The following is a 56,555-nucleotide window of genomic DNA, read 5'->3' as shown; positions in this document are numbered from 1 at the left end:
GGGCAAAATACGCTAGTGATAGATTCAAGTACGATTGACTCCGCAACCTCTATTTTGGTTGCCAAAGCGCTGGCTGAAAAGGGGATCGCGTTTGTTGATGCGCCTGTGTCCGGCGGAACAGCAGGCGCCGCGGCAGGGACCTTGACCTTTATTGTGGGCGGCGAAGCGCCAGCTTATCAAAAGGCCTTACCTGTGCTCAGTGCTATGGGCAAAAACATTTTTCATGCTGGGCAAAACGGCGCAGGGCAAATTGCTAAAATCTGCAATAACATGTTGTTGTCGGTATTGATGGTTGGGACGTCAGAAGCATTACAGATGGCCATAGATAACGGGCTCGACCCAAAAGTCATGTCCGATATTATGTTGCAAAGTTCAGGACGTAACTGGACGCTAGAGCTATATAACCCGTGCCCAGATGTGATGCCCAACGTGCCGTCATCAAATGATTATAAAGGTGGCTTTATGGTGGATTTGATGCGTAAAGATTTAGGCCTAGCGTTAGACACCGCCCTTAAAAGTCATTCCAGCACGCCCATGGGCGCGATGGCGCAAAACTTATACAACATGCACAGCATGCAGGGCAGCGGTCAACGTGATTTCTCAAGTATATTTGAGTTATTTTCAGCGCAAAGTAATCACAAGCAGTAACGCTGCTTTTAGTGTGCTAGCAAGCACGTTTCAACAATATTAGGACATTAGATCATGCAATTAGAAGGTTCAGTTATTGCCATTACTGGCGCAGCTCAAGGTTTAGGTCGTGCTATGGCACAAGAAGTCGCACAGCAAGGGGCTAGTGTCGCGCTAATTGATATGCAAGAAGGCCCATTAGAGCAAGCGGCTAAAGAGTTGCGCGGCCTGGGCGTTAAAGCAGAATATTACGTGGTTAACGTTACTAACGAAGCCGAAGTAGAGGTCGCGTTTGCTGAAATAGGCATGGACTTCGGGCAACTCAATGGTTTGATCAATAGTGCCGGTATCATGCGGGACGGCATGCTGCTGAAAGTGAAAGAGGGCAAGGTTGTCAGCAAAATGTCGAAAGAACAGTTTCAATCAGTGCTGGATGTTAACGTAACAGGTACCTTCTTGTGCGGCCGTGAAGCGGCAAAGCAAATGATTGAAAGCAAAAGCGATGGGGTGATTATTAACATTTCATCGGTGTCTCGCGCTGGCAACATGGGGCAAACCAACTATTCGGCGTCAAAAGCAGCGGTGGCGACGATGACCGTATCTTGGGCGAAAGAGCTGGCGCGCTTTGGCATTCGTACGGGTTGCATCGCCCCCGGCCTAGTCGAGACTGCCATGGCCGCGCAGATGCGCCCCGAGATGCGCGAAGCATTTTTAAATACCGTCCCTATGCGACGCTTAGCTGAAGTAGAAGAACTCGCACATACCGCGAAGTACATTTTCGAAAACGATTATTTCACTGGGCGCACGATTGAGCTAGATGGCGGTACGCGGGTTTAACTACGGATTATTCTATCTGCAAAAAACACGTATCAAGGTATATTAGATACGTGTTTTTAGGATTTTTTATTGATTTATATGTGTTTGATGATTATTTTAAGTTTAATCCTCTGTTAATCTACTTTTCACTCCCTATCATTATGATTTATTTGAATAAATCAACTTTCTTTATTTTAAACTTGTAATGTGTCAGCTTTCTTTACTACTTATCTGTAGGTAAAATTTATTTCCTTTTTTATTGTTATAAATCAATGGGTTATTTTTTTGATCTTTGGTTCAATTCTTGCTGAGTCGAGATCCCAGTAAATATTACTTTTTAAAGTTAATACGAAATTTATAGGAAATAAGAAATGTTCGTAAGTAAGAAGTTATCGCTATCATTCTGCGCGGTGTCACTTGCACTTAGCTCGTCAGTTGTTCAAGGTATCGAAATCACGTCCACGGACGATGCCTCTGTTCTCTCAGATACATTGATCATTCCCAATAGCGGAGTCACTGTTACTAGTGCGGTATTAAGTGGCGGCATGAACGATGTTGGTCTCAGTGCCCAAGCGGGAACATACACTAATCACTCTGGCACTTATGGGCTGCCGAGTGCAGGCGGTGTGGTGTTTAGTACCGGTGACGTTAATAACTATGAAGATGGGCCAAATAATAGTCCAGGCGATGGCGACGGTGAAAGCGCTGGAAATGGTTCAGATAACGGCAATGAACTAGAATGTCCAAGCTGTTTTGAACCGCAAGGCGGCCAACAAGTACTTGTTAACTCAGGTACAAATACGTCTGTCCCAACAAATACCCTAGATAATGATGGAGCTTTTGGAAATAATCCTGCCACCGATGAGCAAAATGCCCTTTTGACTCAGATTACTGGGCAAGAGGAACATTTCGATCCCATCGAGCTTAGCATTACCTTTGATGTAGACGACAGTGTTTCGGTCATCTCATTTGTCGGCGCCTTTGGCTCTGAAGAGTTTCCTGACTGGGTTAATACTGAATTTGTGGATGGGTTTGGTATGTTCCTTAATGGCGTGAATTTAGCTCGCGCTGAGGTCTCCGATGGCTCAACTGACGGCGCACCTGCACTGATTAACATTAATCACCCTGATTTTGCCCCAGTCGAAGGAACAGAGTTAAACGGTATGTTAGCGCCAAATGGTATTCCTATTTTGCAGTTTGATATTCCCGTTGAACCAGGAAGTACTGGCAACACCTTTACCCTTTTACTAGCGGATGCATCGGACTCAGTCCTTGATACCACCATCTTTTTAAGCAGCTTTGGTAACTTTGATGCCGAGGGTGGGGAATCTGAATTCACGCCAATTATGCCTGATGATACTACCGACAATGGTGACTTTGTGTTTACCTTGCCAGAGGTGGATGCTGGCGAAACAATCTGGTTTGACCCTGATGTTGCCACTGGTTACACCTATACAGCAACAGACGGTGGTTTGTTTGCTAGCGTAACGGCCCCGACCTTACTCAGCGTGAATGACAGCGATGGGTATTTACTGAGTTATTTAGTTAACGGCGTTGAGCAAGTGGTGGCGCTGACCAGCGGGCAAACCTTTGACTTTGATGTACCTGTGCCTGAATTTACTATTTCAAGCATTAACGTTGAGTTAGCTTTGGACCCAACGGATCCGTTAGCATTCGTGACAGGTGTGGCGTTTAGCGAAAATGGTCAGTTTGGCGTGGTTCAATCACCTATCACCGAATTTGTAGATGATAGTGTGGCGGTTTCTGCCCCTGGAACCCTGGCGATATTTGCCCTATCACTTGTTGGCTTATGTGGTTTGCGTCGAAAAAAGTTTTAATCACTTTTGAATAGATTAAAGTAACCCAGTTCGATTTATCGAGCTGGGTTTTCCGTTTTTAGGGTAGTAGTAAAGCATGAAGAGATTTAAAGCGATTGCACTGGCGGTGCTATTAAGTGCGCACGCAGGCCTTGCTAGCGCGGCTGATGAGGATGGTAAGTTTGCCGTTAAGGGGGCGGGAAAACGTCTGTGTAGTAATTTTTTACTGACTGCAGAGCAAAAGAGTACTGATTATTATCTTTATGGAGGCTGGCTTGAAGGTTACATCAGCGCATATAACCGATTTCAGCCTGAAAACTATGACGTCACACCATGGCAAACAACAGAATTGTTGTTAGCGCTACTGCAGCAAGATTGTGAGAACAACAAAGAAAGGCATTTTCTAACCGTTACCAATAGCTTACTCAAAGCATTGTTTCCTATCCGTCTGCCTGCTGAGTCTGCACTAGTAGCAATTGATGTAAATAACGCGAAAAGCTATTTTTACGTGGAAATACTCAAGCGCGCCAAACAAAGATTAATCAAAATGGGATACTTGCAGGATTTAGGAAGTAACGATTTTGATCAAGCGACATTAGATGCCTTTAAGCATTTTCAAAGTGATCGTGGTTTGGCACAAACAGGCGTACCAGATCAAAATACGCTGATGAACTTATTTTTGAAAAAATCGGCTTAATCAGACGAGTTTTACTGGGTTGAGCAAGCGCACTTTTATGTTGTCTTGCTCAATCATAGTAAACACTTTCGGGCGAACGTGATCTTTCCACCATTGATTATAAGTTTTTTCATATAAGGCCTGGCGAGTTTGTTCGTCGTCAAATTCCCTTAACCAAACAAACCAATCATTGCCGTTTTCATCTGCGTAGACATACGTCTGTAAGATACGCATTCCCTGAGAAACTTGGTACGGCAACAATTCTGCTTTTAGCCACTTAAGCCAAGCATGTTTCATATTGGGTTTTATTTTATATTCACGAAGCTCGACGATTGCCATTTCACTTCAACGCTTTTTTAATGGGCTCACCAAAGCGAAAAATCTGACCTTCGCCAGGCTGCATTTTATGCCAGTCTTCGTTTGCTGTGAGCGGTTCGGTGGCAATAACCGTGACGATATCATTTGGTGTGGTCTCTTTAGCGAAGTCTATATCCACATCAATATCTGATAAGTGTGCTTTACCAAAGGGCGCGCGGCGGGTGATCCACTGTAACTTAGTTGAACAAAATGCCAGCAAATACTCACCGTCAGTGATAAGCATATTAAACACCCCGAGCTTGTTCAGTTTTTTGGCTTCGCGCTGCAAAAAATTAAATGCCGAGATGCGTTTACTTGGGCGATTAGGAAAACGGTTGTCTAGCGCACTCATTAAATAGCAAAAAGCTCGTTCGCTGTCCGTAGTACCAACGGGGGTAAATCTATCTATGGGTAAATCAGCATAGCCACTCAATTGACCGTTATGAGCATACGTCCAATTTCTGCCCCAAAGTTCGCGGCTAAAAGGGTGGGTGTTTTCCATGCCGATACGTCCGCGATTGGCCTGGCGCACATGGGCAATCACCGCTGTGCTCTTGATGGGGTAATCAGACACGAGGCGCGCTATTTCAGATTCGTAACTAGGCAGGCGATCCTTAAAAATACACACGCCTTTTTGTTCGTAGAACGCCACGCCCCAACCGTCTCGGTGCGGGCCGACGCGGCCGCCTCTTTCCCGAAGACCTTTGAAACTAAAGCAAATATCAGTGGGTACATTCGCTGACATGCCTAATAATTCACACATAAATTTTGCCTGTATACATATAATGAAAGAATTATAACCTCAAACTAACAGGCTTTATCTATTTGAAATAAGAATGTGTTACCGAAGACGAAAAAAATCCGCTCAAGGCGGATTTTTTATTTGGCTTTTAGGGGATTGTCGCTCGGTCTCCCATCGACCAAACGATCAGTGTGCTTTTACACTGGCGATGACATTTCGCTCTTCACTGTACTTGCCGTTGGTTAGAAAATTATTCATTTTTTCTACTTTCTCACCGTACTGTTCTACAAATGCCACCATGTCTTGACCATTACAGGTCATTTTGTCAGTTACATAACGCTTTGTGACCTTACTTGATTTCATGGCCTTGTTCATTTTGATAACGCTACCTGTTGTAGCTGCAATACATAACTTAGTGCCAGCTTCGTTGTCAGTAGGGACCAATTCTGGGCTTGCATGTGTAGCACCTAAAACAGCAAAAGAAAGTAAAGAAGCGGCAATAGTTTTAGTTAATGTTTTCATGGTGTATTTCCTTTAATTAATCAGTGTTATAAAAAATGTTTGCAATGTGTCGTTTTGTTAATTTAGTGATTGCAACCTGAGTGCCAATTTTAAAATTCAGTAAAAACAGTAAGTTAAATGATTGGTGGTTTTTAAGGTTGTGAAATACAGACGTGTATTTTGTTAAATGACTAAAAAGTGGTTTTTTTGACCAGTGCAAATACCAAATGTCAAGAGACCTTTGGGTTAAGGGTGAAAAAGGTTGATTTGGGTCAGTAAAAACATTGCCAAAGTGCGCTTACACTTTAAATCTTGATGTGGTTTTGCTATATTTCCGGCGCTTTTTTAAGCATCCCATTAACTGCTCTGGATTTACGATCCAAATCGCAAGGAACTACAATGCAAAATCAAACATCTGCACCTTTTGTTGTGTGTGCTTTATACAAATTCGTGACCCTAGAAAACTTTGAAGAAATGCGTCAGCCGCTGTTAACTTTTATGCAAGGTAATGGCATTAAAGGGACCTTGTTGTTAGCTCATGAGGGCATCAATGGCACAGTTTCTGGTTCTCGTGAGGGCATCAATGCGTTATTGAATTACCTAAATGAAGACCCGCGCATCGCGCCTATTTCTCATAAAGAATCGTTGGACGAAACCCAACCTTTCCACCGCACTAAAGTAAAACTAAAGAAAGAGATCGTTACCATGGGCGTGGAAGGCATCGATCCTCTACGTACTGTGGGCACCTATGTAAAGCCAAAAGATTGGAACGCGTTAATATCCGACCCCGATGTCACCGTAATCGACACCCGCAATGATTATGAAATCGAAATTGGTACATTCAAAAATGCCATTAATCCTAATACCGAGTCTTTTCGAGAGTTTCCGCAATACGTCAAAGACAATCTTGAGCCGACCAAAAACAAGAAAGTCGCTATGTTTTGTACTGGTGGCATTCGTTGTGAAAAATCAACTGCGTACTTAAAAGAGCAAGGTTTTGACGAGGTATATCACTTAGAAGGCGGCATTCTTAAGTACTTGGAAGAAGTCCCGAGAGAAGAAACCTTATGGGAAGGGGATTGTTTTGTCTTTGATAATCGAGTTGCGGTCAATCATGACTTACAAAAAAGTGAATACGACCAGTGTTATGCCTGTCGTTTGCCTATTACCGAAGAAGATAAAGCAAGCCCACTCTTCGAAGCGGGAGCCAGCTGCCCTAAATGCCATGGTACGCACAGCGAAGAGCAACTTAAACGCTTTCGTGAGCGTGAGAAACAAGTAAACCTCGCGCGGGAACGTAACGAAGCCCATGTCGGCGAAGACGCCACTAAGGCCATAAAATTACGCCGCCAACAAAAAGCAGCACAAAGGCGAGCACAGCGTACCGCTGCTGGAAAAAGCAACGGTTAGGCGCCTTGCGTCATGCGCTTTTACTTGTCGGCGTAGACATTTGGTTATATGAAAGGGTACACTCACCTTAACTTAATTAATGTGGTTTAAACATGGCAGATCAAGAGACATTAGCGCCAGAAAAGGTCGCTGAAATTCGCAAAGAATTTGATTATTTTGATACAGATAAAAATGGCGAAATAGGCCTAACGGAATTCATTGAATTGTTAACTATCATATCGCCAAAAACCAAGGCTAGTCATGTTGAAGAAGGTTTTGGTTTGATTGATAAGAACAACGATGGCTCAATCGACTTCGAAGAATTTTTGGAGTGGTGGCAGCAATCTTGGTGGGAATACTAAACCACTTTTTTCGTTATGTTAACGAACAATTCAATTACCAAAAAGCCCGAGCATTGCTTGGGCTTTTGATTTTCTAACTGTCGATTTTTACAGTTGCTTAAACGTTAGGCCTGCATTATTTACTAAACGCGTAATGAGCTTGTCACCCATAGCAGATGCTGGTGTTAAAATACCCCCTGGAGTATCGCTGGCATCTTTAATAAGACAAAGCGCCGCTTCGGTTATCATGCGTGACGTAGAGCCATAACCAGGGTCAAGGGTTGCTCCGACACTGACCGTTAGGTTTTGACCCTCTTGATCATTGCCCACAAATAAGACTTCGTAAAAGCCATTTTCGCGCTCTTCTTTGCTTGGGCCTTCGCCGGGTTTAGGGCCACCGTCTTTCATCATGCCTTTGTCGCTAGCAACTGCTTTAGCAATGCTTTCGCCTTTCTCGCCTGGGCCTGTCATCAACATTTCGTCATAAACAAAATCGCTGCCGTATTGGTGGCTAAGTAACATGTTGCTGCGATGCACGTTACGGGTGTTGATTGCGGCCATGATAAAAGGAGTGACCCAAGTATTGAGTGACTCTTCAAAATAAGGTTTATCACCTGCTGGTTGTTCGGTACCTGCAAACCCTGGGGTCAAAGAGAACGGATTTAGCAGTAGTTGGAATTGTTTAGGATCTTGCTTAGCCGCGGCCAATGTTGCTTTCAAACTTGCCGCTGTGCCGCCAGAGAAAGTGCCTTGCATTTTCTTAACGCGACCTTTAACTCGATTAAAGGTATGGCCAAACTTTTCTTTGGCCAATTGCTGCAAGTGGTATACGCCAAGATCAAATGGAATGGAATCGAAGCCACATGAGAAGACGATGCGTGCACCGCTTTCTTTGGCTGCTGCTTCGTTCGCATCAATCATGTGGCGCATCCATACTGGTTCACCGCACAAATCAACGTAATCAACACCCGATTGAGCACACATTGCGACAAGTTCAGAGCCGTACAACTGATAAGGACCAACGGTGGTCAATATTAAGCGCGTGTTATCCAGCATCGCTTGCATGGAGCCTGCATCTTCGGCGTCAGCCACAACCAGAGGGATATCTTTTGGCGCGCCTATTTCATCTCGTACTTGAGCTAGCTTATCAGCGCTACGACCAGCCATGGCCCATGTAAAGCTCTTGTCATCTTTATATTGCTTAGCCAGGTATTCCGCTACAAGTCGGCCTGTGAAGCCTGAAGCGCCATAAACGACGATATCGAATTCTTTATTTGTGCTCATTTTATTATTCTCTTGTCAGTGTAGATGAGCTAATAGTAAAACCAGATGCTGGTGGCTTCACTTTATTTGATTGATGCCTAACTATAGCGAAAACGAATTGTCCCTCAACTTAGGATAATGGTCAGGTATGCGTTTGAAGAGGAGGGGGTTATAAGAGTACTAAAGGACTTTGATAAGAACTCGCTATCAACAAACACGCTGATAGCGAGTGAATACTCCAGTTAAATTAGAACTTATAAGTTGCTTGTACGTACATGAAGCGACCTTGTGAGTTATGGGTGCCCACTACATGCCCCATGTAATCGTGATAGCTAAAGGGCGGCTCTTCATTGAACAGGTTAGTTGCCCCAAGGGTTAATATTGTATTCTCTATACCGCTGAAATTAACGGTGGTGTCCACTGTGATCATAGAATCAATATCAGGCAATATTGTGCCGTCGGATTGCACCCGAACTGAGGCATCTTGTTCAAATTCACCAATATAGTTAACCGCGACATTTGCACTCCAATCGTCTTTCACCCAAGACGCGGCTGTCGTCCAGCGCACTTCGGGTTGTTCAAACTGACCTTCTTGGGTATCAATACGGCCCCCGGTGCGAATATCTTCGTAGTTCAATACATAATTTAATATGTAGTTGATTTTGAAGTCACCTAATGAGGTTTCGGTTTTATAGCCTAAATCAAGATCAAGACCTGAGGTTTTGATATTACCTAAATTTTCGAACTGGTCGAAGATACGCACTACTTCCCCTGGATCGCCTACAATGTTAGACGGCAAACGTTCCACCACATCTGGGTTATTCCCTTGTGTAGTGAACTTAAATTGAGTGTCTTTATTGATCACATTCTCAATGTCATAGTTGTAGTAATCTAAAGAGAAATCAATGTTTTGGGTAATTTCATAAATAACACCAAAGTTATAGCTTTCTGACTCTTCGGGGCCAAGGTCCGGGTTGCCTGTTAACACTGCTGTGTATTCTTGTGGCTCACAGGCCTTGTTGACATTGCCCACTGCGTCACAACGAACATTATCGACTAAGTTAGGTGACTCATCCGTGCTGCCCAGCCCAATTTGATGTAACGAAGGGGCGCGGAATGCGGTGCCATAAGAGCCTCGAATAGACAGCTCATCCATGGGCGTCCAGATAAAAGCAACTTTGGGATCAGTCGTTGTGCCAAAATCACTATAATCTTCGTGGCGCACGGCTAACTGAATATTGAAGGTTTCTGTAACGGGAATGGCAAGTTCAGCGAATACAGCTGTGTTGTCGCGCTCGCCGTTGGCCTGTGTTGCTTCAGTGCCAAACACTTCGCCTCTTAGAAATTGATCATCTGGGTTATCACTGATCTCTTGCTCGCGATATTCGGCGCCAACCGCCAACATCAATTCGCCGGCTGACATACTCATGAGCGGACCCGACACCTGAGCATCAAACGATTTACTGGTGGACTTACCATAGCGGGTCGTTTGGGTTTCAATGAAATCAAGTGCTTCTTGGGAATTGCTTGAAGGCTCAAACGGGTTCCATAAACCACTGTCTATGGCTTCTTGGGTACGTCGCGAATTAGGAAAGCCATTGACACCCCTTTCAATTGAATCGCTTTTAATGTAGCTGTAGGCGACTTCCCAATCCCAGTCATCGAACCCACCTTCAAGACCCATTACCGCGCGATAATAATCAGAATCAACACGTTTTTCTCGGTTACCTATTTCGACTGTTCGACGGCGCATGGTTAAATCTTGTTGATAAAACGGATGAGTAGGGTCGTCAGCAAAAGGATGATTGATATTATCCCCTGACATAAACAACTCGTTGAAACTTGGGCTGCCGGCGCCACGGATTGTGCTTTTTGAGTTTTGCCCGTTTAAGTCGATAAATGCGCGAACATCGTCATTGATCTCAAACTTACCCATGTACATAAAGCTAACACGCTCTGATGCCGGTATAGACGAACTAAAAGGGGCGTAATCATAACGACATAAATCCCCTACTATTTGGTCAGCTGGGCAAACATCATTGCCAAACGTGTCAGGTAGACGAACTGTGGAGTCTGAGGCAAGGGCGATGGTCCCTGGGTAGCCAGCTGAGCTTCTAAAATCCGTAGCGTAGGGATCATTTGGTCTAAGGGCTGTCTGATTAGACGAGCTTGCGTAATCACGGTCCGCATAAAGTATTTCTTCACGATCAAAATAATCTAACACAAAGGTGTGGCTAGACTTTTCAGAGCTGGTGCCAAACAGTAAACTTGCGTTTGATTCCGCTCCACCTCCATCGGCGGTATCACCGTATTTTCCAGACAACTCTAATCCGTCGAAATCGTCTTTCATGATGATGTTGATAACCCCAGCAATAGCGTCAGAGCCATAGGTTGCTGAGGCTCCGTCTTTTAAAATATCTACCCGCTTAATGGCTGACAAGGGTATGTTATTGATATCTACAAAGGCGGTATCGATCGAGTTGGCAAACGGCGATACTGAGACGCGTCGACCGTTAACCAGAATCAGGGTTGAATCTGCGCCTAAGCCGCGCAGCGAAACACTAGAGCCGCCATTGCCTGTGCCGTCACTACTGTTTCCTTGGGTTGAAAATGTGCCTTGGCCAGCAATGGGTAACTTAGTAAACAACCCAATTAAATCAGTGACGCCTGTTTTAGATATGTCCTCAGCGGACAAGGACGTGACAGGAGAAGGGCCTTCTAAGTCGCCGCGGCGAATATGCGAGCCTGTTACTTCTACTCTTTCAATGCTTTGGTCGGGCTTGCTTTGAGCATGAATCTGCAAACTGGATGCGACAGCAACAGCTACCACAGTGAGTTTTAAGTGATTAAATTTCATGTATGTTCCTGGATTAATTATATTTTTTAGTGTTTTAAATAAGAAGTAAGAACACTTCATTCTTGGCGGGTATGTGGCATTAATTACCCTAGTGACAATTTCTATCCTAAGCGACACCATATTGATTTTGCAATAATTTAAGGCAAAAAAAATACTCTTGATATAAGGTGGGTGTTATTAATCATGAGCGGCCTTCGTGTTAATCAACTTGCTAAGGGGATTGTGAAATGTTGCAGTTGTAGAAGGCGTTTTTAAGCGTTAGCCTATCAATATATTAATTGATTCAAGGGGGGAGTATGGAAGAGGGATCAACACTTGCAGATAAATCGTTTTGTAGACAATGTGTTGATGCAGGGGACTTAGGGTTTGATTTCACCATGGCTTTTCAGCCCATCGTTAATCTTAAGTTACGCGAGGTATTTGGATATGAAGCCCTAGTGCGTGGCCTTAACAATGAATCTGCTTTTTCTGTAATAAGCCAAGTCAATCAGGACAATCTCTATTTGTTCGATCAACAATGCCGCGTTAAGGCCATCGCCTTAGCAGCGAAACTTGGTATAACGTCAATTCTTAGTATCAACTTTTTGCCTAATGCCGTTTATAAGCCACAACGTTGTATCCGTACCACTTTGGATGCAGCAACGCGTTATGGTTTTCCCACCAATAAAATTATGTTTGAGTTTACTGAAGGTGAAAAAATAAGTGACACCCAGCATGTTAAAGGTATTGTCGAATATTATCGTGAGCAAGGATTTATCACGGCTATTGACGATTTTGGAGAGGGGTATTCAGGTTTAGGTTTGTTGGCAAATTTTCAGACCAACATAGTCAAACTGGACATGGGCTTAATTCGCGGTATTGACAGCGATACTGTTCGCCAATCTATTGTTCGGCACAGTGTGAATATGTTTCGAGATTTGAATATAGAGCCTCTCGCGGAAGGTATTGAAACGGTCAGTGAATCAAATTGGTTACTCGAGGCAGGCATAGATTTACAGCAAGGCTATTTATTTGCCAAGCCTGGTTTTGAATGCTTGCCGCAGGTCGACTTCATGTTTAGCTAAATAAAAAGACATAAAAAAGCCGGAACAAAGAGTATTCGTTCCGGCTTTAAATTCGAATTGCAGCTAGGGCTGTTAGAGCTGCTTAGCTAACCGCAACGATCTTACACGCATTAGTGCCGCCTACGGTTTCCATGGTATCACCGTAAGTCATGATGAAAAGATCGCCGGTCTCCAGCATGCCTTTTTCTTTCATTATAGCAACCACGTCTTTGGTTAACTCGCCCGGGCTGCTGCCACGAGAGTCGAAGAATACCGGCTTCACACCGCGGTAGAGCGCCATGATATTTAACGTTGACTCATGACGTGACAAAGCATAAATCGGCAATGAAGTCGTGATGCGAGACATCAAACGCGGTGTGCTACCACTTTCTGTTAAGGCAACAATGGCTTTCACCGTGCTTAAATGGTTTGCGGCGTATACAGCACTCAATGCTAATGTTTCGCTCACAGAGACAAAGCTTTCGTCCATGCGGTGCTTAGAAATCTTAACGCTTGGGTGGGTTTCTGCACCTACACAAACACGTGCCATCGCTGCCACAGTCTCTACTGGAAAATCACCGGCAGCGGTTTCAGCCGATAGCATTACAGCATCTGTACCATCTAAAACCGCGTTAGCCACATCCATGACTTCAGCACGAGTAGGCATAGGGCTGGTGATCATTGACTCCATCATTTGGGTCGCGGTGATAACCACTTTGTTTAGCTGACGTGAACGGGCAATCAATTTCTTCTGTACACCAACTAGCTCAGCATCTCCAATCTCTACACCTAGGTCACCACGAGCAACCATGACCGCGTCTGACGCTTCAATGATGTCGTCAATGGCTTCGTCAGTCGCAACGGCTTCAGCGCGTTCCACTTTGGCGCAAATCATTGCGTGACAACCTGCTTTTTCAGCTAGCTGGCGTGCATAACGTAAATCATCGCCTGAACGGGGAAAAGATACGGCTAAGTAATCAACGCCGATAATTGCGGCTGTCTTGATGTCTTCTTTGTCTTTCTCAGTTAATGCTTCCGCTGAAAGGCCACCACCTAAACGGTTAATCCCTTTGTTGTTCGATAATTTACCTGCAACAGTGACTTCTGTATGAACTTTATTACCTTGTACTTCCATTACTTTAAGCTGAATGCGGCCGTCATCTAGTAATAGAATGTCGCCCGTGTTCACGTCTTTAGGCAGTGCCTTGTAATCGATACCTACAGCTTTTTGGTCGCCTTCATCACGACCCATGTCGGCATCAAGAACAAACTTGTCACCTAAGGCAAGAATGATTGAACCATCTTTAAATTTAGCTACGCGGATTTTAGGGCCTTGCAAGTCACCCAAGATAGCGATGTATTTGCCAAGTTTTTTTGCTACCTGACGCACTTTATCCGCACGGTCAATGTGGTCCTGTGCCGTGCCGTGAGAGAAGTTCATGCGAACAACGTTCACTCCGGCTTGAACTATGCCCTCAATTTGTTCAACTGTGTCTGTTGCTGGGCCCAATGTAGCTAAAATTTTGGTTCGTCTTAACATAGGTAATTTGCTCTGGTTGTGGCGCATACTGTTTCAGGAATGCAGGTAATAAATATTGCGTACGGGTATAACAATTTTGTGTCAGCAGATTAACGATAGACCAGATAACACACTCAGTCGCGAATCATCAAATTTGGCATTAATCTTATGGCTATCAGCGTGTGATTATAGCAAGTGAATCTGACAGATTAATTACTGTTTCGTAATTTAATTACGAAAATATTAGATTAATAAGTCATTATTGTGAAATTTTTTAACAAAAAAAGCTATTAAAGCGCGCCAAATGGGCTGAGGTCAGACCAATCAGCGTTATTTAAGCGCCTTTTTTGTAAAATTTACCTACTGCTCGTTGCGTTTATCGTAGCGAGAGCCTCGCAAGGTATCTTTAACTCGCTTCAGGTTCTCGCGGAATTTAGTGCCTCGTCGTAGAGTAAAGCCCGTCGCTAATATATCAATCAAGGTTAGCTGGGCAATACGTGATGCCATAGGCATATACATGTCTGTATCTTCAGGCACTTCTAATGACAAAACTAAATTACACTCTTTCGCCAGCGGACTATTTTGCGAGGTAATACCTACTACTGTCGCGTCGTTACTGCGGGCGATTTGCGCCACTTCCACCAAGCTTTTTGTGCGACCAGTGTGAGAGATAAGCACAACTACGTCGTCTTCAGATGAGTTCATGCAACTCATACGTTGCATCAAAATATCTTCGAAATAGACAACGGGTACATTGAAACGAAAGAACTTGTTAAGGGCATCATGAGCGACCGACGCTGAGGCGCCTAGGCCAAAGAAGGAAATTTTTTGCGCCTGAGTCAACAAATCTACCACTCTGTTAATGGTATTGATATCAACCGATTGGCGGGCAACCTCGAGTGAGGCCATAGTCGATTCGAAAATCTTTTTGGTGTATTCCTCAGGGCCGTCATCTTCTTCCACATGGCGATTAACGTAGGGTGTGCCATTCGCGAGGCTTTGGGCTAGGTGTAATTTAAAATCAGGATACCCTTTGGTATCTAAGCGTCTGCAAAAACGGTTAACAGTGGGCTCGCTGACATCAGACATCTTAGCCAAGGTGGCGATGCTGCTATGGATAGCGACTTGAGGGTTGGCCAAAATGACTTCGGCGACCTTACGTTCTGACTTACTGAACGCTAATTTATGTTGAGTTATTTTTTCAAGAATATTCATATGCCCACAGAATTTTTAACTAAAATCATGAAGTAGGCACAAGAATAGCATTGTCGACAGCAAACTTGGTAACCTTCTTGTAACTTTTTAACAAAAATCAGCTAAATACTCGGTTTTTACGGCAGGGAAGGCGCAGAAAGCGTCGCCTTTTCTTAACAAACGTTGTAAAATTACAACATTTGTTGTTAACTGTGGGCAAAGATAAGTCATGATTGAAGTGTTATTATTAGCCCAATTCCAATCACGCAGTTTTATTAATTAGCAGGTTAAACACAATGACGTTAGATAATTCATCCGCCCCGTGCGACTTTGTTCTATTTGGTACTAAAGGTGACTTAGCTCGCCGCAAATTACTTCCGTCGCTTTACCAGTTAGAGAAAGCAGAACTCATGCACGCTGAAACATCGATCTTAGGGGTAGCCCGAGACGACATCAGCTTGCAAGACTACGTCGCACTTGTAAAAGAAAATATTGAACAATTCAGCGGCGAGACCCTTTGTGAAGAAACATGGCAGCGTTTCTCCGCTAAGTTAGACTATGTGTGCGTCGATATGAAGAACGCAGAAAGTTACAGCGTATTCAGTGAGCATGTTGATGCCTCGCGCACTATGGTCTGCTACTTCGCTACGCCTCCTTCAATCTTCGGTGATATTTGCCGTGGGCTCAAAGCAGCAAATGTTATTGACAAAAGCATGCGCGTCGTTCTCGAAAAGCCGATTGGCCATGACTTAGCATCGTCTAAGGTAATTAACGATCAGGTTGCTGAGTTTTTCGATGAATCACAAATTTATCGTATCGATCACTATTTAGGTAAAGAAACAGTTTTAAACCTGATTGCGCTACGTTTTGCGAACTCTATTTTCGCTACCAATTGGGATCACAACAGTATCGATCATGTACAGATCAGTGTGGCTGAATCTGTGGGGATTGAAGGTCGTTGGGGATATTTCGATACCGCAGGTCAAATGCGCGACATGGTGCAAAACCACTTGTTGCAAATTTTGACATTAATTGCCATGGAGCCCCCAACAACCTTGGATGCTGACAGTATTCGTGGCGAAAAATTAAAAGTATTAAAAGCGTTACGCCCCATCAACTCAACCAACATTAACCAGAAAAGTGTTCGCGGCCAGTACATTGGTGGTTTTGTGAAGGGTAAAGAAGTACCTGGTTACTTAGATGAGCCAGATGCAAATCCACGTAGTGAAACTGAAACCTTTGTGGCCCTTAATGTGGATATTGATAACTGGCGTTGGGCCGGTGTACCGTTCTATTTACGTACGGGTAAACGTTTGCCAAACAAAACCAGTGAAGTGGTTATTTATTTTAAACGCCAGCCTCACAACTTATTTGAAGACAGCTTCGCACAGTTGCCACCGAACAAGCTCACAATTCGCTTGCAGCCGGATGAAGGCGTCGAAGTGACAGTAATGAATAAAGTACCTGGTTTAACAGGGACTAGCGGCATGGATTTGCAAAAATCACGCTTGAACTTGAGCTTCTCTGAAGCGTTCCAAGATGATCGTATTGCTGATGCCTACGAAAAGTTACTACTTGAAGTGATGTTGGGTAATCAAGCCTTGTTTGTTAGCCGTGATGAAGTCGAATTTGCTTGGAAGTGGGTTGACGGCATTATCGATGCTTGGAAACACACCAATGAGCCGCCCGAGCCTTATCAAGCCGGTACTTGGGGGCCCGTGGCGTCAATTGCTCTACTGGCTCGCGAAAACCGAGCATGGTACGAGAGCAGAATAGGAAAGAAATGATATGTCATTAACTGAAAATAATTTTCAATCAACTGATGAACTCAATTTTACATTCGCACAGCGTATAGTCGATATTTTGAAAGATGGCATCAGTGAGAATGGCCGAGCGAGCTTGGTTGTTTCTGGTGGGCGAACGCCTAAAGCGTTGTTCAACTCATTATCAAAAGTTGAGCTCGACTGGAGCAAGGTGGACATCAGCCTAGCCGATGAGCGCTGGGTAGAGACAGACGATGACGCAAGCAACGAAAAAATGCTGCGTCGTGAGTTGCTGCAAAATAATGCAGCAGCCGCCAATTTCGTTGGTCTTAAAACCGAGCACGAAGATGCTAAAGATGCAGTTGAAACCTGCACTGCGAATCTTGCCAAATTACATACTCCTTTTGATGTGTTGATCCTAGGTATGGGTGAAGACGGTCACACCGCTTCGCTGTTCCCTTGTTCGGAGCAAATTCATCAAGGTTTAGACCAAGGCGCGCGTCGTACGTACATCGCTGTACAACCCACGACCGCTCCAAACCAACGCATGTCGTTGACCTTACCCGCACTGTTGAACAGTAAGAATATATTTTTGCATTTAACAGGGGACAGTAAAAAACAGGTACTGGACAAAGCGATAAAAGGTGGCGACGAGCACGAAATGCCCATTCGCGCGGTGATCAACAACGCCGACGTTGAATTAATGTGGGCTCCCTAGGAGAAAGATATGAATTCCATCATTCAAGAAGTCACCCAACGTATCATTGAGCGCAGCCAAGGCTCGCGCAAAGCGTATTTAGACAAAATTGAAAAAGCACGTTTACAGGGCCCACATCGTGGCACATTGTCGTGCGGTAACTTAGCGCACGGTTTTGCAGCATGCGGCGCTGAAGACAAGGCAGACTTGCGCAGCATGACAAAGTCGAACATTGCGATTATTTCATCGTACAACGACATGTTATCTGCACATCAGCCTTATCACGATTACCCAGAAATTCTTAAGAAGGCTATTCAGCAAGTAGGCAGCGTGGCACAGTTTGCCGGTGGCGTACCTGCAATGTGTGATGGCGTTACCCAAGGTAACGCTGGCATGGATTTAAGCCTAATGAGCCGAGACGTGATTGCCATGTCAACCGCGGTGGCATTGTCGCATAACATGTTTGACGGCACCTTGATGCTAGGTATATGTGACAAAATCGTACCTGGATTATTGATCGGTGGATTAAGCTTCGGTCATTTACCGACCATTTTTGTCCCCGCTGGTCCTATGCCATCAGGTATTCCAAATAAAGAAAAAGCTCGAGTGCGTCAAATGTACGCCGAGGGTAAAGTGGGCCGCGAAGAATTGCTTGAGGCTGAGTCTCAATCTTATCACTCTGCGGGCACTTGTACTTTTTACGGTACGGCCAACAGTAACCAATTGGTCGTTGAGACTATGGGCTTGCATTTACCCGGCTCATCGTTCGTTAACCCAGGCACACCACTGCGTGAAGCCTTAACCGATGCAGCTGCACGTCAAGTGACACGTATCACTGACTTAGGTGAAGATTACCGCCCAATCGGTCACATTGTTGATGCGAAAGCTATCGTCAATGGTTTAGTTGCGTTACTGGCTACCGGTGGCTCAACTAATCACACTATGCACTTGGTTGCCGTCGCAAAAGCGGCCGGTTATACCATTAACTGGGATGACTTCTCCGATATTTCAGATGCTGTTCCTTTGCTCACCCGCATTTATCCCAATGGCTCTGCTGATATTAACCACTTCACCGCAGCTGGTGGTATGGCGTTGTTGTTCAGAGAATTATTAAATGCAGGCTTGTTACACAACGATGTGAAAACTATCTGTGGCGATGGCCTTGAGCGTTACACCCAAGAGCCAATGCTTGAAAATGGTGAACTGGTTTGGCGCGATGGCCCTACTGAGTCATTCGATAAAGAAGTGGTCGCCAGTGTTGAAAAGCCATTTAAGCCAGATGGCGGTTTATCGGTATTAACCGGTAACCTAGGTCGTGCGGTAATGAAAACCTCAGCCCTGCGTGAACCTCATTGCAAAATCAAAGCCCCTGCAGTTGTGTTTGAAGATCAATTCGAACTCGCGGCGGCGTTCAAAGCCGGTGATTTAAACAAAGATTGCATCGTTGTTGTGCGCTTCCAAGGGCCTTCAGCCATTGGTATGCCAGAGCTTCACAGTCTTACGCCTCCTCTTGGTGTACTGCAAGACAAAGGTTATAAAGTTGCTCTAGTGACTGACGGTCGAATGTCAGGTGCTTCAGGCAAAGTGCCAGCCGCAATTCACTTAACACCTGAAGCGGTAAAAGGTGGCTTAATCGCTAAGGTAAACAGCGGCGATATAATCGAACTGGATACAGAAACTGGCCATATGACATTGCACGTAGACGAGGCTGAATTGTCTGCTCGTGAAGCAAGAGTGACCGACGTTGCCTCTCACCAGGTGGGTATGGGCCGCGAAATGTTTGCCGGTATGCGCTCAACGTTAACTGGCGCCGAGCAAGGTGCTTGTTCTCTTTTTGTCGGACAGGATGATTGATCGTGACAACTAATTTTGTTGCGGATATTGGTGGCACTAATATTCGTTTGGCGCAGGTAGTTAACGGAAAAATCGCTGACATTCGCAAATACTTGTGTGCTGATTTTGCCACTTTAAATGACGCAATAAAGCAGTATTTTTCAGAGTTTCCGGCAACTCAGTTTGCTGCTGGTTGTTTGGCCATTGCCTGTCCTGTTGAAGGTGACCACGTCAAAATGACTAATCACTATTGGGCTTTTTCTATTAAAGAAGTGCAGGCTGATTTGGGTCTGAGTTGGTTGGGCGTGATCAATGACTTCACCTCAGTGGCCCATTCTCTGCCTTTGTTAGGCGAGGACCAAAAAGTGCAAATTGGACAAGGCGCAGCAATGCCTTGTGCCAATATAGCGGTGTTTGGGCCCGGTACTGGCTTAGGTGTGGAACACCTAACGTGTACCGATGGCAAATGGAAAGCACTTGATGGGGAAGGTGGACACGTTGATTTTTCAGCTGTCGACGAAAATGACATCGCGATTCTGCGCTTTTTGACCAAAAAGCTAGGTCATGCCTCAGCAGAAGAAGTGATGTCAGGACGAGGGATTGTTCATATTTACGAGGGGTTGGCTGCGGCCAAAAATGTGCCGTCAGAGTATAGCGACGCAGCGGATATAACCTCTAGAGCAATTGATAATAGTTGTTCACTGTGCCGTGAAACACTAGAACAGTTCTGTCGCATTATGGGAAGTTTCGCTGGCAACTTAGCCCTTAACTTATGTACGCGCGGCGGTGTTTATATCGGTGGCGGGATCGCCTCTCGATTTGTTGAGTTTATCCAACAAAGTGAATTTCGCGCACGCTTTGAAGCAAAAGGCCGGTTTCGTCATTACGTAGCTGGCATACCTACATACATTATTACCGAGCCCGATCACGGTTTGATTGGTGCGATGGCATACCTACAACAGCATTATAAAGGTTAACTACAATGACAAAAAATTGGAAAGTTTCGTCTCAAGATGTATTCAGTCAAGGACCAGTGGTTCCGGTATTGGTGATCAAAGATGTAAAGCATGCGGTCCCTCTTGCTAAAGCATTAATTGCTGGCGGTATTCGTGTACTAGAAGTGACTTTACGCACAGAAGCGGCACTAGACGTAATCAAAGCTATCGCTACTGAAGTGCCAGACGCCATCATAGGTGCAGGTACTGTGACTAATGCTAAGCAATTAGCCGAAGTGGAAGCGGCGGGTGCTATGTTCGCTATTAGCCCAGGCATGACATCTGACCTATTGGATGCAGGTAATAAGGGCGGCATCGCACTAATTCCTGGCATCTCTTCTATTTCTGAATTAATGCGCGGAATTGATTTTGGTTATACCCACTTTAAATTCTTCCCAGCTGAAGCCTCAGGTGGCGTTAAAGCGATTAAAGCAATCGGTGGACCATTCCCTGACATCGCATTTTGCCCAACAGGTGGCATAAGCCCAACTAACTACCTTGAGTATTTATCCTTGCCTAACGTGCGTTGTGCAGGCGGCTCTTGGTTAGCACCTGACGATGCTGTTGAAGCGGGTGATTGGGATCGTATTACTGAGCTGGCTAAACAAGCCGTTGCTGGTGCAGCCGGTATCTAATTTCATCGTTTAGATGATTAAAAAGGCCACTAAAGTGGCCTTTTTTGTGTCTGGCGGTCGGCCCTAATAGTTATTTATCAAATGCTGGGCGGCTGTCTTTCATCAATATATCGAGCTCTCTCTGGGCCTTTACAGGATCATCTAAGTCGTTCTCTTCCAGCATTTCACATTCGTCGTTGATCATTTGCTTTACGGTGACCGGGTAATACCGACAATCATCAGGACGATCGAAATAGATATCACAAGTGTATATATCTTTGCTGTTCGCAACAGTTTTGTCTGCAGGCACGACGCGTAAGAAGGGGCAATGGTTCAGCAACTTGCCCGTGTCTGGGCTAGCCCAAATCAAGCCTTTTTTAACGTACTGAGCGATATCGGGTCGAAACAGCTCCCACATATCGATTTCGCTGTCGGTCACTGACAAGCCGCCGTCGCCGTATTGGGTGCAACACTTTCCGCACTGGGTACACTCTTTCATGTTTTTTCAACAATCATGTCGTCGTGCGCTAAGTGTAACAAGTTCAGCGATACTTATGCTTTTAATGGAGCCAGCGCAGCGGACTCGAATTTAATTCCCCGCCAACCTGTATTCATAAAATTTCTTATATTACCGTGATCATTGGCCTTAGGGTGCTGCAATACATCTTTACGGTAGAAGGTACCAAATAAATGCAATGTTTCAGACTCCGTTAATTGATTGAGTTGAGCAAAGTAAAAAATCTTGCATGAACCTTCATTGCTGCCTTTTTCATTTACCACGTCACCATTTGTGAAAGCGGTTGCTGTGTATTGGTAATGTTGTTGTATCGCATTAATCACTTGGCTGAATTCAACACTTTGTGGTTGGGAGCGTACTTGGGTGATCAGATCTTGAATTGTCATATTAGTCCTAAATAAAGCGAGAAATAGCAAAACAGCTTCGAAGGAAGCTGTTTATGTGGATACATTTTTAGCGTGGATTACAGCGTTAACACAAAGACTTTTGAGTTACGCTGAAAATTGTATAGTTGTTTCTTTTTGGCTGGTAAATCATCTAGTGTGGCTCGCACGAAGCCTTGTTCCTGAAACCAGTGAGAGGTCACTGTGGTTAAGCAAAATATTGAGGTTAACCCCTGTAACTTTGCTTGCTCACAAATAGCGCTTAAAAGGCGCTCACCACGATTCCCGCCACGGTAGTCAGTATGCGTTGCTACGCACGCTAGCTCGCCGCATTGCTCCTCTAAATAAGGGTACAGTGCCGCACAGGCGATGGTCATGCCGTCACGTTCAATGATGGTAAATTGTTCGATTTCACGCTCTAGTATTTCACGGGAGCGCTTCACCAAGATCCCTTTTTCTTCTAGCGGATTGATGAGGTTTAGAATACCTCCCACATCTTCGATGGTTGCCGTACGTATTTGCTCATAATAGCTTTGAGAGATAAGTGAGCCGGCACCGTCTCGAGTGAAAAGCTCTTGCAATAGCGCGCCGTCTTGACCGTAACTCACACAATGGCAACGGCTGACACCTGCCTCAAGACTGTCGATAATCGTTTGAATGCTGTGCTTTTCTTGCTGTAAATGTGCTTGCTCAAGCATAGGGTACAAAGAGTTGAGTTGAATATTACGCAGCAAACGCCCTGTTTCATCCACCAGACCATCATTTTCCGTAAAGATAATCAGCTTATCAGCTTTCAAAGCTTTAACTGCGTTAGTTGCTACATCTTCGTGGCTTAAGTTAAATACTTCACCCGTGGGGGAATAGCCCATAGGCGGCAGTAGTACAATTGAGCCATCGTCGAGGTGATCGTTTATGCCTGTTACATCCACCCGACGTACTAAACCCGTATGCTCAAAGTCCACGCCGTTGCGCACGCCAATAGGCATGGCCACCACTAAGTTGCCAGAGCACACACGAATTTGCGCACCATGCATAGGCGAGTTCGCCAAGCCCATAGTGAGCAAGGCTTCAATTTGTGATCGCACAGAGCCCGCAGCATCTTTCACGCATTCAAGGGTTTGCTTATCTGTGATCCGCACGTCTTCTGAAAAACGCGGTTCGACTTTACGCCAAATGGCGCGTTGATCAATCTGCGGACGCGCGCCATGTACCAAAATTAAGCGCACACCTAAGCTGTTGAGCAGGGCGATATCTTGAATAATGTTGGCAAAGTTTGCATCTTCAACTGCCTCACCGCCGAACATCAATACAAAGGTTTTACCCCTGTGAGCATTGATGTAAGGCGCCGAGTTGCGAAATAGCTTTACGCTGTCGTTGTGTGAAAGTACCACGTGTTTTCCTTACGCTTACACCGCTATTTTATGAAAGACGCTTTGGCATTTTCAAGCGCAGCCAACACAGGCTTTATGCCCGTTCCACCTAATATGTCACGCTTGTTGACCAAGTATTCAAGTTGTAGAACAGGATATACATCCTCTTCTATCACGTCTGAGTAAACTTTAAGTTCAGTGATGGTGAGCTCTTCGATAGCTTTTTTCTTTTCGAGGGCATCCAACACGACCCGGCCAGAAATATCGTGGGCGGTTCTAAACGGAATACCTTTATCGACGAGGTAATCAGCAAGCTCAGTCGCATTGGCATAACCCTCACGGGCGGCTTTCGCGCAGCGCTCGCTATCAAGCTTGATACTGTCAACCACTTCACAGGCTATGCGCAAACAGATGTGCCACTGATTCGTCGCATCGAATAAGCCTTCTTTGTCTTCTTGCATGTCTTTGTTATAGGCAAGGGGCAGGCCTTTCATAGTCACAAGCAAGGCTTGTAAGCTACCAAATACGCGACCGCATTTACCGCGCATAAGCTCTAATGCGTCAGGGTTCTTCTTCTGAGGCATCAATGATGAGCCAGAAGTAACGGCATCGCCTAATTGAATGAAACCGGCTTCGCCTGAGTTATAGAAAATTAAATCCTCAGCCATACGCGACAAATGCATCATGCTGGTACTGGCGACAAAAAGAAGCTCTAGTACGTAATCACGATCGGATACCGCGTCCAGACTATTGATGCACGGGCTGTCAAAACCAAGCTCTTCGGCAATCGCTTGACGGTCGATAGGGTAGGTTGTGCCAGCGAGCGCACCGCTGCCCAGAGGGCATTGGTTCAAACGTGCTTTTAAGTCATGTAGACGACTCAAGTCGCGTTTTAGCATTTCAACATAGGCCAAGCACCAGTGCGGGTAACGTACTGGTTGAGCACGCTGCAAATGGGTGTAGCCAGGTAAAATAACATCTTGATTGACGTCAGCGTTACCCACTAATGAAGCAATGACAGCTTCAACATCTTCCACTAATAGCTCAACGTGTTCACGGGTCCATAAACGAAAATCTGTGGCAACTTGGTCGTTACGGCTGCGGCCTGTGTGTAGCTTGCGCGCTACATCACCAAGTTGCTCGATTAAGGTTGCTTCCACAAAGCTGTGAATGTCTTCTTCACTGCTGGCGTCAAAATCTAACTCACCGGCATCCGCTTTTACCAACAAGGCTTTAAGGGCTTCTTCAAGCTGCTGGTGCTCGTCTTGGCTCAGTACCCCTGCTTTTGCAATGGCGCGTGCCCATGCAATTGAGCCGCGAATATCTTGGCTTGCTAAGACTCTGTCGAATGGCAGAGAGTCGTTAACAGTGCGAAACATCGCACTGCTGCCGTCTTGAAAACGTCCGCCCCACAAGCTCATTATTCAATACCTGTGTTTTTGAATGGAATGCCTTTTTTGTTAAGCGCGCTGATACGGCTAGACAAACTGTAAAGGCGAATAAAGCCTTCAGCATGGCTTTGGTCGTAAACATCATCAGCACCAAAGGTAGCGAAATCTTCAGAGTACAAGCTGTTTGGTGAACGGCGCTGGGTTACCGTTGCTTGGCCTTTGTAAAGTTTAACGACTATGTCACCTGTTACTTGGTCTGCAAAGCTTGCTGCACCAGCAAGCAGCGCATCATTTAGCGGGGTGAACCATCGCCCGTCATACATGACATGTGAGAACTCTAAACCGATTTGCTCACGGTACTTAAGCGCAGCTTTGTCTAACACTAGGCTTTCAAGGGCTTTATATGCCGCAAGCATGACTGTTCCGCCTGGGGTTTCATAACAGCCTCGTGACTTCATGCCCACTAAACGGTTCTCGACGATGTCGATACGGCCTACGCCGTGCGCACCGGCAAGCTCGTTCAATTTAACTAAGCACTGGTAAGGGCTAAGGGCCTCACCATTTACTTTTACCATGCGACCATGTTCGAAGCTCACTTCAACACGCTCAGGTGTATTCGGCGCATCTTCAGGAGAGACGGTCATGGTCCATACTTCTTTGCTTGGCTCACACCAAGGATCTTCTAGCTCGCCGCCTTCGTGTGAAATGTGCCATGCGTTTGCATCACGGCTGTAGATTTTGGTGGCTGACGCCGTGGTTTTGATGTCACGCTCGGCCAAATAAGCCAATAAATCTTCACGTGATACCATGTCCCACTCACGCCAAGGAGCAATAACGGTTAGCTCAGGTGCTAGTGCAGCAAAGGTGCCTTCGAAACGCACTTGGTCATTACCTTTACCAGTGCAACCATGGCACAGTGCATCTGCGCCTACTTTGCGCGCGATTTCAACTTGTGCTTTGGCGATAATAGGGCGTGCCATAGACGTACCAAGAAGGTACTGACCTTCGTATACCGCACCTGTGGTAATAGTGGGGTAGATGTAGTCAGATACGAACTCTTCTTTTAAGTCCACTATGTAGCATTCGCTGGCGCCGGTTTTGATGGCTTTTTCACGTAAACCTTCTAGTTCCTCGTCGCCTTGACCTACATCTGCCGCGAAGGCGATAACTTCACAGTCATAGTTCTCTTTCAACCAAGGAATGATGGCTGATGTATCCAAACCACCTGAATAGGCTAATACTACTTTTTTGATGTTTTTCTTGCTCATTGTCTGTACCTAAAAATTAAAATTGTTAAATGGGGTTAAGCTGCGCCGCCAAGAAGGTGCACTAAAATGGCATTCTGGGCGTGCATTCTGTTTTCTGCTTGCTGCATCAAAATAGATTGCTCTGAATCAATCAAGGTGCCGCTAATTTCTAAGTCGCGATGGGCAGGTTGGCAGTGCATAACGTACTGTGCACCGGTTGATTGCATCATCGCTTCATCGATTTTATATTTACCAAACGATTGCTTGATGGTGTCAAGCGGGGTGTCATCACCCATCGAAATCCAAGTGTCGGTATAAAGCGCATGAGCGCCATTCGCCGCTTCTACGTCATGACTGATAACTAGCTTGCCACCATTTTGCTCGGCTTTTTGCTGAGCAAGCGTGACAATAGCGGGGTCAACTTCATAGCCAGGGGGGGTAATGACAACCACTTCGCAACCTAAAGTCACGCCCACAATCATCAAGGAATGGGTCACGTTATTACCATCACCGATATACGCTAGTTTAACTTTGTTCAAATCGCCAAAACGTTCGGTTAAGGTCAAGTAGTCGGCCATGGCTTGGCATGGGTGGTACATATCACATAAAGCATTAATGACAGGAACTTTGGCTACACTAGCTAATTCTTCTAATGTTGAATGGGCGAAAACCCGTGCCACGATAGCGTCAGCCCAACAGGCGAGGTTATTACCCATGTCTTTCACGTCTTCACGGCCCGCTAATTTATTTGACTGGCTGTCCAAATAAACAAGGTGCCCGCCTAGTTTGTTGATACCAATATCAAAGCTTACACGGGTACGCAGCGATGGTTTTTCAAATAAGGCAACAATTGATTTACCTGCCAAGGCTTGGCGGTAGTCAGCTGGATTATTTTTAATCGTGATGGCCAGTTGCAAGAGTGCACTTAGGTCTTTAGCAGACCAATCAGTGAACGAAAGTAGATCCTTTTTCATGGAGGTACCTTAAATATTTGGGATTATGGTAGTGCCAACGGATTCACCCGCCAGCAATCCTAAGAGTTGCTCTGGTGTTTGCCAACTGGCAATCGTGATGGGGCGCTGCAAGCTTGTTGCTGCATCGAGTGCGGCATCTACTTTTACTTGCATTCCATCTATGATCACGCCTGACTCAACTAATTCGGCAATGCCTTGAGCCGTAAGTTGGTTAATCAGGTTTTTATTGTGATCCAGTACACCAGGCACATTCGACAGCAACAACAAGTCAGCATTTAACAGCTGAGCAATAACTGTTGCCGCTTGATCGGCATTTACATTAAGTAAATTGCCTTTTTCATCGGCACCTATAGAGCTGATAATCGGCAGGATATTCGCCTCGAGCAATAAATTCAACATAGTGGGTGAATTTGCTTTCGCTACGCCCACTGCACCAAGGGCGGGATCAAGAACAGAACAGCTTGTCATGGCGCCATCAGCTAAGCATAACCCGACCGGTGTCGTGTTGGCGCGAATGGCAAACGCACAGAGTTGCTTATTGGCTGTACCTGCTAAAGCGCCTGTAATATAGGGCATATGCTCAGGTGGCGTGACGCGCAAACCATTTACTTTAGTACTGGTAAATTGCAGTGCTTGTAATAACTGCTCAACCATAGGGCCCCCGCCATGTACGAGTGCTACAGGGCGACTTTGCTGGAGTTGCTTAATTACCGTCAACAATTGTAACGCTTCGGCGGTGGCTTGCATGAAAGCGCCACCGACTTTTATGACTAACGGATTCATGCTGACGCCCCGTGGACTAAACCAAGTTGTGATTCGAATCCAAAGCGAATGTTGGCACATTGCACCGCTTGGGAGGCCGCGCCTTTCAGTAAGTTATCTATGGCACTGGTCACAACCAAGTACCCTTTTTGGATATCAAGCTTCCAGAATAAATCGCAGTGGGGTGTGCCTACTACGTCGTCTAATTTAGGCCAAGTATCGCGAATACGCACTATGGGGTGGTTGTGATAGGCATGACTGAATGCGTTTGCAACTGCATCTGCGTCTACACCAGGGTTTACTTTGACGGTGATGGTGGCCAAAATTCCCCGTTTGAAATTACCCAAATGTGGAGTGAATATGACTTCACGGCCTAAATAGGCGCTGATTTCTGGTTGATGACGATGACCTAGTACACCATAGGCTTGCAGACTAACTTCGCAAAAACTACTGCCCATGGCCGCTTTGCGCCCAGCACCAGACACACCAGACACAGCATTAATAATAGGTAAATGACCATCAGCGATTAAGCCTGCTTCGTGTAATGGCTTTAATGCACTCAGTGATGCCGTTGGATAGCAACCTGGTACGGCAACAATATCGGCGCTTTTAATGTCTTGTGCAAACCAATCGGCGAGGCCGTAAACGGCTTGCTCTAAGCTGGCCGTTTGCTCATGTGCAAAACCATAATAGTCCGCAAAAACCTGTTGGTCTTTGAGTCTAAATGCCCCTGATAGGTCAAATACTTTGGCTTTGCCTGTGGATAGTACTGGCATCCAGTCGTGACTTGCTTCGTGGGGAGTAGCCAAAAAAATCACGTCCATTTCATTAGCAAGCGAATGTAAAACGTCGTCGGTTAACGGGGTCAGTGACAAATTGATTTGCCCAAACAGATAACCGTGTACGTCTCCGAGTTTTTTATCAGCATCTTGGCTTTTGGCTGATACATATAAGGCGTTTAATTCAAAGCGTGGGTGGCGATGAATTAAAGAGGCTAATTCGGCTCCGGTATATCCACTGGCGCCGACAATACAAGTTTTGATCATAAAACGTATATCTCTAATAGTCGTGTGACTTAATGTTACTAAATGAAGGTGACAAAAATAAAAAAACACCCAAGACCTTTAGCAAATACTAAAGGTCTGGGTGAGCTAAACGCTACAGACCTCGACTTATCGTCGATACAACATGCTGGCGAAGCTAGGCAGGGAATCGAATTGTGACGTTATTGAAATCATATGCGAAATTAAACCGAATTAAGATAATATGTATAAATAATCTAGACCAAAAGTGTATTTGCAAAGTGGCTAAATCATGTTGGCGGTAAGAATGCCATGTGTTATATATTTATGCAAATAAATTGAATAATTATTTAAAGGGAGGCTTATGCCATCTTTGTCTTTTTTAGAACGTTATGCACATATCATCAATACTCCCTCGATTAGCGCGTTTAGTGCAGATTTGGACCAATCAAACCGAGCCATTATCGATCTGCTCGCAGGCTGGTTTAAGGACTATAACTTTCACATAAATATTCAACAAGTGCCCAATGCGCGAAATAAGTACAATATGCTGGCCAAAATTGGCAGTGGTGAGGGGGGGCTACTACTATCAGGCCACTCGGATACTGTGCCCTTTGATGACAATAAATGGCAATTTGACCCATTTAAAGCACAAGAAAACGACGGCAAGTTATACGGTCTAGGGACCTGTGATATGAAAGGTTTCTTTGCGTTTATTTTAGAAGCGATTCAAGACATTCCTCTAAAAGATTTAAAGAAGCCTTTGTATATTTTAGCTACTGCAGATGAAGAAACGTCTATGGCGGGAGCACGGTTTTTCGTGGAGCAACAATTGATCAAGCCTGACATGGCGATTATCGGTGAGCCCACGGAGCTTAAGCCTATCTTTAAGCACAAGGGACATATGGGACACAGCCTTAATGTTCAAGGTCAGGCAGGGCATTCAAGCGATCCAGCAAAAGGGGTCAATGCGATTGAGATCATGTACCAAGCCATAGGTAAACTTATCGCTTTAAAACAACAGTTGACTGAAACTCATAGAGATGACGCCTTCAGTGTGCCAGAGGTGACCATGAATCTCGGGCATATTCATGGGGGCGACGGAGAAAACCGTATTTGCGGCCACTGCCAATTAAACTTTGATTTACGTGCTATTCCTTCATTAAGTGATGAAGAAGCGATCGGCATGATCGATGAAGCACTTGCACCGCTGATGCAAAAATACCCCCAACGTATTACACGTGAGGCGATGTACGAAACCGCGCCGGCGTTTGGTTGTCGTAACGAGCAGGGTATTCTTGAGTTGGCCAAAAAACTAACAGGCTTTGATCCTGTCAGTGCCAATTACGCCACCGAAGCACCATTTATCAATCAACTAGGCTGCGACACCATAGTATTAGGCCCAGGCAGTATTGATCAGGCCCATCAACCAGATGAGTTTATCTCGTTGCATTACGTTGACCCAACCGTCACATTACTGCGTAACTTCATCAAACAGGTGTGCTTTTAATGGCAGCTGTTACACAGATGATTGAAAAGAGCACAAGAAAAAGTCCTAAAAAACCGATATCTGCTGGCCTTTTTATAAGCACGCTGGGGGCGACCATAATGCTTATTTCAGCAAATGTTAGTGCGCTGACTAAAAAGGACATTTCTTATCCCGCATTACCAGAGCCTGTTACCAATAATGCGGTGGCGAGCGTCGATACTGAAAATGGTCATTTTTTGTTATCTTTCATGGGGCTAGGAGCCGGTAAAACGCATGAGGATGTACACAACAAAGTGTGGGCCCTTGAACTTGAAGGGGAGTTATTCGCGCCAAAAAAAACTTGGCAACAAAAATCACCAGTGCCATCGAGTTTGCCCCAGTCTGGTCGCTTAGCCAGTATTGCTGTTGGTGTAGGCGATATGGCACTTTTGTTTGGTGGTTACACCGTTGATGCTGCGCATAATGAAGTATCAAGCCCAGACAATTTTCGCTATGAAGTTGTTACAGATATTTACTACCCCATAGCTCAGACTCCAGTACCCGTGGACGATGCAGTCGCACTCGTTTTTCAGCAGCGTTACGTGTATCTGATTAGCGGTTGGCATAATGATGGCAATGTCAATTTAGTCCAAATATACGATGTGAAAACAGATACATGGCAACAAGGCTCGCCTTTTTTAGGCAATCCTGTGTTTGGTCATGCAGGGGCGATTGTGGGTGAAAATATCGTGCTTTGCGATGGCGTTAAGGTAGATGCTCAACCTGATAAGCGTCGTACGTTTTCTGCTGAACCGGCTTGTTACCACGGAACGATAGATACAAACGATGTCAAAAAAATTGATTGGCGCACAGTGGTGCACCCTACATCGAGTGCGCGTTATCGCATGGCCGCAACAGGTGATGTTGCCAGCAATTCAGCCATTTTCGTGGGCGGTTCACATAACCCGTACAATTATAACGGCACAGGTTACGATGGTGAACCATCAAGCCCAAATAATGAGGTGTGGCGCTATGACTTTAAACGGACGAGTTGGCAGGTCTCTCACATGGACTCGCCCACTATGGATCACCGGGGCTTATTGGCGGTGGGCATAGGGGCAAATAAGCATTTTGTCACGCTAGGTGGAATGGTAGGGCAGCAAAAAGTATCTAACGCTGTACATCGCATCGATTTATAGGGCGCTAAAGCACTACTGTGATTTCAGCAAACGATTTTTAAAAGATATATTGAGGAAAATATGCAAAAGACGTTAGCGCTGGTCGCGCACGATCATAAAAAGCCAGAGCTTATCCGCTGGTCATTAGAGCACAAAGCAGAGCTAGAAAAACATAACTTAGTGGCCACAGGCACTACAGGGGGCTTACTACAAGAATCGTTAAATTTGCCCGTTACGCGATATAAGAGCGGTCCACTAGGGGGGGATCAACAAATAGGTGCATTGATCGCCGAAGGTAAGTTAGACGCTTTGATTTTCTTTTGGGATCCCCTTAACCCAGCCCCCCATGACCCAGACGTAAAAGCGCTGTTGCGTTTATGCTCAGTATGGAATTTGCCGGTCGCGTGCAACACCTCCACAGCCGATATGTTAATCACCTCGCCGTTATTCATCGAGGGATTATACGAGCGGGCAGTGCCAGAGTTTTAAGTTATGAACAAAGGTAGAGCGACTCAGGGAGGGTCGCTTTCTCGCACGCTTTTAATCGCACCGGTAAAGGTCGTATTAAAGATTATAATGTCCCAAAAACCGCTTTACACAATGCAATTAATAAGCGAAAAGTAATCTAGCAAGTACGTTTGCGCAAAATTTTGTACATTATCTATCGGCTCTTCCAAAAGAATTGCGTTTTTTACTCTCTCGTTTTTGCCGACTTTCCATCATTTCTTGTAGTGTTGATTGTTGTTCGCTGGTAAGTGCATTCCAAAACGTATGCTGGTTTTTAGCCCTAGTAAGAGCATGTTCAAAGCGCTGTGCTTCGGTTTCAGCTTGCAAGGCTGTCCAGCTAGCTTCGTTCAGACTTTCACTCGTCACTATCGAAATAAGCTGCGCTCTAAATGCCTCCCGAGCAGATTTGTTTGCTTCTTTATCCGCTTTTTCAGCAGAGCGTTGGGTTGTGAAAAGTGTTTGTTGTTCCTTTGTTAGGTTAAGCGCTGCGAAGTGTTCAGCTTGGCGTTGTGCCACAGACATCATGGGGTTGCTATTATCCCGTGAATTGCTTTGCTGCGGCTTTAGGCCATGTCCTTTTTCTTCTTGTTCAGCATCTAATTCACCTAAGAACTTTACTTTTTGTGCATCGTCTAAGGTCAGCCAAATTTGTTGCTGAGTTTTTATATCCAACCACCTTAGCTGGTTTTGCAAGTGTTGTTCAGCTTGTATAGCACTGCTTATGTCGCCTTGAGCCCATACATCGTTTTGTATTAAATTGCGTATGCTCTCACGCGTAGATTCTTGGTCAGGCTGATAGGTATCTTTTGTCGTACGATTTTGTTTTATCAGTAATCGAATGTCTTGACGTTGGGCGTCGGTTAAATCTAACTGCTTTAAAATAGGGTGTATGTGTAAGGGGCCATTATGCGCGGGCGGTTTGGCAATAGCGACAGGCTGAGCCAATAGGAACGCCAATGAAACGGTGATGGGGGTAAACAATGATTTTAACGTTCGCACTGAATATGCCTTACTATAGAGAAATACAGAAATAGGTTAGCAGCACCAGCGCAAAGAAACGCAAAGCCAGTGTAAAGATTAGGTAAATAGCCAATGAAATAGCGGCGATTTCGGTATTATTTCACGGGTATTCATGCGTCTATTGATAGGCCGATGTAGTTTGAAGGAAACTGTACATGCTAGAAAAATCTTTGTTGCTGATCGATGACGATCAAGCACTCACCGAGTTGTTACAGGAATATCTAAGCGCCCAAGGTTACACGATTCATGTGGCAAGTGACGGAGAGGCCGGTCTGTTAGCAGCGAAATCAGGGCAACATTATGATTTGATAATTTTGGATGTAATGCTTCCGAAAGTTGACGGTTTCGAAGTATTAAAACGATTGCGTAGCACACACGTTACCCCTGTGTTGATGTTAACCGCAAAAGGCGATGATTTTGACCGAATACTGGGTTTAGAATTAGGCGCCGACGACTACTTAGCAAAGCCGTTCAACCACAGAGAATTATCGGCTAGGGTGAAAGCTATCGTGCGTCGAGTGGATATTCAAGCTGGCCTGCAAGGTGACAAACAAAAACAGAACACGATTGAAATCGGTGATGTGGAGTTAAATATTGCAGCGCAAACCGTCGCCTGTAACACTCAGCAAGTAGAGTTGACTGGCACCGAATTTGCGGTCCTAAAGCTGTTGATGAGCTGTAGCCCTGATCTTGTGCCTAAGCATGCAATCAGTGAACAGGTATTAGGTAGAAAGCTAGCCGCTTTTGACCGCAGTATTGATATGCACGTGAGTAATTTACGCAAGAAATTAAGTCAGTTTAGTCAGCAAGACAAAATCAAAACCCATCGAGGAGTAGGATACGTCTATTTGGGTGAAATATGAGACGCCTTCTCTATTTAAACCCATTTCGCAGCTTGTATGGTCGTATTTTCTTGTGGTTCTGGGGCACAACTATCGTCATGATTGTTGGTGCTTACTGGATAATGCAAAATATTGCACCGCCGGTTGAGTACTTACCCATGGATGACAAGCAGCATTTCATGCTTGAAAACTCGGTTAGGGCTTTGCAGCGACAAGTTTTCCGTAGCCCAGATGATGAACCTTTAGAGAGTATTCTAGAACGCACTAGTCAGCGCGGTAAGTTGATGATGATTCTGCTCAATCCAAAAACAAAAGAATTCCTACTCAAAGGACCACTACCGCACTTACCCAACGAGAAGCCTTTTCTTGATTTAATTGGCTCTGCAAATCCATTGCGCATTGCAACACCTATTGGGGATATGTTTGGCCCAATGGCGACGAATATTGCTGGTACCGAATATTTGTTGTTTGTTGGGCGCATACGGCCCAGGGGATTCGTTGGCGATATGCGCCATCGCCCCCCATTATTGCTCATTGGCTTGGTATTACTCATAAGTGCGGTATTGTGCTCATTAATTGCTTGGTCACTGGTTAAGCCTTTGAAACAATTGCAAGTGGCGACTAAGCGCATGGCCAGCGGTGCGCTTAGCAGTCGAGTTGGGTCTGCTAGTTATAGAGGCGACGAAATAGGGCGCCTAGGACGAGATTTCAATTACATGGCAGAGCAGGTAGAGACTTTGCTTAATGGGCAAAAGCGCCTTTTGGCAGATATATCACACGAATTACGCTCTCCGTTAACGCGAATGCAGCTCGCCATTGGGATCGCCCAGCAACAACAGCTTTCAAGCAACCCGAAAAGTAACGAGCAAGCATTAGCTAGAATAGAAAAAGAAGCCCATCAAATGGAGCACATGGTCGCACAAGTATTAATGCTGTCGCGATTAGATAATAACGCACGAGATTCGCGAAAGCAGCCAGTGAGTTTTGATGCACTTTTAACTGGGTTATTGGCCGACTGCGAGTTTGAAGCCCAATCACAGGATAAGGTTTTAACGGTCGATATTGAGTCTGATGCAAAAATAAATGCTGATGAAGATTTATTAGCGAGCGGCATTGAAAATGTACTGCGTAACGCGGTGAAATATGCTAACCAGCAGGTGTCTTTTACCCTTAAAATTGATGGTCCTGAAGCACACTTAGTTATTTGTGATGATGGCAAAGGCATACCTGAGTCAGATTTAAAGCATATTTTTCAGCCCTTCTATCGTGTTTCTACTGCGAGAGAAAGAGACAGCGGAGGCATTGGGCTGGGCTTAGCTATTGCCAGCCGCGCCATTGCGGCACATGAAGGAGAAATTGAAGCCTGCAATCAAGTCAAGGGCGGCTTAAGCGTGCATATTCGATTGCCCATTTTGGCGTAGCGACTTGGTTGATTGGGTTTGAAGCAGGTATTCGGTGGGCGCTTTGGTTTCTGCGTTATCGACCTTTGTTTTCTGCGTTATCAACCTCTGTTAAGCTAGTACCATAGAGTGATTGATAGAGTAATAGCCGTTGAGTGAATACCAAATAAGTTCAGAAAATCAACTTGAGCGGACGCATCAAGAGGAAATAAAACCCTTAATGCGTTCGCTGACCAAAGGCGAATTTCAAGGCCACTCAGGTGTAAATATTAGTTATGCCTATTTGTGTCACCCGCAAGCGATTGGTGCAGTGGCTATCTCTACAGGGCGAATTGAGTCTTGGGTTAAATATCAAGAAGTCATGTTTGACTTGTACCAAAATGGTTACTCGGTGTTTATCCATGATCATCGGGGGCAAGGTTTGTCAGGGCGCATGACCAAAAACCCACATATGGGCTTTGTAAATGATTTTGCCGATTACGTTGCTGACTTAAAGCTGTTTTACCAAGAAGTCATTGAGCCTAACACGCAACAAAAGCCTCAGTTATTGTGCCACTCTATGGGGTGTGCAATTGGCGCTTTATATGTATTGGCACACCCGCAAGATTTTGCTCAAATGATCGTGTGCGCGCCCATGTTTGGCATTCGCCCCGCGTTACCTAATTGGTTGGCGAATATTTTAATAGGCGGAAATTTGCTTATTAGCCGCGGTTTGGGCCATGACGCCAGTTATTTTCTCGGCCAAAAAAATTATCAGGAGACTGAATTCGCCCTTAATGAGCTCACCCACAGCGAAACACGTTATCGCCTCTTCAGAGACGAATATAACTTGCAGCCAGAGGTGCAGTTAGGTGGTGTGACTGGGCATTGGCTGCGAGCCGCATTAAAAGCAATGGACGGCATTGAAGCCCAAGCAAGTCAAATTTCGATCCCCGTTTGGGCCATTCAAGCTGGGGCGGATACGGTGGTGGATAACAAAAGGCAAAGTCGTGTTTTAGCTAAGGTGCCTTATTGCGAAGTGCAGCAAATTTTAGGAGCTAGACACGAAATACTGCTTGAAGAAGATCAATATCGTCGCCCTTGTTTAGAGGCGATTTTAGAGTTTCTGCGACAGGCAACTAACAGATAAACCTTACTGCAATAAGCGCATTTTGCTAGAATCGCGCTTATTCTGACTTATCGTGATCACCTACATGCTAGACATCGTTTTATATCAACCTGAAATTCCGCCTAATACCGGTAACATCATTCGCTTATGTGCAAATACCGGTTTTGCCCTACATTTAATCGAACCCCTAGGGTTTGAATGGGACGATAAACGCGTTCGTCGCGCAGGCCTTGATTACCATGAATTTGCCAACGTGGTAAGGCATGCGTCACTGCAGGCTTATATAGAATCACGCCAACCTAAGCGTATTTTTGCTTGTACGACTAAAGGCACCACTTTTTTTGCCAAAGCAGAATATCAATTAGGTGATGCCTTGTTGTTTGGGCCCGAAACGCGAGGATTACCTGATGACATTATTCAAAGCTTGCCGCCTGAACAACGAGTACGCATTCCAATGTTACCTGACAGTAGAAGCATGAATTTATCGAATGCGGTATCTGTTTTTGTATATGAAGCGTGGCGCCAACTGGATTTCAGCGGCGCGGTTTAGCTGCGTGATAGCATAACGTGTCAATATTTAGCCTATCTGGTAAGGGTTTCGTTTACGCGATAGGCTTTTTAAATGCAAGATTCTCAGCTGTTTAAATAAATTCGAATGCGTCACCGTACAAGTTTTTCAATATTAAACCTTGCTGATGAAAATCTTCTCTTGCCACGCCAGCCATTTCAAAGCGACCAGCTATGTAAACGCGATAAGGCTCTAGGCTGACAAAATCTTCGAGTACTGCTTTATGAACCCAACCGGTTTTGCCTGACCATTGATGACCCGGATGTTCCACCACGGGAACAAAGGTAAAGTGCTCGTGTTTTTCATCCAGAGCGACCAATTCGTCATATGCGTACATATCAGCGGTTGAGCGCGTTCCCCAATATAGGAAAATTGGATCTTTATGACCTTTGACCTGGGCAGAAGATTCGAGCATTTTTTGCAAGATAGCTTGGGTATAGGAAAACCCCGTTCCCCCTGCGAGTAAAATGGTCGGCATGCTATTTTCCAGCTGAACATAGGCATTACCTAAACCGCCATTAACGGTAATTTCACCCTCAGTTCGCATTTTTTCAAGTACTTCACCCGCATAACTATTGCCAGGCTCTGCGCCGATATGTAATTGAATCTTGCCGTCTTCTCGCGGTGCAGTGGCGATACTGAATGGGCGCTGGTCGCCCTCATCCATGACCACTTTCAAATACTGACCAGCTTGATGAGTAAAAGGCTGTTGTGGGATCAGGGTGACTAAACTGACGACTGGGTTGAGAGCAACAATGGAATCAACCTTACAAGGGGTGTGATGCATAATAATGTTCTGCGCTATATCAAATTGCGCTGCTGGCGCAAATAATTAAAATGTGAGTGAAGGTGTTTTAACAGCGACTTATTGGCGCTTATGCAGCCTTCCGAAAATGTGCAGAATAACGAGTGGTTCAAACTGCTTAGTTGTACTTCGATTAATGTCTCAATGTAAGTGAAGAGCATTAAAAGTCATATCTAATTTATCAGAGTATAAACTGCTCGGTGCTAAGTTACGAGATGGATCGTTAGACCTTGTTATTTTTAGCTATTTCTCTTTTACCAATTTCCAGAAAATGAAAACTCTTTGTTGTCTCTTTGTGGTTTTTGGCTTGATTTTATTAACGTCTAGTGGTTTATTGAGCTAGCATGATGTGCAAAATTAACGGGTTGGCTCGACATACTTTTTGTCGCGTATTGAGTGGGTGTTTATCTTCAAACTCTGTGCGCAAACGTCGTTGGTGAAAGTAAGCTGAGCAAACCTGAATGTATTGTCTTTACTACACAACAATCATCGAGGATTGCCTATGTCACTTACGAACGAAATGGTTAGCGAGTTTAATTTGTTATTAAAATTCCCTACCACAAGCCTGATGCAGGGCTTAAAAATACACCATGATGCAGAGCCTGCTGTGGTCGATGCTGCCAAACGTCTATTTGAAAAAGGAATAGTGACATTGCCAGATGGCGGTTACTTAACAGATCTTGGTCATGATCTGATTGAACACGCTCAAGTCGTTCAGTCAGCATTGGCGAGTTAAGGCATACTTATCTGTTCTAGCTAGATCAATTCAGGAGCAGGATCGGCAGTTAGGGGTTTACCAAATCCAGATGCTGCCGATAAAAGTGATATACGCCACAGTAGATAGATCCCATATGAAAATGTCATTCCCTAAATTGTCCTATGCTGGCCTACTGGCTGGGCTGCTTATTTTAACAACCTCTGGTATGTCTGCTAGCCGCGCAGCAGATGAAATCAAAGCGGTACAACTCTATTCCCAAGATGAGTTGCTTCGGCTAATTCACCGCAATGAGCATCTTAGCCAAGTTGTGTTAGATGATTGCCAATTAGTGCAAGACATTGAGGCCAGAGCGCAAACCTTAAAAATACCTGCCTATCAGTTTTTATGGGGTGACATGCTTGCTTGGGGCGTATGCGTAACGGCTGAACCTGAGCGGGGTATTAACTTTATGCGCCAAGCCGCTGACCAAGGTTTACCTGAAGGTCTAGAGCAACTGGGCCGTTACTATGCTCAAGGCAAGTTGGTGCAACAAGATAAAGAGCGCGCGGTGGTGTTTTTGCGCGAAGCATCGATGTTGGGTAACCAAAAAGCGCAAATAGAGTTGGTGGAATTGTTCTTGGATGGTTATGGCAGTCCTTACGATTACGAAGATGCTTACCATTGGTTATATAACGCCGTGACGAACGATAAGAAAACCCATCAAAAAATTGCGTCTTGCTTGTCTGATCTAGAAAAGCTGATGCATCCTAAAGCGGTACGCAAAGCGAAACGTCCTTTGGATTCCTAACTTATTTCCCCATTAAATCGGTCGTTTTATCTATGTAGAACAACTTGCGCCTTGTCGTTGTCAATTAAGCGTTTTTAATTGCGCCAGCTTCGTTATACTAGGCGCAACATTTACCTAACTTGGAAACGCCATCACTTATATGAGCGACGATCCCTTTTACCAGCGCGAGAAAGAAAAATACGAAAATCCAGTAGCGAGCCGTGAGTATTTACTTGAATTACTCACCAAAGCCAAAAAACCGTTGTCCTTTCTTGAATTTTGTCACCTATTAAATGCAGAAGACGAAGATAGCCGAATTGGTATCCAGCGTCGTTTGCGTGCAATGGAGCGCGAAGGGCAAATCGAATTCAATCGTGATAAAAAATACGCCAAGCTTAAATTAGAAGAGTTAATTCAAGGGCGTGTGATTGGCCACCGTGACGGTTTTGGATTTTTGAAGCGTGATGACGGTGAGAAAGACCTGTTTATTCACAATGCACAAATGGCGACTGTACTGCACGGCGACATAGTGCTGGTCAAAGAAAGCGGTACCGATAACCGAGGCCGCAGAGAAGCACGCATCGCTAAAATTATCGAGCCGCGCAGCGAGCCTATTGTTGGCCGTTACTTTTTTGAAAATGGTGCCGGTATCGTTATTCCCGATGACAGCCGTATTAATCATGAAATCAGTATTCCTGCTGAGTATGTCAACGGTGCCCGTCAGGGCTTCATCGTTGTGGTAGAGATTGTTCAACGCCCAAGACGTCGCGTGAACGCGATTGGTAAAGTGTTAGAAGTGCTAGGTGAGCATATGGCGCCGGGCATGGAAATCGACATGGCACTGCGCACTTTCGATATCCCTCACGCTTGGCCCAAAGGTGTTACCAAGCAAATTGCCGACCTCAATGAGGAAGTACCTGAAGAAGCGAAAGAAAATAGAATCGATTTGCGTCAATTACCGTTAGTTACTATAGATGGTGAAGACGCACGTGATTTCGATGATGCTGTATTTTGTGAACCGCTAGATGACGGTGGTTGGCAGTTATGGGTGGCGATTGCTGATGTAAGTTATTATGTCAGACCAGGCACGGCGCTTGATAGCGAAGCGCAAAACCGTGGTAACTCGGTTTATTTCCCAGAGCAGGTTATTCCCATGCTGCCTGAAGTACTCTCTAACGGTTTGTGTTCATTAAACCCTCAAGTAGACCGATTATGTATGGTTTGTGAAATGACCATCAGCGCAAACGGAGAGCTCGCACAACATCAATTTTACGAAGCTGTTATGAACTCAAAAGCGCGCCTTACTTACACAAAAGTATGGGATATATTAAAAGATGACGGCCAGGCTCATCCTGAACTGAAAAATCGCTACGCAGAGCAGGTTCCACATCTTAAAAATTTACACGACATGTACCGTACGTTGAAACGCAGACGTAGTCAGCGGGGTGCTATTGAATTTGAAACTCAAGAAAGTAAGTTCGTGTTCAATGCGCAGCGTAAAATAGATACCATCGTGCCTGTCACGCGAAATGATGCTCACAAACTGATAGAAGAGTGTATGATTTTGGCCAACGTAGCTGCGGCCAAAACCTTAAGCAAGCAAAAAGCTGAAGCCTTGTACCGTATACATGATGAACCGGATTCTGATCGATTAAGTGCGTTTTTGTCTTATTTGGCAGAGGTCGGAATTACCCATCACATTAGCAAAGATGCTTCGCCACAAGAATTTACTGAGGTGATCAGCAAAATTCAGGGCAGGGCCGATCAAGAGCTAATTCAAACCATGTTGCTTCGTTCTATGAAGCAAGCAGTGTACAGCCATGAAAACATTGGCCACTTTGGTTTAGCATTAGAAGCTTACGCGCATTTCACATCACCCATTCGTCGCTACCCCGATTTAGTTGTGCATCGTGCTTTAAAAGCCACGATAGATAAAAAGCAACAGCGCAAAAGTAAGACTGGCGGTAAAGCGTATACGGCAGAAGAGGTGGATGCATTAGGCGAGCAATGTTCTATGACAGAGCGACGCGCCGACGATGCAACACGCGATGTATCCGATTGGCTCAAATGTGAATTTATGCTCGACCATGTTGGAGATACCTTTGATGGCGTTATAGCATCGGTAACCAGTTTTGGCTTTTTCGTACGTTTATCTGAGTTTCATATTGATGGGCTAGTGCATATTTCTGCATTAGATAATGACTTCTACCAGTTTGATGAAACGAAGCAGCACTTAGTCGGAGAAAATTCAGGCATAGTGTACCGCCTTGGGGATCCGCTTGAAGTGAAGGTGGCTGGGGTGAATTTGGATGAACGAAAAATAGACTTTGTATTAGCCAAAGCGCCACCAAAACCAAGAGGTGGAAAACGCGGAGCAAAGAAATCATCGTCCACGAAGAAAGGTTCAGCCAACAATAGCTCAGGCAAAGAAAGCCCTGTATCCAAAGCAGGAGCCAAATCGGCAAATGAGAACGGCAAAGCTGGTGGCGCTAAAAAGAAACCACGCACTCGTCGTTCGAGTGGTAAAGGGGGGGCAGCCGATAAACCAGCGGCTAAGTCACGTCGCTCCTCGTCCAGTAAAAGGAACAAATAAATATGGCTCAACATGAGTGGTTGTATGGTATTCATGCATTAGAGGCAGTGATAGAGCGAGAACCAGAGCGTTTGATTGAGTTGTTTGTCCTTAAAGGTCGTGACGACAAACCGATTAATTCAATCATCAATCACGCGCGTAAATTTGGTATTGCTGTGCAATTTTGCCAGCGCAAAACCTTAGACGATAAGGTAAATGGCGAGCAGCACCAAGGTATTGTAGCGAAAGCGAAGCCCGGTAAACAGTTTAACGAGAATGATTTAGACGAAATCATTAAAAACAGCGGCACGCCTTTTTTGTTAATACTTGATGGTGTAACTGACCCTCATAATTTAGGTGCGTGTTTACGAACCGCCGATGCAGCGGGTATTGATGCTATTGTGGTGCCCAAAGACAACTCGGTAGCGTTAACACCAGTGGTGAGGAAAGTCGCTTGCGGGGCAGCTGATTTGATCCCGCTTGTGCAGGTGACTAACCTGGCACGTACTATACGTGAGATTAAAGATGCAGGCGTGTGGGTTGTTGGTACTGCGGGTGAAGCAACCCAGAGTATTTACGATTGTAAGATGCAAGGGCCGATAGCGCTGGTGATGGGCGCCGAAGGTAAAGGAATGCGCAGGCTGACCCGAGAACATTGCGACGAGCTAATAAAGCTGCCCATGGCAGGTTCGGTTTCTAGCTTGAATGTATCGGTCGCGACTGGTATTTGCTTGTATGAAATTGTGCGTCAGCGCACTAGCTAGTAGTAACGTTTGACACTGATAATTTAGGTTTGTCACACCTTTTTATGTTTTGTAGTTTCTACATAAGCGTAGGGTGCTGTGTTCATACCCTAAGAGTCAGCCTTATACATTAAACGCAGCGATAACTACTGCCACAAGCAGATATGGCAATAGTTAAAGCAGCAGGCGTGATACTACCGGTTATTGGTAGGTATTCTTCAATAACCTTTTCGCTTCTGAGCGCTCTAAACAAGATCGCAATGGCTCGGTAATGAAATCATCATGCCGGGCCTTTTTTTCTTGCCCTTGCCACACAATCGAGCCTTGAGTTACTTCCGTTCGACATGTCACCGTTTCATCTTGTCGTTGGTACAAAATACGAACCAATTGCGAACGCTTGACCAAAGGTTCAAATGGATAACCCGTTTTTGTATATAGTTTTTCTAATCCTTGTTCTGCATGAGCGGCCGAGCTTACGCTGAGTAATAGCAGGGCAATGCTAAACGCTAGGCAAGATTTCATGTTGTTTTTCATCGTTAAGTCCTCGTGGTTTGGAGGTTTAACGATAGGCTGGCACACTTCGACTGACAAACGATTAAAACTAAACTACAGTTAAGTAAAACTTAACTGTAGTTGTGTCTTTCATGAATAAACTTCCGCCCCTCAATGCGCTTCGTTATTTTTTAGCAGCTGCAGAAACATTGAGTTTTAAAGCCGCAGCGGAACAAATGTTTGTTACTCAAGCTGCTATCAGCCAACACATTAAAACGTTAGAAGCCTTCTTCGGTTGTCAGCTGTTTATAAGAGGTCACCGGCATGTGTCTTTAACAAAGGCGGGGGAAAGACTGTTACCTGATATCGCCACAGGGTTTAGCTTTCTAGATAAAGGCGTAGGCAACTTGGTGATGGATCCAAGACCCAATATTTTAAACTTAACCGTGATTGAGTCGTTATCTTCTCGATGGCTTGTACCGCGTTTGTATTTGTTTCAGCAAGAATATCCCCATATAAATGTAAGGATCCAGCCAACAAACCGTTTATTAGATTTTGACCAAAATGAATTAGATTTGGCAATACGATTTGGCATCGGCGATTACCCTCAGTTAAAAAGCAGAAAGTTGGCCCAGGATACTATTCACCTAGTTTGTCATCCTGGGTTAGCTAAACAAATTGACACGGCACAATCTGTTTCCCGTCATCCCACTTTAACCGAGAAAAGCAGCGATATTATGCCCGCCTGGAAATCTTTCTATCAGCAGCATCGGATAAACCCAGACGTGGGCCGCAATGCTCTACACGTAGATGACTCCAGTGTCACTATTATTGAAGCGGCGCTAGCGGGGCAGGGCATAGCAATGGTGCGTAATAGCCTGATATTCGAACAGTTAGAAAAAGGGCAATTGGTGAAACTGTTCAATTTTAGTTTTAAGTGTCATTACGCATATTATTTGGTGGCGCCTGAAGCGCATTTTAAGCGCGAAAAAATTCAGTGTTTTTCGAACTGGCTTGAGAGAATGTTCAGCGAAATCCCGCAATGAGGCTAAAAAAACACCTTTCTGGCGAAAAGATAGGCTGAATTGATTCTGTTTATCGAAGTGAATACGCAAAATAAATGCTTAAGTCTTATAGTTGTTTGACCTGTGGGGTTTCAATCGTTATAACGTTGTTATCAAAATGTAGATTTATGTACGGGAGACAACATGTCGTTAAAGACGCCCTTAGAAATGATGTACCACTGGGAAGATACAACGCCGCAGAAGGTATATTTGAAGCAGCCGATTAATGGTGCTGTTATTAGTTATACATGGGCACAGGCGGCAGACAAAGTACGCCGCGTGGCAGCTGGCTTAATTGCGCTGAACTTACCAGAAGGTAGCCACATTGCCGTGTTATCTAAAAACTGTGCTGAATGGTTCATCGCGGATTTAGCGATTATGTTGGCCGGCCATATATCCGTACCAATTTATTCAACAGCCGGCGAAAAAACGATTCAATATGTGTTAAATCACGCAGCATGTCCTGTTATTTTTGTAGGCAAGTTAGATGACACTGCTGAGCAAGTAGCAGCGATCCCTGAAGGCGTTACTAAGTTAGCATTTCCTTATCCTGATATTGAAGCCGACAAGGATTGGGATTCATTGATGGCAAATGAACCCTATTTAGAGCGCCCAGTACCCGAAATGGACGGCACTATGACGATTATCTATACGTCGGGCAGTACGGGTAACCCCAAAGGTGTAGTACATACCTATAATTCGATTAGTTGGGCAGCGAGCAATTCAAGAAATGAATTAAGCGTTGGCGACGAAGACCGTATATTGAGTTACTTGCCATTGGCGCATATCACCGAGCGCGTTTTGGTGGAAATGGCTAGTTTCTACGCAAACACTCAAATTGGTTTTATAGAGTCGCTTGATACGTTCAATCGCGATATTTGCCACCTAAGGCCTACGTTGTTTATTTCCGTTCCGCGTCTTTGGACTCGTTTCCAAATGGGGGTTTTAGCAAACATGCCCCAGAAGAAACTCGATTTTCTGCTGAAAATACCGTTTGTCGGCAATATTGTCGCGGGCAAGATTAGAACTAAACTTGGCTTAGATAAGGCCCGTATGTGTGCCAGTGGGTCCGCTCCTATTTCGCCAGCCACTTTGAAATGGTTTTTGAAAGTAGGCGTTAAAATATCTGAAGGATGGGGAATGACAGAAAACAGTGCTTACGGTACCTGTTGTGTTCCATTTAGAGAGGATAAAATCGGTAGTATTGGCCGCGCTTACGAAGGTGTCGATATCAGAATTGGCGAAGAAGGCGAGATACAAGTTAAAGGGCCGTGTAATATGCAGGAATATTATCTGGAGCCTGAGAAAACTGCTGAAACCTTTACTGAAGACGGATACTTGCGCACAGGTGATAAGGGCGCAATCGATAGTGATGGCTATATTAAAATTACCGGGCGCTTAAAAGAGATATTTAAAACAGCCAAGGGTAAGTATATAGCGCCGGTACCGATTGAAGCTGTCATTATGGGCAACTCTTCTGTAGAGCAAGTCTGTGTCACCGGCTCGCAATTAAAACAGCCTATTGCGTTAGTCGTATTATCAGAAGATGCCGCCAAACAAGACAAAGACAAAGTAGAAAAGAGCCTGTTAGCAACCTTGGAATCTGTTAACGCGGGTTTAGAAAGTCACGCAGTACTCGACCGTTTAGTGATCATGAAAGATGATTGGACTGTAGAGAACGGACTACTAACACCTACGCTCAAGATAAAGCGCCATTTACTGGAAGAAAAGTACGATGGGCTTATTAACGCTCCCGAGAGAGAAAAGTTAATTTATCAAAAATAGATCGCGCCCGCTTTAACCGCCCCTTTATGTGTAAATTCATTTATAGAATGTGAGTAACACGTAAAGGGGCCCCCTAAATACCTTATCATCCCCACACTAATCTGTTCTTTTGTTGTTCTTGATAGGGGCGGATGATGCGCCTAAGTAAGATGAATATCAGCTATTCGTTGCAAGGTTCAGTTTCGAACATAAGCTGTTAATAAAGCGACTCCAATTATAGGCAACCTCAGGCTCTTCATCGGATGAAGTGTAATGGTCAACTCATTCCAGACTGTACATTAGCGAAGCAGAGCAGCCATTTAGTCAAGCTACATTGATAACATCAATAGACTTGAATAGCTTATCGAAACCAACCGAGACAAGAGCATCTTAGAAATAGACTTGAAAGAGTTTTGTAAGACGTATTCAAACGTTAGTGACTAACAGCTTTTTACTTATATTCAAATGAACTAAGCCATTGGTTTAAAAGTAATTTATTTGATTTTTGCTGGTGCGGTGAAATAATCTGCAGATTAGTCGCCTTTTTTTGCAAATTCGACTATCGCCACTGTATATTTTCTGTTAGTATTTCGCGCCCTTTTAATAGGGGTATGTATAAAAAGTCAGCAATAACGCTGGTTTTTTAGGAAACAAAACGACTCGTGAGAGTCTTAATTAACAGCGGAGCACTAACATGATCCAAATGCAAACTAACCTGGATGTAGCCGATAACTCGGGTGCTCGCAGGGTTCAGTGTATTAAGGTTCTTGGTGGCTCGCATCGCCGTTATGCACATATTGGCGACATCATTAAAGTTACCGTTAAAGAAGCAATTCCTCGCGGTAAAGTAAAAAAAGGTGATGTGCTAACTGCAGTGGTGGTGCGTACTAGAAAAGGCGTTCGTCGTTCTGATGGATCTTCGATCCGTTTCGATAACAACGCAGCTGTTTTGCTTAACGCAAACAAGCAACCAATTGGTACGCGTATCTTTGGCCCGGTCACTCGTGAGCTTCGTGTTAATAACATGAAAATCGTCTCACTGGCCCCTGAGGTACTATAAGGAGTCACGATAATGGCTAGAAAAATTCGTCGTGATGATGAAATCATCGTTTTGGCAGGTAAAGACAAAGGAAAACTAGGCAAAGTGCTTAAAGTTCTTCCAGCGGCTGACCGCTTAATCGTTGAAGGTGTGAACTTGGTGAAGAAGCATCAGAAACCTAACCCTCAATTGGGTGTTACTGGTGGCGTTATTGAGAAAGAAGCATCAATTCACGTGTCAAATGTAGCGATTGTTAACCCTAAAACGGGTAAAGCAGATCGCATAGGTTTCCGTTTTGAAGACGACAAAAAAGTTCGTTTCTTCAAATCTGACGGTGAACTGGTTTAATAATTGGAGAGTACGATGGCGAAACTGCATGATTTCTATAAAGAAACAGTAGTAGCGGAACTTGCGAAGCAGTTCAACTACAAAAGCGTCATGCAAGTCCCTCGGATTGAGAAAATCACTCTAAACATGGGTTTAGGTGAAGCGGTAGCAGACAAGAAGGTTTTGGAAAACGCAACAGCTGACATGCAAGCAATTGCTGGTCAGAAACCTGTTGTAACTGTTGCTCGCAAATCTGTAGCGGGTTTTAAAATCCGTGAAGGTTATCCGATTGGCTGTAAAGTAACCCTACGTGGTGAGCGTATGTGGGAATTCTTTGAACGTTTAGTATCAATAGCAATTCCTCGTATCCGTGACTTCCGTGGCTTGAATCCTAAGTCGTTTGACGGCCGTGGAAACTATAGCATGGGTGTTCGTGAGCAAATTATCTTCCCAGAAATCGATTTCGATAAGGTAGATAAAATTCGCGGTATGGATATTACTATCACGACTAGCGCTGAAACCGATGCGGAAGCACATGCACTTCTTAGTGCGTTTAGTTTCCCATTTAAAAAGTAAGGGTAGGGTTATGGCAAAAGAATCAATGAAAGCGCGCGAAGTAAAACGCGCCAAGCTAGTTGCTAAGTTCGCTACTAAACGAGCAGAACTTAAAGCAACTATCAGCAACGTCAACTCTTCTGACGAAGAACGTTGGGACGCTGTTCTTAAGCTACAACAACTTCCACGTGATTCAGCTCGTACACGTCAACAAAATCGTTGTCGTATTACTGGCCGTCCACATGGTTTCCTACGCAAGTTTGGTCTTAGCCGTATTAAGTTGCGTGAAGCAGCTATGCGCGGCGAAGTACCTGGCCTTAAAAAAGCCAGCTGGTAAGGAGTAGCTAATATGAGTATGCAAGATCCTATCGCGGACATGTTTACACGTGTTCGTAACGGTCAGATGGCTAGCAAAGTTTCTGTATCAATGCCTTCATCTAAGCTACGTGTTGCAATTGCAGCTGTACTTAAAGAAGAAGGTTATGTTTCAGATTTCGCAGTTTCTGGTGACGTTAAACCTGTTTTAGAAGTGACGCTTAAGTACTTCGAAGGCAAGAAAGTAATTGAAAGCATTGAGCGCGTAAGTCGCCCTGGTCTTCGCATCTATAAGAAAAAAGATGAGTTGCCAAAAGTATTGGGTGGTTTAGGTGTTGCTATCGTTTCTACCTCTAAAGGTGTGATGACTGACCGTGCCGCGCGTAAAGCGGGTATGGGTGGTGAGATCATCGGCTACGTAGCGTAAGGGGATAAAAATGTCACGTATAGCAAAAGCTCCTGTAGACGTTTTATCTGGCGTAGAAGTAACTATCGCTGGGCAAGAAGTCACAGTAAAAGGTAAAAACGGTACATTAAGCCGTGTATTCAATGATGCAGTTGAAGTTGTTCAAGAAGAGAACCAACTTAAAGCTTCACCTCGTGAAGGTGTTGCTAATGGTTGGGCTCAAGCTGGTACAGCTCGCTCATTGTTAGATGCAATGGTAATTGGTGTATCTCAAGGTTTTGAGAAAAAACTTCAGTTGAATGGTGTTGGTTATCGTGCGGCAGCGCAGGGTAAAAAACTCAATCTAACGCTTGGTTTCTCACACCCTGTAGCATACGAAATGCCTGAAGGTATTTCGGTTGAAACTCCTAGTCAAACTGAAATCGTCGTTAAAGGCGCCGATAAGCAGTTGGTAGGTCAGGTTGCAGCTAACATCCGTGGATACCGTCCGCCAGAGCCTTATAAAGGTAAAGGTGTTCGTTACGCTGATGAAGTTGTGCGTCGTAAAGAAGCTAAGAAAAAGTAGGTAGGTGATACGATGGATAAGAAATCAGCTCGCTTGCGTCGCGCTACACGTGCACGCAAAAAAATTAGTGAACTGGCCGCGCATCGCTTGGTTATTAACCGCACACCACGCCATATATATGCCCAGTTAATCGCTCCTTGCGGTTCACAGGTTTTGGCGGCGGCTTCTACTGTTGAAGCAGATCTTCGCACTACCGTTAAGTCAACGGGTAATGCAGAAGCTGCTGTAGCAGTTGGTAAAGCGATTGCAGAACGAGCTATCGAGAAAGGCATTAAGACTGTCGCTTTCGATCGCAGCGGTTTTAAGTATCACGGTCGAGTTAAGGCATTGGCTGATGCTGCTCGTGAAGCAGGTCTTCAGTTCTAGGAGTTAATTATGGCTAAAGTAGAAGTTCAACAACAGGGTGACCTGTTAGAAAAACTAATTGCTGTAAACCGTGTATCTAAAGTAGTTAAAGGTGGTCGTATCTTTAGCTTTACTGCTTTGACAGTAGTAGGTGACGGGAATGGTCGTGTTGGTTTTGGTTACGGTAAAGCACGTGAAGTGCCTGCTGCAATTCAAAAAGCTATGGAAAAAGCGCGCCGCAATCTTGTGGACGTGGATCTAAATGGCAACACGCTACAGCATCCAATTAAAGGTCGTCATTCAGGCTCAAAAGTCTACATGCAACCTGCATCAGAAGGTACTGGTATTATTGCCGGTGGTGCAATGCGTGCGGTACTTGAAGTCGCTGGCGTTCAAAACGTACTTTCAAAATGTTACGGATCTACCAATCCAATTAACGTTGTGCGTGCAACTATCAATGCGTTGACAGAAATGACTTCGCCTGATCAAGTTGCTGCTAAACGTGGATTGTCTGTAACGCAGATTTTGGGGTAATTGAACATGGCTAAGATGATAAAAGTTAAGCAAACCAAAAGCGCTATCGGTCGCCTTCCAAAGCATAAGGCAACTCTTACGGGTCTAGGTTTACGTCGCATCGGTCATGTTCGTGAACTCGAAGATACCCCTTCTGTTCGTGGCATGATCAACCGTGTATTTTACATGGTTGAAGTAGTGGAGGAGTAACAGATGCATTTAAATACTCTTGCTCCTGCACCAGGAGCAAAAAAATCTAGTAAGCGCGTTGGACGCGGTATGGGTTCAGGTCTTGGAAAAACTGGTGGCCGTGGTCACAAAGGTCAAAAGTCTCGCTCTGGCGGTTCTGTAAAGCCCGGTTTTGAAGGCGGACAAATGCCAATTCAGCGTCGTCTACCTAAATTCGGTTTCACATCACGTAAATCTTTGGTTTCTGACCAAGTAACGTTGAGTGAAATTGCAAAGGTAGAGGGTGAAGTGGTTTCACTTGAAACTTTAAAAGCAGCAGGTCTTGTTAAGAAAGAAATGTTGTTTGTTAAAGTGCTTAAGAGCGGTGAAATTTCACGAGCTGTTACTATCAATGGTTTGAAGGTTACAAAAGGCGCGCGCGAAGCAATCGAAGCGGCCGGCGGTAAGGTAGAGGAATAAGCTAGATGGCTAAACCAGGATCAAATTCAAGCGCAAAAGGCGGCTTGAGTGAGCTTAAATCAAGATTGTTGTTCGTACTTGGTGCGATAATTGTGTTTAGGCTTGGCTCATATGTGCCTATTCCTGGTATCGACGCCGCGGTGTTGGCTGAATTATTCGACCAGCAAAAGGGTACCATTGTAGAAATGTTTAACATGTTCTCTGGTGGTGCTCTTGAGCGTGCCTCGGTTCTTGCCCTGGGTATAATGCCATACATTACAGCTTCCATTATCATTCAGTTGCTTACAGTTATGCATCCACCGATGATGGAACTTAAAAAAGAAGGCGAAGCAGGACGTCGTAAAATTAGTCAGTACACACGTTACTTCACGTTAGTCTTGGCTACATTCCAAGCAATTGGGATAGCGACAAATTTACCTAATCTGATTTCAGGTTTGGTGATTAATCCGGGTTTTGGTTTTTACTTCACAGCTGTTGTGAGTTTGGTTACCGGTACCATGTTTTTAATGTGGTTAGGTGAGCAAATTACAGAGAGAGGTATCGGTAACGGTATTTCTATATTGATTTTCGCGGGTATTGTGTCTGGTTTGCCAACGGCCATAGGTCAAACGGCAGAGCAAGCACGACAAGGTGATTTGAACTTACTGTTCTTGTTACTTATCGGCGTAATAATAATTGCTATCACGTATTTTGTAGTATTCGTAGAGCGTGGCCAACGTCGTATCGTCGTTAACTATGCAAAGCGTCAGCAGGGCCGTAAGGTCTTTGCAGCACAAAGCACGCATTTACCGTTAAAAGTAAATATGGCAGGTGTTATTCCTCCGATTTTCGCGTCAAGCATCATTCTGTTCCCTGGAACCATTGCAAATTGGTTTGGTCAGAATGAGTCATTCTCTTGGTTACAAGAAGTGGCATTGATGTTGTCTCCTGGACAGCCTCTGTATGTGATGTTCTACGCTGCTGCGATCATCTTCTTTTGTTTCTTCTATACTGCGTTGGTTTTTAACCCTCGCGAAACAGCGGACAATTTGAAGAAATCTGGTGCGTTCGTTCCTGGGATTCGTCCTGGTGAGCAGACCTCACGATACGTTGATAAGGTAATGACTCGCTTAACCCTAGCTGGCGCGCTTTATATAACCTTTATTTGTTTGGTGCCTGAATTCATGTTGATAGCTTGGAACGTACCGTTTTACTTCGGTGGGACCTCACTGCTTATTATGGTAGTGGTTATCATGGACTTCATGGCGCAAGTGCAGACACATTTGATGTCTCATCAATATGAGTCTGTTCTTAAGAAAGCTAACCTTAAGGGCTACGGCCGTTAAGTTAGCGATTTACGGAGTGATGAAATGAAAGTTCGTGCATCCGTCAAGCGGATTTGCCGTAACTGTAAAGTCATTAAGCGCAACGGTGTTGTGCGTGTGATCTGCAGTTCTGACCCTAAGCATAAGCAAAGGCAAGGTTAATCGTATGGTTTGCGGAATTGCTAAATACGATAGTATCCGCAAACCTTAATTTGCAATTTTGTCATCGGGTAAGTATCCTATCGGGCTTTTTAGGCTGATGACATAAACTATGAGGAGTACTGTTAATGGCCCGTATCGCTGGCATTAACATCCCTGAGCACAAGCATACTGTAATCGCGCTAACCGCGATCTTCGGTGTAGGCTCTACACGTGCACAAAGCATTTGTGAAGCTGCTGGTGTTGCAGAGACAACCAAGATCAAAGATCTTGATGAAGCACAGATTGATAAATTGCGTGACGAAGTTGCGAAATTCACTGTCGAAGGTGATCTTCGTCGTGAAGTATCAATGAGTATTAAACGTTTGATGGACCTAGGTTGCTTCCGTGGTATTCGCCACCGTCGTAGTCTTCCTCTACGTGGTCAGCGCACTAAAACTAATGCGCGTACCCGTAAAGGTCCTCGCAAAGCAATTAAAAAGTAAGCGGGGATTAAGATGGCTAAAGCTCCTACTAAAAGCACGCGTAAGCGCGCAAAACGTCAAGTTGCTGACGGTATGGCCCATATCCATGCCTCTTTCAACAACACAATAGTGACAATTACAGATCGTCAAGGCAACGCCTTGTCTTGGGCTACATCTGGTGGTTCTGGTTTCCGTGGTTCACGTAAATCTACCCCTTTTGCTGCTCAGGTAGCTGCTGAACGTGCTGGTACAGCCGCTCAGGATTACGGTTTGAAAAATCTAGAAGTATTCGTTAAAGGTCCAGGTCCAGGTCGTGAATCTGCTATCCGTGCTTTGAATGCTGCTGGTTATAAAATCACTAATATTACCGATGTGACGCCTATTCCTCACAACGGTTGTCGTCCACCGAAAAAACGTCGCGTTTAATCGACGGACTGTTGGAGAAAGATAATGGCAAGATATTTGGGTCCAAAACTCAAACTTAGCCGCCGCGAAGGAACAGACTTGTTCTTGAAAAGTGGCGTTCGAGCAATCGAATCAAAATGTAAAATTGATAACGCACCTGGTCAACACGGCGCACGTCGTGGACGTTTGTCTGACTACGGTGTTCAATTACGTGAAAAGCAAAAAGTTCGTCGTATGTACGGTGTTCTTGAAAAGCAATTCCGTAACTACTATAAAGAAGCGGCACGCTTAAAAGGCAATACAGGTGAAAACTTGTTGCAACTTTTAGAGCAACGTTTAGACAATGTTGTTTACCGCATTGGTTTTGCTAGCACTCGTTCTGAAGCGCGTCAACTAGTTAGCCACAAAGCAATTTTGGTTAACGGTCAAGTTGTAAACGTTCCTTCTTTTAATGTTTCTGCTGATGATGTTGTATCTGTTCGCGAAAAAGCTAAAAAACAAGCTCGTATTGTTTCTGCTTTAGAGCTTGCTGAACAACGTGAGAAACCAACTTGGATTGAAGTGGACAGCAAAAAGATGGAAGGCACATTTAAACGTGTTCCTGAAAGAACTGATTTGTCTGCTGAAATAAACGAACAGTTGATTGTCGAACTTTACTCTAAGTAAAGCTTAAAGAAGAGAGGTAACAATGTCGGGTTCTGTAACTGAATTCTTAAAACCAAGGTTAGTTGAAATTGATAACGTTTCGCCTACACGTGCAAAGGTCACTTTAGAGCCTTTGGAGCGTGGTTTTGGTCATACATTGGGTAATGCGTTACGTCGTATTCTTTTGTCATCTATGCCAGGTTGTGCAGTGACTGAAGTTGAGATCGACGGTGTATTACACGAGTACAGCACCAAAGAAGGCGTTCAAGAAGACGTTATCGAAATATTGCTTAACCTTAAAGGTTTGGCGGTACGTCTTGAAGGCAAAACCGAAGCAACACTAACATTAGTGAAGTCCGGTGCGGGCCCAGTATTAGCTGGAGACATCCAGCATGATGGTGATGTTGAAATCGTAAACCCAAGTCACGTTCTTTGTACTTTAACTGGCGAAGCTGAGCTCAGCATGCGCATTAAAGTGGAAATGGGTCGTGGGTACGTTCCAGCGTCAACTCGTCGCTCTTCTGAAGAAGATGATCGCCCAATTGGTCGTTTATTGGTTGATGCTTCATTTAGTCCAGTATCACGTATTTCGTACAACGTTGAGTCTGCGCGTGTTGAACAGCGCACAGATTTAGACAAGCTAATTATCGATATGGAAACCAATGGCACTATCGATCCCGAAGAAGCGATTCGTCGCTCAGCAACTATATTAGCTGAGCAATTAGACGCATTCGTTGAACTTCGTGATATGTCAGAGCCTGTTGAAAAAGAAGAGAAGCCGGAATTTGATCCGATTCTTCTTCGTCCAGTTGATGATTTAGAACTTACAGTACGTTCAGCTAACTGCCTTAAAGCAGAAGCAATACAATATATTGGTGATCTAGTACAACGCACCGAAGTTGAGTTGTTAAAAACTCCTAACTTAGGTAAAAAATCTCTTACTGAGATCAAAGATGTACTAGCTTCTCGTGGGCTTTCACTAGGCATGCGCTTAGAGAACTGGCCACCAGAAAGCATCGCAGAAAAAGATTAATCAGATTTAAAACTGATTTTTAAAGAAGGATAGGACTATGCGCCATCGTAAGAGTGGTCGTCAGTTGAATCGTAATAGTAGTCACCGTCAAGCGATGTTTCGCAATATGGCTGGCTCATTAGTGAAGAGTGAGTTGATTAAAACAACTCTTCCTAAAGCGAAAGAACTACGTCGCGTAATTGAACCTCTTATCACACTTGCTAAGCAAGACAGTGTTGCAAATCGTCGTTTAGCGTTTGCACGTACTGGTGATAAAGAAGTTGTAGGTAAGTTATTTAATGAACTTGGCCCTCGCTATGAAGAGCGTCCTGGTGGGTATATTCGCATTTTAAAATGCGGTTTCCGTACCGGCGATAATGCTCCAATGGCATATGTAGAATTAGTAGACCGTCCAGAAGTGGAAGAAGTCGTAGAGACTGAAGACGCAGCTGCGGAATAAAAATTCCTACAATAAAAAAACCGGATTTAAATCCGGTTTTTTATGCCTGAAATTCATAGAATAACCAAATGTTACTTTGTAGCTACTGAGTAGAAGCGTACCGCTTTTTAAGACCTACGCTGGAAACCAAAGTGTGCAGTCAATTATATCTACCCTATTGGTTTTCATTTCTCATATTTTACCTCTAACTATCCCAAAGCAAATGCCCAATAAGTCGCCTTACGCATATTAAGAATCACATATTAAGTAACAGTTGCAGACTGTGACAAAACAGTTAACTCTGAGTGAAACGTAACAAGATTGATATATACGCGAAGGGCAAGGGCAGGGTGATAACAGCCATAAAAAACCGGATAATAATCCGGTTTTTTTATCTCAAATTACTTAAAGTTTATAAATCTATTGTTCAGTGACAATTTTTAGTGCAGCTGTAATTTCTTCGTCAGTAGCACCACCTTCTTTTGCATACTTATAGATGCTGTCTTCATCAAGTCCGAAATTCTGTGCCGTCTCAATAATTCTTCTGACATTATCTCTTTGAGGCCCAGACTCTCGAACAGCTGTACTAACGACACTTTCGGCATCGTTAGGAAAGATAGCAAGTAACGCTTCAACCACATATTCGCCTACGAGCGGAACTGCATCAATCGCAGAAGTTAGTATGTCAACGATTTTGTTAGGGTGCTGTTGTGCCAACGACTGAACAATAAAGTCAGCGGAATCAGGTTCTGTAATGACTGCGACTCTGACAATCTCGTTTAGTTCTTCTGGCGTTGAATTAGCTGCCGCTGTTACCACAAAGTCAACATAGCTTGGTTCAGCGTTAATTGCGGTTTTAACAATTGCAGTGCAACTAGCGATTTCCTTTTCCAAAGCAATCTTGACGATATCTTCAGTTAACATGGGCTGTGCAGATATTGCGGCGTGAATGATTTCTTGATACTTATCTGGGTACATATCTAATGCCGTACTTACTACACTGGATGTTTCTTGTGGATAATTACTAGCAATGCTTTTGACGGCACGGCCTATCGACATATTTTGAGCGACTTGACGTTTTACGAATGAACTAGTTGCATGGTTATCGTTCGAAACCTCAGGCTCTGCTTCTTGAGCACTTACAGTGAATACGGACGAAACTAAGGTTGCTATAAACGCTACTTTTATTATTTTTTTCATTTTTCAGATATCCAATAACTAAAACTGACTTCTACGTTATGACATCCGTGCCACTTAAGAGTCTAAACTTAACAACAAATTTACTAAATAGACAGTAAAGTGCGAGGTTTGTTCAAAAAACATTCTCTAATGGCTTTATTTTACATTTATTGAAATAAAGGGTTGCGCTCTAAGATTGGATCTCTATAATGCGCCTCTCGCTTCGGGACAGCCGCTAAAACAGCTGCACTGACACTGGTTTTAACCAGGTGATTTAAGACTTTTTTTAAAGCCTTTAATCAGCGTGATGCAAGGCGGTTTAGTTTGGTTTTTCAGTTTGTGATTCACTTCAAAAATTGATTTAAAATTAAATAAAAATAACGACTTGACATCGAAACTTGAGAGCGTATTATACGCCTCCCGCTTAAGAGGGTCCACGGACAGCATCTTAAGCCGCTTCTAAGGAAGCGCGCTACTTCGGTAGCAATGTTCTTTAACAATTAATAACGA

General features: G+C 44.5%; 61 protein-coding genes (1 of these 61 running past the window's edge). 42 read left to right on the top strand and 19 right to left on the bottom strand.

Going from position 1 to position 56,555, the window contains the following annotated elements:
• The 4 genes from mmsB to GMES_RS00715 form a co-directional block, all read left to right on the top strand.
• Positions 1–648, top strand: partial view of a 3-hydroxyisobutyrate dehydrogenase gene (gene mmsB, locus GMES_RS00730; RefSeq protein ID WP_006990617.1) — the 3' portion only. The gene continues 282 nt to the left of window position 1, outside the view; only the last 648 of its 930 coding nucleotides appear in the window; the start codon falls outside the window, past its left edge; it ends in the stop codon at positions 646–648.
• A gap of 54 nt (positions 649–702) precedes the next feature.
• On the top strand, positions 703–1,464 hold the full coding sequence (locus GMES_RS00725) for an SDR family oxidoreductase (protein ID WP_006990616.1): 762 nt from the start codon (positions 703–705) through the stop codon (positions 1,462–1,464).
• Positions 1,465–1,814: 350 nt separating this feature from the next.
• On the top strand, positions 1,815–3,281 hold the full coding sequence (locus GMES_RS00720) for a choice-of-anchor L domain-containing protein (protein WP_006990614.1): 1,467 nt from the start codon (positions 1,815–1,817) through the stop codon (positions 3,279–3,281).
• 76 nt (positions 3,282–3,357) lie between these two features.
• Complete coding sequence (locus GMES_RS00715) at positions 3,358–3,957, top strand: peptidoglycan-binding domain-containing protein (RefSeq protein WP_006990613.1); 600 nt, start codon at positions 3,358–3,360, stop codon at positions 3,955–3,957.
• Here GMES_RS00715 and GMES_RS00710 read toward each other — a convergent pair whose 3' ends face one another.
• The 3 genes from GMES_RS00710 to GMES_RS00700 form a co-directional block, all read right to left on the bottom strand.
• Positions 3,958–4,275, bottom strand: a complete 318-nt coding sequence (locus GMES_RS00710) for an NIPSNAP family protein (protein ID WP_006990612.1) — start codon at positions 4,273–4,275, stop codon at positions 3,958–3,960.
• 1 nt (position 4,276) lies between these two features.
• A complete protein-coding gene (locus GMES_RS00705; RefSeq protein WP_006990611.1) occupies positions 4,277–5,056 on the bottom strand; it encodes a class II glutamine amidotransferase in 780 nt (259 codons plus the stop codon).
• 165 nt (positions 5,057–5,221) lie between these two features.
• Positions 5,222–5,557 carry a DUF3718 domain-containing protein gene (locus GMES_RS00700; protein ID WP_006990610.1) on the bottom strand — a complete coding sequence of 112 codons (336 nt, stop codon included), beginning with the start codon at positions 5,555–5,557 and terminating at the stop codon, positions 5,222–5,224.
• Positions 5,558–5,935: 378 nt separating this feature from the next.
• On the opposite strand from GMES_RS00700, the gene trhO reads away from it, so the two are divergent.
• Positions 5,936–6,946, top strand: coding sequence for an oxygen-dependent tRNA uridine(34) hydroxylase TrhO (gene trhO / locus GMES_RS00695; RefSeq protein WP_006990609.1), 1,011 nt, complete (start codon positions 5,936–5,938; stop codon positions 6,944–6,946).
• Between the two features lie 92 nt (positions 6,947–7,038).
• Entirely contained in the window at positions 7,039–7,287 is a 249-nt protein-coding gene (locus tag GMES_RS00690; RefSeq protein ID WP_006990608.1) for an EF-hand domain-containing protein, read from the top strand.
• Positions 7,288–7,374: 87 nt separating this feature from the next.
• Here GMES_RS00690 and GMES_RS00685 read toward each other — a convergent pair whose 3' ends face one another.
• A complete protein-coding gene (locus GMES_RS00685) occupies positions 7,375–8,550 on the bottom strand; it encodes a saccharopine dehydrogenase family protein (RefSeq protein WP_006990607.1) in 1,176 nt (391 codons plus the stop codon).
• 226 nt (positions 8,551–8,776) lie between these two features.
• Complete coding sequence (locus GMES_RS00680) at positions 8,777–11,386, bottom strand: TonB-dependent receptor plug domain-containing protein (RefSeq protein WP_006990606.1); 2,610 nt, start codon at positions 11,384–11,386, stop codon at positions 8,777–8,779.
• A 296-nt stretch (positions 11,387–11,682) separates the two neighbouring features.
• Between GMES_RS00680 and GMES_RS00675 the strand changes: the two genes are divergently transcribed.
• Positions 11,683–12,450 carry an EAL domain-containing protein gene (locus GMES_RS00675; RefSeq protein WP_006990605.1) on the top strand — a complete coding sequence of 256 codons (768 nt, stop codon included), beginning with the start codon at positions 11,683–11,685 and terminating at the stop codon, positions 12,448–12,450.
• Positions 12,451–12,532: 82 nt separating this feature from the next.
• Here the strand turns inward: GMES_RS00675 and pyk are convergent, their stop codons facing one another.
• A complete protein-coding gene (pyk, locus tag GMES_RS00670) occupies positions 12,533–13,969 on the bottom strand; it encodes a pyruvate kinase (protein ID WP_006990604.1) in 1,437 nt (478 codons plus the stop codon).
• A gap of 339 nt (positions 13,970–14,308) precedes the next feature.
• Positions 14,309–15,163 (bottom strand): MurR/RpiR family transcriptional regulator, encoded by an 855-nt coding sequence (locus GMES_RS00665; RefSeq protein ID WP_006990603.1) that lies wholly within the window; start codon positions 15,161–15,163, stop codon positions 14,309–14,311.
• A 275-nt stretch (positions 15,164–15,438) separates the two neighbouring features.
• On the opposite strand from GMES_RS00665, the gene zwf reads away from it, so the two are divergent.
• From zwf to GMES_RS00640, 5 genes are read left to right on the top strand one after another with little or no spacing between them, the layout of a single operon-like run.
• A complete protein-coding gene (zwf, locus tag GMES_RS00660) occupies positions 15,439–16,929 on the top strand; it encodes a glucose-6-phosphate dehydrogenase (protein ID WP_006990602.1) in 1,491 nt (496 codons plus the stop codon).
• A 1-nt stretch (position 16,930) separates the two neighbouring features.
• Complete coding sequence (gene pgl, locus GMES_RS00655; protein ID WP_006990601.1) at positions 16,931–17,623, top strand: 6-phosphogluconolactonase; 693 nt, start codon at positions 16,931–16,933, stop codon at positions 17,621–17,623.
• Between the two features lie 9 nt (positions 17,624–17,632).
• Entirely contained in the window at positions 17,633–19,456 is a 1,824-nt protein-coding gene (gene edd, locus GMES_RS00650; RefSeq protein WP_006990600.1) for a phosphogluconate dehydratase, read from the top strand.
• 2 nt (positions 19,457–19,458) lie between these two features.
• The gene (locus tag GMES_RS00645; protein ID WP_006990599.1) at positions 19,459–20,412 is read left to right on the top strand and encodes a glucokinase; all 954 of its coding nucleotides are present in this window, start codon (positions 19,459–19,461) and stop codon (positions 20,410–20,412) included.
• A gap of 5 nt (positions 20,413–20,417) precedes the next feature.
• Positions 20,418–21,065: a bifunctional 4-hydroxy-2-oxoglutarate aldolase/2-dehydro-3-deoxy-phosphogluconate aldolase gene (locus GMES_RS00640; RefSeq protein WP_006990598.1), complete on the top strand. Its 648-nt coding sequence runs from the start codon at positions 20,418–20,420 to the stop codon at positions 21,063–21,065.
• Between the two features lie 70 nt (positions 21,066–21,135).
• Here GMES_RS00640 and GMES_RS00635 read toward each other — a convergent pair whose 3' ends face one another.
• The 8 genes from GMES_RS00635 to argC form a co-directional block, all read right to left on the bottom strand.
• Positions 21,136–21,543 carry a YkgJ family cysteine cluster protein gene (locus GMES_RS00635; protein WP_006990597.1) on the bottom strand — a complete coding sequence of 136 codons (408 nt, stop codon included), beginning with the start codon at positions 21,541–21,543 and terminating at the stop codon, positions 21,136–21,138.
• A 53-nt stretch (positions 21,544–21,596) separates the two neighbouring features.
• On the bottom strand, positions 21,597–21,947 hold the full coding sequence (locus GMES_RS00630) for a HopJ type III effector protein (RefSeq protein ID WP_006990596.1): 351 nt from the start codon (positions 21,945–21,947) through the stop codon (positions 21,597–21,599).
• Positions 21,948–22,024: 77 nt separating this feature from the next.
• Entirely contained in the window at positions 22,025–23,335 is a 1,311-nt protein-coding gene (argA, locus tag GMES_RS00625; RefSeq protein WP_006990595.1) for an amino-acid N-acetyltransferase, read from the bottom strand.
• Between the two features lie 23 nt (positions 23,336–23,358).
• Complete coding sequence (gene argH / locus GMES_RS00620; RefSeq protein WP_006990594.1) at positions 23,359–24,735, bottom strand: argininosuccinate lyase; 1,377 nt, start codon at positions 24,733–24,735, stop codon at positions 23,359–23,361.
• Positions 24,735–25,973, bottom strand: a complete 1,239-nt coding sequence (locus GMES_RS00615; RefSeq protein WP_006990593.1) for an argininosuccinate synthase — start codon at positions 25,971–25,973, stop codon at positions 24,735–24,737. The genes argH and GMES_RS00615 overlap by 1 nt, the downstream gene beginning before the upstream one ends.
• A 35-nt stretch (positions 25,974–26,008) precedes the next feature.
• Entirely contained in the window at positions 26,009–26,926 is a 918-nt protein-coding gene (locus GMES_RS00610; RefSeq protein WP_006990592.1) for an ornithine carbamoyltransferase, read from the bottom strand.
• Positions 26,927–26,935: 9 nt separating this feature from the next.
• Positions 26,936–27,709 (bottom strand): acetylglutamate kinase, encoded by a 774-nt coding sequence (gene argB, locus GMES_RS00605; RefSeq protein ID WP_006990591.1) that lies wholly within the window; start codon positions 27,707–27,709, stop codon positions 26,936–26,938.
• Positions 27,706–28,734: an N-acetyl-gamma-glutamyl-phosphate reductase gene (gene argC, locus GMES_RS00600; protein WP_006990590.1), complete on the bottom strand. Its 1,029-nt coding sequence runs from the start codon at positions 28,732–28,734 to the stop codon at positions 27,706–27,708. Before argC ends, argB begins: the two co-directional genes overlap by 4 nt.
• A gap of 340 nt (positions 28,735–29,074) precedes the next feature.
• Here argC and argE point away from each other — a divergent pair, with 340 nt between their 5' ends.
• Genes argE through GMES_RS00585 form a run of 3 tightly spaced genes read left to right on the top strand, consistent with a single transcriptional unit; the run spans position 29,075 to position 31,845 of the window.
• Positions 29,075–30,220, top strand: coding sequence for an acetylornithine deacetylase (argE, locus tag GMES_RS00595; RefSeq protein ID WP_006990588.1), 1,146 nt, complete (start codon positions 29,075–29,077; stop codon positions 30,218–30,220).
• A complete protein-coding gene (locus GMES_RS00590; RefSeq protein WP_006990587.1) occupies positions 30,220–31,377 on the top strand; it encodes a Kelch repeat-containing protein in 1,158 nt (385 codons plus the stop codon). The genes argE and GMES_RS00590 overlap by 1 nt, the downstream gene beginning before the upstream one ends.
• Positions 31,378–31,437: 60 nt before the next feature.
• Positions 31,438–31,845: a methylglyoxal synthase gene (locus GMES_RS00585; protein ID WP_006990586.1), complete on the top strand. Its 408-nt coding sequence runs from the start codon at positions 31,438–31,440 to the stop codon at positions 31,843–31,845.
• Positions 31,846–32,013: 168 nt separating this feature from the next.
• On the opposite strand, the gene GMES_RS00580 is transcribed toward GMES_RS00585, so the two are convergent.
• Complete coding sequence (locus tag GMES_RS00580) at positions 32,014–32,862, bottom strand: Spy/CpxP family protein refolding chaperone (RefSeq protein WP_006990585.1); 849 nt, start codon at positions 32,860–32,862, stop codon at positions 32,014–32,016.
• Positions 32,863–33,038: 176 nt separating this feature from the next.
• Here GMES_RS00580 and GMES_RS00575 point away from each other — a divergent pair, with 176 nt between their 5' ends.
• The 4 genes from GMES_RS00575 (at position 33,039) to trmL (ending at position 36,783) form a co-directional block, all read left to right on the top strand.
• On the top strand, positions 33,039–33,746 hold the full coding sequence (locus tag GMES_RS00575; RefSeq protein WP_006990584.1) for a response regulator transcription factor: 708 nt from the start codon (positions 33,039–33,041) through the stop codon (positions 33,744–33,746).
• Positions 33,743–35,146, top strand: coding sequence for an ATP-binding protein (locus tag GMES_RS00570; protein WP_006990583.1), 1,404 nt, complete (start codon positions 33,743–33,745; stop codon positions 35,144–35,146). The genes GMES_RS00575 and GMES_RS00570 overlap by 4 nt, the downstream gene beginning before the upstream one ends.
• 199 nt (positions 35,147–35,345) lie before the next feature.
• Positions 35,346–36,254 carry an alpha/beta fold hydrolase gene (locus GMES_RS00565; RefSeq protein WP_006990582.1) on the top strand — a complete coding sequence of 303 codons (909 nt, stop codon included), beginning with the start codon at positions 35,346–35,348 and terminating at the stop codon, positions 36,252–36,254.
• Positions 36,255–36,318: 64 nt separating this feature from the next.
• Positions 36,319–36,783, top strand: a complete 465-nt coding sequence (gene trmL / locus GMES_RS00560; protein ID WP_006990581.1) for a tRNA (uridine(34)/cytosine(34)/5-carboxymethylaminomethyluridine(34)-2'-O)-methyltransferase TrmL — start codon at positions 36,319–36,321, stop codon at positions 36,781–36,783.
• A gap of 91 nt (positions 36,784–36,874) precedes the next feature.
• Here trmL and fre read toward each other — a convergent pair whose 3' ends face one another.
• Positions 36,875–37,588 carry an NAD(P)H-flavin reductase gene (gene fre / locus GMES_RS00555; RefSeq protein WP_006990580.1) on the bottom strand — a complete coding sequence of 238 codons (714 nt, stop codon included), beginning with the start codon at positions 37,586–37,588 and terminating at the stop codon, positions 36,875–36,877.
• Between the two features lie 520 nt (positions 37,589–38,108).
• Here fre and GMES_RS00550 point away from each other — a divergent pair.
• The 4 genes from GMES_RS00550 to rlmB all read left to right on the top strand — a co-directional run bounded on the left by GMES_RS00550 (position 38,109) and on the right by rlmB (position 42,426).
• Positions 38,109–38,342, top strand: a complete 234-nt coding sequence (locus tag GMES_RS00550; RefSeq protein ID WP_006990579.1) for a TIGR02647 family protein — start codon at positions 38,109–38,111, stop codon at positions 38,340–38,342.
• A 115-nt stretch (positions 38,343–38,457) separates the two neighbouring features.
• Entirely contained in the window at positions 38,458–39,111 is a 654-nt protein-coding gene (locus GMES_RS00545; protein WP_006990578.1) for a tetratricopeptide repeat protein, read from the top strand.
• A gap of 139 nt (positions 39,112–39,250) precedes the next feature.
• Positions 39,251–41,683, top strand: coding sequence for a ribonuclease R (rnr, locus tag GMES_RS00540; RefSeq protein ID WP_006990577.1), 2,433 nt, complete (start codon positions 39,251–39,253; stop codon positions 41,681–41,683).
• A gap of 2 nt (positions 41,684–41,685) precedes the next feature.
• Complete coding sequence (gene rlmB / locus GMES_RS00535; protein WP_006990576.1) at positions 41,686–42,426, top strand: 23S rRNA (guanosine(2251)-2'-O)-methyltransferase RlmB; 741 nt, start codon at positions 41,686–41,688, stop codon at positions 42,424–42,426.
• Positions 42,427–42,606: 180 nt separating this feature from the next.
• Here the strand turns inward: rlmB and GMES_RS00530 are convergent, their stop codons facing one another.
• Complete coding sequence (locus tag GMES_RS00530) at positions 42,607–42,939, bottom strand: hypothetical protein (protein WP_006990575.1); 333 nt, start codon at positions 42,937–42,939, stop codon at positions 42,607–42,609.
• A 110-nt stretch (positions 42,940–43,049) separates the two neighbouring features.
• Here GMES_RS00530 and GMES_RS00525 point away from each other — a divergent pair, with 110 nt between their 5' ends.
• From GMES_RS00525 to rplQ, 19 genes are all read left to right on the top strand, one after another.
• Positions 43,050–43,943, top strand: coding sequence for a LysR substrate-binding domain-containing protein (locus GMES_RS00525; RefSeq protein WP_006990574.1), 894 nt, complete (start codon positions 43,050–43,052; stop codon positions 43,941–43,943).
• Positions 43,944–44,105: 162 nt separating this feature from the next.
• On the top strand, positions 44,106–45,746 hold the full coding sequence (locus tag GMES_RS00520) for an AMP-binding protein (RefSeq protein ID WP_006990573.1): 1,641 nt from the start codon (positions 44,106–44,108) through the stop codon (positions 45,744–45,746).
• 673 nt (positions 45,747–46,419) lie between these two features.
• The gene (gene rplN / locus GMES_RS00515; RefSeq protein WP_006990572.1) at positions 46,420–46,785 is read left to right on the top strand and encodes a 50S ribosomal protein L14; all 366 of its coding nucleotides are present in this window, start codon (positions 46,420–46,422) and stop codon (positions 46,783–46,785) included.
• A 12-nt stretch (positions 46,786–46,797) separates the two neighbouring features.
• Positions 46,798–47,112 carry a 50S ribosomal protein L24 gene (rplX, locus tag GMES_RS00510; protein ID WP_006990571.1) on the top strand — a complete coding sequence of 105 codons (315 nt, stop codon included), beginning with the start codon at positions 46,798–46,800 and terminating at the stop codon, positions 47,110–47,112.
• Positions 47,113–47,127: 15 nt separating this feature from the next.
• On the top strand, positions 47,128–47,667 hold the full coding sequence (gene rplE, locus GMES_RS00505) for a 50S ribosomal protein L5 (RefSeq protein ID WP_006990570.1): 540 nt from the start codon (positions 47,128–47,130) through the stop codon (positions 47,665–47,667).
• Positions 47,668–47,677: 10 nt separating this feature from the next.
• Positions 47,678–47,983, top strand: coding sequence for a 30S ribosomal protein S14 (rpsN, locus tag GMES_RS00500; protein WP_006990569.1), 306 nt, complete (start codon positions 47,678–47,680; stop codon positions 47,981–47,983).
• Between the two features lie 12 nt (positions 47,984–47,995).
• Positions 47,996–48,388: a 30S ribosomal protein S8 gene (rpsH, locus tag GMES_RS00495; RefSeq protein ID WP_006990568.1), complete on the top strand. Its 393-nt coding sequence runs from the start codon at positions 47,996–47,998 to the stop codon at positions 48,386–48,388.
• 10 nt (positions 48,389–48,398) lie between these two features.
• Positions 48,399–48,932 (top strand): 50S ribosomal protein L6, encoded by a 534-nt coding sequence (rplF, locus tag GMES_RS00490; protein ID WP_006990567.1) that lies wholly within the window; start codon positions 48,399–48,401, stop codon positions 48,930–48,932.
• Between the two features lie 12 nt (positions 48,933–48,944).
• Positions 48,945–49,298, top strand: coding sequence for a 50S ribosomal protein L18 (rplR, locus tag GMES_RS00485; protein WP_006990566.1), 354 nt, complete (start codon positions 48,945–48,947; stop codon positions 49,296–49,298).
• Between the two features lie 9 nt (positions 49,299–49,307).
• Positions 49,308–49,811 carry a 30S ribosomal protein S5 gene (rpsE, locus tag GMES_RS00480; RefSeq protein WP_006990565.1) on the top strand — a complete coding sequence of 168 codons (504 nt, stop codon included), beginning with the start codon at positions 49,308–49,310 and terminating at the stop codon, positions 49,809–49,811.
• Positions 49,812–49,817: 6 nt separating this feature from the next.
• Entirely contained in the window at positions 49,818–50,000 is a 183-nt protein-coding gene (gene rpmD, locus GMES_RS00475; protein ID WP_006990564.1) for a 50S ribosomal protein L30, read from the top strand.
• Between the two features lie 3 nt (positions 50,001–50,003).
• Positions 50,004–50,438: a 50S ribosomal protein L15 gene (rplO, locus tag GMES_RS00470; RefSeq protein WP_006990563.1), complete on the top strand. Its 435-nt coding sequence runs from the start codon at positions 50,004–50,006 to the stop codon at positions 50,436–50,438.
• A gap of 5 nt (positions 50,439–50,443) precedes the next feature.
• Positions 50,444–51,763 carry a preprotein translocase subunit SecY gene (gene secY / locus GMES_RS00465; protein WP_006990562.1) on the top strand — a complete coding sequence of 440 codons (1,320 nt, stop codon included), beginning with the start codon at positions 50,444–50,446 and terminating at the stop codon, positions 51,761–51,763.
• Between the two features lie 24 nt (positions 51,764–51,787).
• Positions 51,788–51,904 (top strand): 50S ribosomal protein L36, encoded by a 117-nt coding sequence (gene rpmJ / locus GMES_RS22070; RefSeq protein WP_007104309.1) that lies wholly within the window; start codon positions 51,788–51,790, stop codon positions 51,902–51,904.
• 125 nt (positions 51,905–52,029) lie between these two features.
• Positions 52,030–52,386 carry a 30S ribosomal protein S13 gene (rpsM, locus tag GMES_RS00460; RefSeq protein WP_006990561.1) on the top strand — a complete coding sequence of 119 codons (357 nt, stop codon included), beginning with the start codon at positions 52,030–52,032 and terminating at the stop codon, positions 52,384–52,386.
• Positions 52,387–52,398: 12 nt separating this feature from the next.
• On the top strand, positions 52,399–52,791 hold the full coding sequence (gene rpsK, locus GMES_RS00455; protein ID WP_006990560.1) for a 30S ribosomal protein S11: 393 nt from the start codon (positions 52,399–52,401) through the stop codon (positions 52,789–52,791).
• A 24-nt stretch (positions 52,792–52,815) separates the two neighbouring features.
• Positions 52,816–53,436 carry a 30S ribosomal protein S4 gene (rpsD, locus tag GMES_RS00450; RefSeq protein WP_006990559.1) on the top strand — a complete coding sequence of 207 codons (621 nt, stop codon included), beginning with the start codon at positions 52,816–52,818 and terminating at the stop codon, positions 53,434–53,436.
• A gap of 22 nt (positions 53,437–53,458) precedes the next feature.
• On the top strand, positions 53,459–54,448 hold the full coding sequence (locus GMES_RS00445; RefSeq protein ID WP_006990558.1) for a DNA-directed RNA polymerase subunit alpha: 990 nt from the start codon (positions 53,459–53,461) through the stop codon (positions 54,446–54,448).
• Between the two features lie 37 nt (positions 54,449–54,485).
• Positions 54,486–54,887 carry a 50S ribosomal protein L17 gene (gene rplQ, locus GMES_RS00440; protein ID WP_006990557.1) on the top strand — a complete coding sequence of 134 codons (402 nt, stop codon included), beginning with the start codon at positions 54,486–54,488 and terminating at the stop codon, positions 54,885–54,887.
• Between the two features lie 399 nt (positions 54,888–55,286).
• Here the strand turns inward: rplQ and GMES_RS00435 are convergent, their stop codons facing one another.
• Entirely contained in the window at positions 55,287–56,066 is a 780-nt protein-coding gene (locus tag GMES_RS00435) for a hypothetical protein (RefSeq protein ID WP_006990556.1), read from the bottom strand.
• Positions 56,067–56,555: the final 489 nt, after the last annotated feature.

This window comes from Paraglaciecola mesophila KMM 241 (assembly GCF_000315015.1).
GTDB lineage: Bacteria > Pseudomonadota > Gammaproteobacteria > Enterobacterales > Alteromonadaceae > Paraglaciecola > Paraglaciecola mesophila.
This window is presented reverse-complemented; position numbering and strand designations above follow the sequence as displayed.

What these genes read in the sequence shown, in the direction of transcription:
- GMES_RS00530 (WP_006990575.1), bottom strand. Translation starts at nt 42,939, where the DNA reads ATGAAAAACAACATGAAATCTTGCCTAGCGTTTAGCATTGCCCTGCTA.
- GMES_RS00630 (WP_006990596.1), bottom strand. Translation starts at nt 21,947, where the DNA reads ATGACAATTCAAGATCTGATCACCCAAGTACGCTCCCAACCACAAAGT.
- pgl (WP_006990601.1), top strand. Translation starts at nt 16,931, where the DNA reads ATGTCATTAACTGAAAATAATTTTCAATCAACTGATGAACTCAATTTT.
- GMES_RS00590 (WP_006990587.1), top strand. Translation starts at nt 30,220, where the DNA reads ATGGCAGCTGTTACACAGATGATTGAAAAGAGCACAAGAAAAAGTCCT.
- GMES_RS00545 (WP_006990578.1), top strand. Translation starts at nt 38,458, where the DNA reads ATGAAAATGTCATTCCCTAAATTGTCCTATGCTGGCCTACTGGCTGGG.
- rpsN (WP_006990569.1), top strand. Translation starts at nt 47,678, where the DNA reads ATGGCAAAAGAATCAATGAAAGCGCGCGAAGTAAAACGCGCCAAGCTA.
- rplN (WP_006990572.1), top strand. Translation starts at nt 46,420, where the DNA reads ATGATCCAAATGCAAACTAACCTGGATGTAGCCGATAACTCGGGTGCT.
- argE (WP_006990588.1), top strand. Translation starts at nt 29,075, where the DNA reads ATGCCATCTTTGTCTTTTTTAGAACGTTATGCACATATCATCAATACT.
- rplF (WP_006990567.1), top strand. Translation starts at nt 48,399, where the DNA reads ATGTCACGTATAGCAAAAGCTCCTGTAGACGTTTTATCTGGCGTAGAA.
- GMES_RS00715 (WP_006990613.1), top strand. Translation starts at nt 3,358, where the DNA reads ATGAAGAGATTTAAAGCGATTGCACTGGCGGTGCTATTAAGTGCGCAC.
- GMES_RS00700 (WP_006990610.1), bottom strand. Translation starts at nt 5,557, where the DNA reads ATGAAAACATTAACTAAAACTATTGCCGCTTCTTTACTTTCTTTTGCT.
- GMES_RS00520 (WP_006990573.1), top strand. Translation starts at nt 44,106, where the DNA reads ATGTCGTTAAAGACGCCCTTAGAAATGATGTACCACTGGGAAGATACA.
- GMES_RS00635 (WP_006990597.1), bottom strand. Translation starts at nt 21,543, where the DNA reads ATGAAAGAGTGTACCCAGTGCGGAAAGTGTTGCACCCAATACGGCGAC.
- fre (WP_006990580.1), bottom strand. Translation starts at nt 37,588, where the DNA reads ATGCATCACACCCCTTGTAAGGTTGATTCCATTGTTGCTCTCAACCCA.
- GMES_RS00445 (WP_006990558.1), top strand. Translation starts at nt 53,459, where the DNA reads ATGTCGGGTTCTGTAACTGAATTCTTAAAACCAAGGTTAGTTGAAATT.
- GMES_RS00710 (WP_006990612.1), bottom strand. Translation starts at nt 4,275, where the DNA reads ATGGCAATCGTCGAGCTTCGTGAATATAAAATAAAACCCAATATGAAA.
- GMES_RS00640 (WP_006990598.1), top strand. Translation starts at nt 20,418, where the DNA reads ATGACAAAAAATTGGAAAGTTTCGTCTCAAGATGTATTCAGTCAAGGA.
- secY (WP_006990562.1), top strand. Translation starts at nt 50,444, where the DNA reads ATGGCTAAACCAGGATCAAATTCAAGCGCAAAAGGCGGCTTGAGTGAG.
- GMES_RS00435 (WP_006990556.1), bottom strand. Translation starts at nt 56,066, where the DNA reads ATGAAAAAAATAATAAAAGTAGCGTTTATAGCAACCTTAGTTTCGTCC.
- GMES_RS00615 (WP_006990593.1), bottom strand. Translation starts at nt 25,973, where the DNA reads ATGAGCAAGAAAAACATCAAAAAAGTAGTATTAGCCTATTCAGGTGGT.
- GMES_RS00585 (WP_006990586.1), top strand. Translation starts at nt 31,438, where the DNA reads ATGCAAAAGACGTTAGCGCTGGTCGCGCACGATCATAAAAAGCCAGAG.
- rpmJ (WP_007104309.1), top strand. Translation starts at nt 51,788, where the DNA reads ATGAAAGTTCGTGCATCCGTCAAGCGGATTTGCCGTAACTGTAAAGTC.
- zwf (WP_006990602.1), top strand. Translation starts at nt 15,439, where the DNA reads ATGACGTTAGATAATTCATCCGCCCCGTGCGACTTTGTTCTATTTGGT.
- GMES_RS00570 (WP_006990583.1), top strand. Translation starts at nt 33,743, where the DNA reads ATGAGACGCCTTCTCTATTTAAACCCATTTCGCAGCTTGTATGGTCGT.
- rplR (WP_006990566.1), top strand. Translation starts at nt 48,945, where the DNA reads ATGGATAAGAAATCAGCTCGCTTGCGTCGCGCTACACGTGCACGCAAA.
- rnr (WP_006990577.1), top strand. Translation starts at nt 39,251, where the DNA reads ATGAGCGACGATCCCTTTTACCAGCGCGAGAAAGAAAAATACGAAAAT.
- trhO (WP_006990609.1), top strand. Translation starts at nt 5,936, where the DNA reads ATGCAAAATCAAACATCTGCACCTTTTGTTGTGTGTGCTTTATACAAA.
- rpsD (WP_006990559.1), top strand. Translation starts at nt 52,816, where the DNA reads ATGGCAAGATATTTGGGTCCAAAACTCAAACTTAGCCGCCGCGAAGGA.
- rpsK (WP_006990560.1), top strand. Translation starts at nt 52,399, where the DNA reads ATGGCTAAAGCTCCTACTAAAAGCACGCGTAAGCGCGCAAAACGTCAA.
- GMES_RS00680 (WP_006990606.1), bottom strand. Translation starts at nt 11,386, where the DNA reads ATGAAATTTAATCACTTAAAACTCACTGTGGTAGCTGTTGCTGTCGCA.
- rpsE (WP_006990565.1), top strand. Translation starts at nt 49,308, where the DNA reads ATGGCTAAAGTAGAAGTTCAACAACAGGGTGACCTGTTAGAAAAACTA.
- argB (WP_006990591.1), bottom strand. Translation starts at nt 27,709, where the DNA reads ATGAATCCGTTAGTCATAAAAGTCGGTGGCGCTTTCATGCAAGCCACC.
- rlmB (WP_006990576.1), top strand. Translation starts at nt 41,686, where the DNA reads ATGGCTCAACATGAGTGGTTGTATGGTATTCATGCATTAGAGGCAGTG.
- argH (WP_006990594.1), bottom strand. Translation starts at nt 24,735, where the DNA reads ATGAGCTTGTGGGGCGGACGTTTTCAAGACGGCAGCAGTGCGATGTTT.
- rplX (WP_006990571.1), top strand. Translation starts at nt 46,798, where the DNA reads ATGGCTAGAAAAATTCGTCGTGATGATGAAATCATCGTTTTGGCAGGT.
- GMES_RS00690 (WP_006990608.1), top strand. Translation starts at nt 7,039, where the DNA reads ATGGCAGATCAAGAGACATTAGCGCCAGAAAAGGTCGCTGAAATTCGC.
- edd (WP_006990600.1), top strand. Translation starts at nt 17,633, where the DNA reads ATGAATTCCATCATTCAAGAAGTCACCCAACGTATCATTGAGCGCAGC.
- GMES_RS00725 (WP_006990616.1), top strand. Translation starts at nt 703, where the DNA reads ATGCAATTAGAAGGTTCAGTTATTGCCATTACTGGCGCAGCTCAAGGT.
- rpsM (WP_006990561.1), top strand. Translation starts at nt 52,030, where the DNA reads ATGGCCCGTATCGCTGGCATTAACATCCCTGAGCACAAGCATACTGTA.
- GMES_RS00675 (WP_006990605.1), top strand. Translation starts at nt 11,683, where the DNA reads ATGGAAGAGGGATCAACACTTGCAGATAAATCGTTTTGTAGACAATGT.
- GMES_RS00550 (WP_006990579.1), top strand. Translation starts at nt 38,109, where the DNA reads ATGTCACTTACGAACGAAATGGTTAGCGAGTTTAATTTGTTATTAAAA.
- rpsH (WP_006990568.1), top strand. Translation starts at nt 47,996, where the DNA reads ATGAGTATGCAAGATCCTATCGCGGACATGTTTACACGTGTTCGTAAC.
- GMES_RS00575 (WP_006990584.1), top strand. Translation starts at nt 33,039, where the DNA reads ATGCTAGAAAAATCTTTGTTGCTGATCGATGACGATCAAGCACTCACC.
- GMES_RS00720 (WP_006990614.1), top strand. Translation starts at nt 1,815, where the DNA reads ATGTTCGTAAGTAAGAAGTTATCGCTATCATTCTGCGCGGTGTCACTT.
- GMES_RS00610 (WP_006990592.1), bottom strand. Translation starts at nt 26,926, where the DNA reads ATGAAAAAGGATCTACTTTCGTTCACTGATTGGTCTGCTAAAGACCTA.
- GMES_RS00665 (WP_006990603.1), bottom strand. Translation starts at nt 15,163, where the DNA reads ATGAATATTCTTGAAAAAATAACTCAACATAAATTAGCGTTCAGTAAG.
- argC (WP_006990590.1), bottom strand. Translation starts at nt 28,734, where the DNA reads ATGATCAAAACTTGTATTGTCGGCGCCAGTGGATATACCGGAGCCGAA.
- GMES_RS00525 (WP_006990574.1), top strand. Translation starts at nt 43,050, where the DNA reads ATGAATAAACTTCCGCCCCTCAATGCGCTTCGTTATTTTTTAGCAGCT.
- rplO (WP_006990563.1), top strand. Translation starts at nt 50,004, where the DNA reads ATGCATTTAAATACTCTTGCTCCTGCACCAGGAGCAAAAAAATCTAGT.
- GMES_RS00685 (WP_006990607.1), bottom strand. Translation starts at nt 8,550, where the DNA reads ATGAGCACAAATAAAGAATTCGATATCGTCGTTTATGGCGCTTCAGGC.
- rplE (WP_006990570.1), top strand. Translation starts at nt 47,128, where the DNA reads ATGGCGAAACTGCATGATTTCTATAAAGAAACAGTAGTAGCGGAACTT.
- GMES_RS00705 (WP_006990611.1), bottom strand. Translation starts at nt 5,056, where the DNA reads ATGTGTGAATTATTAGGCATGTCAGCGAATGTACCCACTGATATTTGC.
- rplQ (WP_006990557.1), top strand. Translation starts at nt 54,486, where the DNA reads ATGCGCCATCGTAAGAGTGGTCGTCAGTTGAATCGTAATAGTAGTCAC.
- rpmD (WP_006990564.1), top strand. Translation starts at nt 49,818, where the DNA reads ATGGCTAAGATGATAAAAGTTAAGCAAACCAAAAGCGCTATCGGTCGC.
- trmL (WP_006990581.1), top strand. Translation starts at nt 36,319, where the DNA reads ATGCTAGACATCGTTTTATATCAACCTGAAATTCCGCCTAATACCGGT.
- pyk (WP_006990604.1), bottom strand. Translation starts at nt 13,969, where the DNA reads ATGTTAAGACGAACCAAAATTTTAGCTACATTGGGCCCAGCAACAGAC.
- GMES_RS00565 (WP_006990582.1), top strand. Translation starts at nt 35,346, where the DNA reads ATGCGTTCGCTGACCAAAGGCGAATTTCAAGGCCACTCAGGTGTAAAT.